This is a genomic window from Streptomyces sp. NPDC060184 (genome assembly GCF_042728795.1).
Taxonomy (GTDB): domain Bacteria; phylum Actinomycetota; class Actinomycetes; order Streptomycetales; family Streptomycetaceae; genus Streptomyces.
The window spans coordinates 1-55,199 of the sequence record NZ_JBHWYX010000023.1 but is presented as its reverse complement, the minus strand read 5'-3'; the positions used below and the strand labels follow the sequence as shown (position 1 = coordinate 55,199).

At 71.5% G+C, this 55,199-nt stretch carries 54 protein-coding genes, 2 pseudogenes and 1 riboswitch; of the genes and pseudogenes, 31 read left to right on the top strand and 25 right to left on the bottom strand.

Translation table 11 applies throughout. The features are described from left to right. Nucleotides 1–302: 302 nt before the first annotated feature. Together ACFWEE_RS17380 and ACFWEE_RS17375 are read right to left on the bottom strand one after the other, a co-directional pair. Nucleotides 303–695, bottom strand: coding sequence for a hypothetical protein (locus ACFWEE_RS17380; RefSeq protein ID WP_386889981.1), 393 nt, complete (start codon nt 693–695; stop codon nt 303–305). Then, nucleotides 689–1,006 (bottom strand): annotated as a pseudogene (locus ACFWEE_RS17375) (transposase family protein); the annotation flags it as partial. The pseudogene ACFWEE_RS17375 and the gene ACFWEE_RS17380, both read right to left, overlap by 7 nt. A 339-nt stretch (nt 1,007–1,345) precedes the next feature. Here ACFWEE_RS17375 and ACFWEE_RS17370 point away from each other — a divergent pair. The 3 genes from ACFWEE_RS17370 to ACFWEE_RS17360 all read left to right on the top strand — a co-directional run bounded on the left by ACFWEE_RS17370 (nt 1,346) and on the right by ACFWEE_RS17360 (nt 3,581). Continuing rightward, nucleotides 1,346–2,125 (top strand): hypothetical protein, encoded by a 780-nt coding sequence (locus ACFWEE_RS17370; RefSeq protein WP_386889980.1) that lies wholly within the window; start codon nt 1,346–1,348, stop codon nt 2,123–2,125. Nucleotides 2,126–2,219: 94 nt separating this feature from the next. Then, nucleotides 2,220–2,675, top strand: a complete 456-nt coding sequence (locus ACFWEE_RS17365; RefSeq protein ID WP_386889979.1) for a hypothetical protein — start codon at nt 2,220–2,222, stop codon at nt 2,673–2,675. A 72-nt stretch (nt 2,676–2,747) separates the two neighbouring features. Next, the gene (locus ACFWEE_RS17360; RefSeq protein WP_386889978.1) at nt 2,748–3,581 is read left to right on the top strand and encodes a transposase family protein; all 834 of its coding nucleotides are present in this window, start codon (nt 2,748–2,750) and stop codon (nt 3,579–3,581) included. Between the two features lie 122 nt (nt 3,582–3,703). On the opposite strand, the pseudogene ACFWEE_RS17355 reads toward ACFWEE_RS17360, so the two are convergent. Both ACFWEE_RS17355 and ACFWEE_RS17350 read right to left on the bottom strand, forming a co-directional pair. Beyond that, nucleotides 3,704–3,781: pseudogene (locus ACFWEE_RS17355) on the bottom strand (IS5/IS1182 family transposase); the annotation flags it as partial. A gap of 119 nt (nt 3,782–3,900) precedes the next feature. Next, nucleotides 3,901–4,245, bottom strand: a complete 345-nt coding sequence (locus ACFWEE_RS17350) for a hypothetical protein (RefSeq protein ID WP_386889976.1) — start codon at nt 4,243–4,245, stop codon at nt 3,901–3,903. Nucleotides 4,246–5,647: 1,402 nt separating this feature from the next. Between ACFWEE_RS17350 and ACFWEE_RS17345 the strand changes: the two genes are divergently transcribed. From ACFWEE_RS17345 to ACFWEE_RS17305, 9 genes are all read left to right on the top strand, one after another. Further along, a complete protein-coding gene (locus tag ACFWEE_RS17345) occupies nt 5,648–6,397 on the top strand; it encodes a transposase family protein (RefSeq protein WP_386889974.1) in 750 nt (249 codons plus the stop codon). A 218-nt stretch (nt 6,398–6,615) separates the two neighbouring features. After that, complete coding sequence (locus ACFWEE_RS17340; protein ID WP_386889972.1) at nt 6,616–7,131, top strand: tyrosine-type recombinase/integrase; 516 nt, start codon at nt 6,616–6,618, stop codon at nt 7,129–7,131. Beyond that, entirely contained in the window at nt 7,113–7,973 is an 861-nt protein-coding gene (locus ACFWEE_RS17335; RefSeq protein ID WP_386889970.1) for a HipA family kinase, read from the top strand. Before ACFWEE_RS17340 ends, ACFWEE_RS17335 begins: the two co-directional genes overlap by 19 nt. Beyond that, on the top strand, nt 7,970–8,353 hold the full coding sequence (locus ACFWEE_RS17330; protein ID WP_386889969.1) for a DUF3037 domain-containing protein: 384 nt from the start codon (nt 7,970–7,972) through the stop codon (nt 8,351–8,353). The genes ACFWEE_RS17335 and ACFWEE_RS17330 overlap by 4 nt, the downstream gene beginning before the upstream one ends. Before the next feature lie 256 nt (nt 8,354–8,609). After that, nucleotides 8,610–9,371 carry a 3-oxoacyl-ACP reductase FabG gene (gene fabG / locus ACFWEE_RS17325; RefSeq protein WP_386889967.1) on the top strand — a complete coding sequence of 254 codons (762 nt, stop codon included), beginning with the start codon at nt 8,610–8,612 and terminating at the stop codon, nt 9,369–9,371. A 20-nt stretch (nt 9,372–9,391) separates the two neighbouring features. Next, nucleotides 9,392–10,147, top strand: a complete 756-nt coding sequence (locus ACFWEE_RS17320; RefSeq protein WP_386889965.1) for an SDR family oxidoreductase — start codon at nt 9,392–9,394, stop codon at nt 10,145–10,147. A 115-nt stretch (nt 10,148–10,262) separates the two neighbouring features. Continuing rightward, the gene (locus tag ACFWEE_RS17315; RefSeq protein ID WP_386889964.1) at nt 10,263–11,840 is read left to right on the top strand and encodes an ABC transporter substrate-binding protein; all 1,578 of its coding nucleotides are present in this window, start codon (nt 10,263–10,265) and stop codon (nt 11,838–11,840) included. A gap of 87 nt (nt 11,841–11,927) precedes the next feature. After that, entirely contained in the window at nt 11,928–12,614 is a 687-nt protein-coding gene (locus ACFWEE_RS17310) for a uracil-DNA glycosylase (RefSeq protein ID WP_386889963.1), read from the top strand. Between the two features lie 377 nt (nt 12,615–12,991). After that, complete coding sequence (locus ACFWEE_RS17305; RefSeq protein WP_386890058.1) at nt 12,992–13,411, top strand: hypothetical protein; 420 nt, start codon at nt 12,992–12,994, stop codon at nt 13,409–13,411. Nucleotides 13,412–13,468: 57 nt separating this feature from the next. Here ACFWEE_RS17305 and ACFWEE_RS17300 read toward each other — a convergent pair whose 3' ends face one another. After that, complete coding sequence (locus ACFWEE_RS17300) at nt 13,469–13,918, bottom strand: hypothetical protein (protein WP_386889961.1); 450 nt, start codon at nt 13,916–13,918, stop codon at nt 13,469–13,471. 237 nt (nt 13,919–14,155) lie between these two features. On the opposite strand from ACFWEE_RS17300, the gene ACFWEE_RS17295 reads away from it, so the two are divergent. Continuing rightward, a complete protein-coding gene (locus tag ACFWEE_RS17295; RefSeq protein WP_386889959.1) occupies nt 14,156–15,058 on the top strand; it encodes a Gfo/Idh/MocA family protein in 903 nt (300 codons plus the stop codon). 127 nt (nt 15,059–15,185) lie between these two features. Here ACFWEE_RS17295 and ACFWEE_RS17290 read toward each other — a convergent pair whose 3' ends face one another. Genes ACFWEE_RS17290 through ACFWEE_RS17280 form a run of 3 tightly spaced genes read right to left on the bottom strand, consistent with a single transcriptional unit; the run spans nt 15,186 to nt 17,553 of the window. Next, nucleotides 15,186–15,428 (bottom strand): non-oxidative hydroxyarylic acid decarboxylases subunit D, encoded by a 243-nt coding sequence (locus ACFWEE_RS17290; protein WP_386889957.1) that lies wholly within the window; start codon nt 15,426–15,428, stop codon nt 15,186–15,188. 49 nt (nt 15,429–15,477) lie between these two features. Further along, nucleotides 15,478–16,905, bottom strand: a complete 1,428-nt coding sequence (locus ACFWEE_RS17285) for a non-oxidative hydroxyarylic acid decarboxylases subunit C (protein ID WP_386889955.1) — start codon at nt 16,903–16,905, stop codon at nt 15,478–15,480. 54 nt (nt 16,906–16,959) lie between these two features. Then, nucleotides 16,960–17,553, bottom strand: coding sequence for a non-oxidative hydroxyarylic acid decarboxylases subunit B (locus ACFWEE_RS17280; RefSeq protein WP_386889953.1), 594 nt, complete (start codon nt 17,551–17,553; stop codon nt 16,960–16,962). 106 nt (nt 17,554–17,659) lie between these two features. Between ACFWEE_RS17280 and ACFWEE_RS17275 the strand changes: the two genes are divergently transcribed. Further along, entirely contained in the window at nt 17,660–18,562 is a 903-nt protein-coding gene (locus ACFWEE_RS17275) for a helix-turn-helix domain-containing protein (protein ID WP_386889951.1), read from the top strand. Nucleotides 18,563–18,622: 60 nt separating this feature from the next. On the opposite strand, the gene ACFWEE_RS17270 is transcribed toward ACFWEE_RS17275, so the two are convergent. Together ACFWEE_RS17270 and ACFWEE_RS17265 are read right to left on the bottom strand one after the other, a co-directional pair. After that, a complete protein-coding gene (locus ACFWEE_RS17270) occupies nt 18,623–19,852 on the bottom strand; it encodes an amidase family protein (protein WP_386889950.1) in 1,230 nt (409 codons plus the stop codon). Next, nucleotides 19,849–20,976, bottom strand: coding sequence for an acetamidase/formamidase family protein (locus ACFWEE_RS17265; RefSeq protein ID WP_386889949.1), 1,128 nt, complete (start codon nt 20,974–20,976; stop codon nt 19,849–19,851). The genes ACFWEE_RS17270 and ACFWEE_RS17265 overlap by 4 nt, the downstream gene beginning before the upstream one ends. A gap of 122 nt (nt 20,977–21,098) precedes the next feature. Between ACFWEE_RS17265 and ACFWEE_RS17260 the strand changes: the two genes are divergently transcribed. The 5 genes from ACFWEE_RS17260 to ACFWEE_RS17240 all read left to right on the top strand — a co-directional run bounded on the left by ACFWEE_RS17260 (nt 21,099) and on the right by ACFWEE_RS17240 (nt 27,090). Further along, nucleotides 21,099–21,707 (top strand): GntR family transcriptional regulator, encoded by a 609-nt coding sequence (locus tag ACFWEE_RS17260; RefSeq protein WP_386889947.1) that lies wholly within the window; start codon nt 21,099–21,101, stop codon nt 21,705–21,707. 233 nt (nt 21,708–21,940) lie between these two features. Continuing rightward, complete coding sequence (locus tag ACFWEE_RS17255) at nt 21,941–23,266, top strand: amidohydrolase family protein (RefSeq protein WP_386889946.1); 1,326 nt, start codon at nt 21,941–21,943, stop codon at nt 23,264–23,266. Between the two features lie 132 nt (nt 23,267–23,398). Beyond that, on the top strand, nt 23,399–23,965 hold the full coding sequence (locus ACFWEE_RS17250; RefSeq protein ID WP_386889944.1) for a DUF1097 domain-containing protein: 567 nt from the start codon (nt 23,399–23,401) through the stop codon (nt 23,963–23,965). Between the two features lie 103 nt (nt 23,966–24,068). Then, entirely contained in the window at nt 24,069–25,502 is a 1,434-nt protein-coding gene (locus ACFWEE_RS17245) for a purine-cytosine permease family protein (protein ID WP_386889943.1), read from the top strand. Between the two features lie 88 nt (nt 25,503–25,590). Further along, on the top strand, nt 25,591–27,090 hold the full coding sequence (locus ACFWEE_RS17240) for an amidase (RefSeq protein WP_386889942.1): 1,500 nt from the start codon (nt 25,591–25,593) through the stop codon (nt 27,088–27,090). 68 nt (nt 27,091–27,158) lie between these two features. Here ACFWEE_RS17240 and ACFWEE_RS17235 read toward each other — a convergent pair whose 3' ends face one another. Beyond that, complete coding sequence (locus ACFWEE_RS17235; RefSeq protein ID WP_386889941.1) at nt 27,159–28,748, bottom strand: FUSC family protein; 1,590 nt, start codon at nt 28,746–28,748, stop codon at nt 27,159–27,161. A gap of 154 nt (nt 28,749–28,902) precedes the next feature. Between ACFWEE_RS17235 and ACFWEE_RS17230 the strand changes: the two genes are divergently transcribed. Beyond that, the gene (locus ACFWEE_RS17230) at nt 28,903–29,490 is read left to right on the top strand and encodes a TetR/AcrR family transcriptional regulator (protein ID WP_386889939.1); all 588 of its coding nucleotides are present in this window, start codon (nt 28,903–28,905) and stop codon (nt 29,488–29,490) included. A gap of 165 nt (nt 29,491–29,655) precedes the next feature. On the opposite strand, the gene ACFWEE_RS17225 is transcribed toward ACFWEE_RS17230, so the two are convergent. Beyond that, the gene (locus ACFWEE_RS17225) at nt 29,656–29,964 is read right to left on the bottom strand and encodes a glycosyltransferase (protein ID WP_386889937.1); all 309 of its coding nucleotides are present in this window, start codon (nt 29,962–29,964) and stop codon (nt 29,656–29,658) included. Nucleotides 29,965–30,098: 134 nt separating this feature from the next. Further along, nucleotides 30,099–30,220: riboswitch (cobalamin riboswitch) on the top strand. A gap of 158 nt (nt 30,221–30,378) precedes the next feature. On the opposite strand from ACFWEE_RS17225, the gene ACFWEE_RS17220 reads away from it, so the two are divergent. The 3 genes from ACFWEE_RS17220 to ACFWEE_RS17210 all read left to right on the top strand — a co-directional run bounded on the left by ACFWEE_RS17220 (nt 30,379) and on the right by ACFWEE_RS17210 (nt 32,168). Then, entirely contained in the window at nt 30,379–30,705 is a 327-nt protein-coding gene (locus tag ACFWEE_RS17220) for a hypothetical protein (protein ID WP_386890056.1), read from the top strand. Nucleotides 30,706–30,821: 116 nt separating this feature from the next. Then, nucleotides 30,822–31,556, top strand: a complete 735-nt coding sequence (locus tag ACFWEE_RS17215; protein ID WP_386889936.1) for a (2Fe-2S)-binding protein — start codon at nt 30,822–30,824, stop codon at nt 31,554–31,556. A gap of 222 nt (nt 31,557–31,778) precedes the next feature. Then, on the top strand, nt 31,779–32,168 hold the full coding sequence (locus ACFWEE_RS17210; RefSeq protein WP_386889935.1) for a hypothetical protein: 390 nt from the start codon (nt 31,779–31,781) through the stop codon (nt 32,166–32,168). A 440-nt stretch (nt 32,169–32,608) separates the two neighbouring features. Here ACFWEE_RS17210 and ACFWEE_RS17205 read toward each other — a convergent pair whose 3' ends face one another. From ACFWEE_RS17205 to ACFWEE_RS17170, 8 genes are read right to left on the bottom strand one after another with little or no spacing between them, the layout of a single operon-like run. Continuing rightward, nucleotides 32,609–34,360: an ABC transporter ATP-binding protein gene (locus tag ACFWEE_RS17205; protein WP_386889934.1), complete on the bottom strand. Its 1,752-nt coding sequence runs from the start codon at nt 34,358–34,360 to the stop codon at nt 32,609–32,611. After that, nucleotides 34,357–36,120, bottom strand: a complete 1,764-nt coding sequence (locus ACFWEE_RS17200; protein ID WP_386889933.1) for an ABC transporter transmembrane domain-containing protein — start codon at nt 36,118–36,120, stop codon at nt 34,357–34,359. The genes ACFWEE_RS17205 and ACFWEE_RS17200 overlap by 4 nt, the downstream gene beginning before the upstream one ends. Then, the gene (locus ACFWEE_RS17195; RefSeq protein ID WP_386889932.1) at nt 36,117–37,313 is read right to left on the bottom strand and encodes an alpha/beta hydrolase; all 1,197 of its coding nucleotides are present in this window, start codon (nt 37,311–37,313) and stop codon (nt 36,117–36,119) included. The genes ACFWEE_RS17200 and ACFWEE_RS17195 overlap by 4 nt, the downstream gene beginning before the upstream one ends. Then, nucleotides 37,306–38,160 carry an ABC transporter ATP-binding protein gene (locus ACFWEE_RS17190; RefSeq protein ID WP_386889930.1) on the bottom strand — a complete coding sequence of 285 codons (855 nt, stop codon included), beginning with the start codon at nt 38,158–38,160 and terminating at the stop codon, nt 37,306–37,308. The genes ACFWEE_RS17195 and ACFWEE_RS17190 overlap by 8 nt, the downstream gene beginning before the upstream one ends. Continuing rightward, nucleotides 38,157–39,215, bottom strand: coding sequence for a FecCD family ABC transporter permease (locus tag ACFWEE_RS17185; RefSeq protein WP_386889929.1), 1,059 nt, complete (start codon nt 39,213–39,215; stop codon nt 38,157–38,159). The genes ACFWEE_RS17190 and ACFWEE_RS17185 overlap by 4 nt, the downstream gene beginning before the upstream one ends. Beyond that, on the bottom strand, nt 39,212–40,255 hold the full coding sequence (locus tag ACFWEE_RS17180; protein ID WP_386889928.1) for a FecCD family ABC transporter permease: 1,044 nt from the start codon (nt 40,253–40,255) through the stop codon (nt 39,212–39,214). The genes ACFWEE_RS17185 and ACFWEE_RS17180 overlap by 4 nt, the downstream gene beginning before the upstream one ends. Further along, nucleotides 40,252–41,244, bottom strand: coding sequence for an ABC transporter substrate-binding protein (locus tag ACFWEE_RS17175; RefSeq protein WP_386889927.1), 993 nt, complete (start codon nt 41,242–41,244; stop codon nt 40,252–40,254). The genes ACFWEE_RS17180 and ACFWEE_RS17175 overlap by 4 nt, the downstream gene beginning before the upstream one ends. 59 nt (nt 41,245–41,303) lie before the next feature. Beyond that, a complete protein-coding gene (locus ACFWEE_RS17170; protein ID WP_386889926.1) occupies nt 41,304–43,169 on the bottom strand; it encodes an SIP domain-containing protein in 1,866 nt (621 codons plus the stop codon). A gap of 132 nt (nt 43,170–43,301) precedes the next feature. On the opposite strand from ACFWEE_RS17170, the gene ACFWEE_RS17165 reads away from it, so the two are divergent. Then, nucleotides 43,302–44,906: a helix-turn-helix domain-containing protein gene (locus tag ACFWEE_RS17165; RefSeq protein ID WP_386890055.1), complete on the top strand. Its 1,605-nt coding sequence runs from the start codon at nt 43,302–43,304 to the stop codon at nt 44,904–44,906. Nucleotides 44,907–44,938: 32 nt separating this feature from the next. On the opposite strand, the gene ACFWEE_RS17160 is transcribed toward ACFWEE_RS17165, so the two are convergent. Then, the gene (locus tag ACFWEE_RS17160) at nt 44,939–45,070 is read right to left on the bottom strand and encodes a hypothetical protein (protein ID WP_386889924.1); all 132 of its coding nucleotides are present in this window, start codon (nt 45,068–45,070) and stop codon (nt 44,939–44,941) included. Between ACFWEE_RS17160 and ACFWEE_RS17155 the strand changes: the two genes are divergently transcribed. The 4 genes from ACFWEE_RS17155 to ACFWEE_RS17140 all read left to right on the top strand — a co-directional run bounded on the left by ACFWEE_RS17155 (nt 45,069) and on the right by ACFWEE_RS17140 (nt 48,503). After that, nucleotides 45,069–45,692 (top strand): flavin reductase family protein, encoded by a 624-nt coding sequence (locus tag ACFWEE_RS17155; protein WP_386889923.1) that lies wholly within the window; start codon nt 45,069–45,071, stop codon nt 45,690–45,692. The two genes, ACFWEE_RS17160 and ACFWEE_RS17155, sit on opposite strands and share 2 nt — an antisense overlap. 47 nt (nt 45,693–45,739) lie before the next feature. Then, entirely contained in the window at nt 45,740–46,006 is a 267-nt protein-coding gene (locus tag ACFWEE_RS17150; protein WP_266701666.1) for a hypothetical protein, read from the top strand. A gap of 125 nt (nt 46,007–46,131) precedes the next feature. After that, on the top strand, nt 46,132–46,911 hold the full coding sequence (locus ACFWEE_RS17145; protein WP_386889920.1) for an ABC transporter permease: 780 nt from the start codon (nt 46,132–46,134) through the stop codon (nt 46,909–46,911). A 596-nt stretch (nt 46,912–47,507) separates the two neighbouring features. After that, on the top strand, nt 47,508–48,503 hold the full coding sequence (locus ACFWEE_RS17140) for a hypothetical protein (protein ID WP_386889918.1): 996 nt from the start codon (nt 47,508–47,510) through the stop codon (nt 48,501–48,503). A gap of 174 nt (nt 48,504–48,677) precedes the next feature. Here the strand turns inward: ACFWEE_RS17140 and ACFWEE_RS17135 are convergent, their stop codons facing one another. From ACFWEE_RS17135 to ACFWEE_RS17125, 3 genes are all read right to left on the bottom strand, one after another. Beyond that, nucleotides 48,678–48,902, bottom strand: a complete 225-nt coding sequence (locus tag ACFWEE_RS17135; protein WP_386889917.1) for a hypothetical protein — start codon at nt 48,900–48,902, stop codon at nt 48,678–48,680. 333 nt (nt 48,903–49,235) lie between these two features. Then, a complete protein-coding gene (locus tag ACFWEE_RS17130; protein WP_386889915.1) occupies nt 49,236–50,108 on the bottom strand; it encodes an undecaprenyl-diphosphate phosphatase in 873 nt (290 codons plus the stop codon). Nucleotides 50,109–50,373: 265 nt separating this feature from the next. After that, complete coding sequence (locus ACFWEE_RS17125) at nt 50,374–51,087, bottom strand: TVP38/TMEM64 family protein (RefSeq protein ID WP_386889914.1); 714 nt, start codon at nt 51,085–51,087, stop codon at nt 50,374–50,376. Between the two features lie 182 nt (nt 51,088–51,269). Here ACFWEE_RS17125 and ACFWEE_RS17120 point away from each other — a divergent pair, with 182 nt between their 5' ends. From ACFWEE_RS17120 to ACFWEE_RS17110, 3 genes are all read left to right on the top strand, one after another. Continuing rightward, the gene (locus ACFWEE_RS17120; RefSeq protein ID WP_386889912.1) at nt 51,270–51,449 is read left to right on the top strand and encodes a hypothetical protein; all 180 of its coding nucleotides are present in this window, start codon (nt 51,270–51,272) and stop codon (nt 51,447–51,449) included. Nucleotides 51,450–51,540: 91 nt separating this feature from the next. After that, on the top strand, nt 51,541–52,716 hold the full coding sequence (gene tuf, locus ACFWEE_RS17115) for an elongation factor Tu (protein ID WP_386889910.1): 1,176 nt from the start codon (nt 51,541–51,543) through the stop codon (nt 52,714–52,716). 195 nt (nt 52,717–52,911) lie between these two features. Beyond that, nucleotides 52,912–53,757 (top strand): spermidine synthase, encoded by an 846-nt coding sequence (locus ACFWEE_RS17110; RefSeq protein WP_386889908.1) that lies wholly within the window; start codon nt 52,912–52,914, stop codon nt 53,755–53,757. On the opposite strand, the gene ACFWEE_RS17105 is transcribed toward ACFWEE_RS17110, so the two are convergent. Beyond that, nucleotides 53,719–55,089, bottom strand: a complete 1,371-nt coding sequence (locus ACFWEE_RS17105; protein ID WP_386889907.1) for an MFS transporter — start codon at nt 55,087–55,089, stop codon at nt 53,719–53,721. The genes ACFWEE_RS17110 and ACFWEE_RS17105 overlap by 39 nt on opposite strands. Between the last annotated feature and the right edge of the window lie 110 nt (nt 55,090–55,199).

Below are 55,199 nucleotides of genomic sequence, written 5' to 3'. Positions count from 1 at the left end.
GTCATGCGTGTTTGCCGTGGTTGATGTAGGCGGGGACGGAGCCGACGACGGGCCCCCACAGGGCCACGAGTTGGATGTCGGTGACGACCGGGGGAGGAGTACGGCTCACCTCCGTTCATGCGGAGAGGACGACGTGTTGGGGTCGAGCGCGATCCCGCGCCACGGTCTACCTCCGCTGGAGCGGAGAAGGTGGTTGGCTGGTCGCTTTCGCATGGCCCAAGGACGGGCTACCTCTGCTTGCGCAGGGAGTTCCTGGTTCGAATCTGTCCTTTTGTCAGGGTGCAGTGTGTGTGGGGTGTTCGTTAGTCGCGTACGAGGCCGTCGAGGGGGTGGAGGTGGATGGTCTGGCCGTTGAGTCGGTAGGGCTGTGTGCCTGTGCGGGTGGTGCGTTGGGGTAGGAGGAGGACATCTCGTAGGGCGCCGATGTTTCTCCAGCCGGTCGGGGTGTCGGTGTCGGGGTAGCGTCCTTGGAGCCAGCGGTGGTCGATTTGGACGGTGCGGGACATCAGGTCGCGGATGGTTTTGGTGTCGGTAGAGCTGATGTGAGTGGGAAGGGGGCGGTGGCGTGCTTTGCGGTCGAGCCAGAGTCGGCCGTCGGTGTCGGTCCAGACGGGGATGATGCGGGTGGTGTCCGCGCCGAGTCGGGTGGCGATGAGGTCTTCTCGTCGATGGCGGTGAGGGGGCGGAGGTCGCACTCGGCGAGCGTGCCGTCCAGGAGAACAAACTCCGGATCGTGTGCGCGCAGCGTCTTCAGCAGGCCGGGTGCCTGCTCGGCGAGCAGGACGGTGACCGCGGTGACGTAGGCAGGACCGGTGCCGACCGATATCCCGAAGGCCGCGGCGATACGAGCCGGCGTTTCGTGGCGGCGCAGGTGCACCAGTGCGATCAACGCCCGCCGGTGCGGTGGAAGCTTGCACCGGCGGTCACCTTCACGGGTGACGATGAGCATCGTGACCCACTCGACCAGGGCGTGAGGCAGGTCGAGTACGGCAGGATAGGGAACCAACAGGGCTCCTGTGCTGATGAGTTGAGACGTCGAACACCTCCCTCAACGGCACGGGAGCCCTGTCCGTTGCGCACCCCGAACCCACACCGCCCCGTCACCCGATCAGTGGCCACTCTGAAAACACTCACTGAGCCTCCGCCAACTTGAAGTTGCAGGTCAGAGGGCTGGTGTGAACGGTCCTCCGGGTACTCGTGCTGGTCGTGGGCGGTTGTCTGTGGTGTAGATCGTTTACCAGCGGTCGGCTCTCGGTTCTTGAGGTACGTCTCGTTATGTCGGCCCCTCACAGAAGGGCGGATTCGCGCCTGGGAGCATGAGCGGATGTCCGAGGAACCGAACCCGATGTCTAACCTGTGGCCGCTCGTACCGCCTGGGGCCACCGACTGGCTGCTGGAGCTGTGTGGCGACGGCCTAACCGGGTTCATGCCTCCGGCGATGCCCGACGCGGTGTGGGTGCTCAACTCCATGTACGAGCACGAGCATGGATCAACCGAAGTGTCGTACGACGGGTACCACCAGGCACGTCTTGCCGACGGGAGCACCCAGCCCCATATCGTCGCGGGTATCGACCTCGACGCCGTGAGCATCGCCACGGGGAGAGGTCTGGGCCGAGCCCGGCACCCCGGCCCCGGCTGGCGGCGGCTGCGATGGACCGAGCTTGCCCGGCGGACCGGCGACCTGATGGTGCCCGACGGGCTGATGCCCTCCTACCGCTGCTTCCCCTCAGCCAACAAGGAGGGCAGCTGGCCACTGAGCATGATCCCGCCGACCGAAGGAAGCCTGGACCGGGAGACCTGGAACCGGCTGATCGCCACCCTCACCCAGTACAGCCCCGCAGGCCCGGACACCCGCTGCCTTGCCTACTACAACCCGCTGACGCTCGGAGCCACCGACTTCGACAACCTCCACGTGCGTGGGGGCCGGCTCGGCGACGCCGAGCTCCTGTACGACCAGTCCGAAGCTGACTTCAGCCCGTCCAACCTCTGGGCTGATGACCGCTCCTGGGTCCTTTGCACCGACTACGACCTGTGGGCCACCAAGGTCGTCGGTTCACCAGCCCTCATCGACGCATTGCTCAACGACTCTGAAATCGAGGCGGTTCGTCTGCCTTGGGCACACTGATGACGAGCCGCCCATAGCTCCTTACCCAGCCCTGGAGCGGCGAGCACTCCAGTTCCTGCCCGCCGGGGCCGAACGGCCCTCTACGATCCGGTGCATGCTGGATCCCGAGCTGCTGGAACGGATCACCGCGCGGCGTGCGGAACTGGACGAACTCGAAGAACAGCTGGCCAGACAGCTGGCGGAAGTGCGGGCCGAACGGGACGAACTCGCCGTCGCCGAACGCGTTCTTGAACGGATGGCCGGGCAGCTCGCCGAGGAACGCGCCTCCGCCAGGCCGATGCCGGGGCAGGTGGGTGGCCGGGCGGTGATGCTGATCCCGCACCGCGAACCGGGAGTGGAGGAGGACGCGCTGCCGTGGGACTACCAGCGCATCATCACCGCCGTGCGGCAGGCCGCCGGACCGGTCATGGCCCGCGAGGTCGGCGAGGCAGTGGGGGTGGACGTCAGCGTGAAGTCCAAGCTGGAACCGCTGCGCGGCAAGCTGGTCAGACTCGTCGATCGCGGCTGGCTCCGCAAACTCCCCGACGGCCGGTTCACCACCCGCCTGTGACGAGCAGCACCGCCACCCGAAGCGGCTTGGCACGGGCGTGACCCGGTTGCCCCCGGCGGCCGTTGGGATTGTGTGACGAATGCCAAAAAGCGCGCCGAGGGCACCTGCCCGCTTGTCTACCAGTGCCGTCTGCCGCTGTCCACGCGCACCGTCAACCACCTCGCCGACCTGCTACGGCGTCACCTGAAGACAATTCGGTCCCGGTGGCGGATCCTGCCGCCCGGGAAGATCGCGGTGATCGTCCTGGCCGTACTGCGTCACGACCAGCGCCTGGCCGACATGGCCGGCGGCAACGACGTGTCCGAGTCCACGGTCCGCCGCTGGCGGGACGAGCTGATCGGACTGCTCGCCGCGCAGGCCCCGCGCCTGGACCGCGTCCTGAAGAAGGTCGCCAAGCAGGGCGGGGAGCTGGTCCTGATCGACGGCACCCTCATCCGCACCAGACGCCGCACCGGCAAGGCCGACCGGCGGAACTACTCCGGCAAGCACCGCAGCCATGGACTGCACTTCCTCGCCCTGACCGACGAGAACGGGCGCCTGATCTGGATATCCGCTGCCCGGCCCGGCCGCACCCACGACAACACCGCCGCCCGCCACGACCACATCCTGGCCCACCTGCGCGCCGCAGGCCTCGGGGCGCTGGCCGACCTCGGCTTCCGCGGCCTGGACAACAACATCCTCGACCCCGTGATCGTCACCGGCTACGCCGCCACCCGCACCCACAAGCTCACCCCAGGCCAGAAGGAAGCCAACCGCGTCCTCGCCGTCGGACGCGCACCGGTCGAGCACGGCTTCGCCCACCTCAAGAACTGGCGAACCCTCACCAAACTCCGCACCGACCCCGCCCGCGCCACCCAGCTCCTGCGAGCTCTGCTCGTCCTGACGAACCTCGAAATCAACCGCTGACGGATGATCTTCGCCGCAGGCTCCCGCCCACCACCAGCATGAGCGCCCTGACGACCGGTCACACCAGCCTCTTGACCTGCGACTTCAAGTTGGCGAAGGCTCACTTAACGTCCACTCAGATGGTGCTCGTACAGCAGCCAGGAAACATGCTCGACGAGCTCGTGCGGGACGCCGAGCATGGCAGGATACGGAACCAACAGGGCCCCTCAGGTCGCCGGTGTGATGAGTGGAATTACCACGCCAACGACGAGGGGTCCTACCTCGTCACCACACCCGCTGACCAGCCCATTTCACTCCTGCGGAACAGGATGAAAGGGGTTCAGTGGGACTTGCCGGTGAGTAGAGCTGCCTGTCGGGATGCGATGTCGGAAGCCGATTCCCAATCCCAAGAGGGGGTGCCACTGAGGCCCAGCACCAGAACGTGGCAGTCGATGGCAGCACCCAGCAGCAAAGCAACCCCCTCCTCTCCCGTACCGGCCAGGGGACGCACCTGCTGCCTGCGTGCCCACAAGGAATTTGCTCCATTGATCGGCGGGATGTTGACATCAATTTCGCTGACCACGCGTACTGTCGCAGATGGATTACCCAACAGGCGCTTATTCGCTGCTTGAAGGGCGGCAGTGGCATCGTCTTGTGTGGCTAGAGGCGTGGTTTGAATCCACATCCATCGTGCAGTGCCGTCGTGAAACGACCGCCAAGCGGTAACGCTGCCGCTTCTGCGGGCCCTCTCGCCCCACGAGGTTCTTGGTCTCTTCTGTCCTGTCGGCCAGGTTCGCTCGTCCATCAGCCTCCAGCCCTGAGGGAGGTCTTTTACCGTCACAAGGCGGGATAGTGCATTTCGGCGCCTCATCCCCGAAATGAAAATTGAACGCATGAATCAACCCCCCGTCATTCCCCAGAATGCGAAACCCAGCGGATTTCCGTATTCATCATAAATTGGTGTGCAGCACCCGCTGCCGCGAAACATGGGCGGGAGATCTGAGTCGTAGGTTTCGTATACGCGCTCAACGAGGGGACGTGTGGGCTTCGTCTCGCCAAAGTACTCCATCACTTCCTCTGGTGTGATGACTCGTACGGTGCCATTCTCCTCGTGATCTTCATCCCTCACTCCAATGACCTGGTCGACATCGATGATCGAGTGCGTCCCCCCTGCTCTTCCATGATATCGCTGCCCATCAAGTCTGTGAGCGTCTTTAGTGATGGGTCTTGATTTACCCAGAATTTCTGGAATTCCTGCTCGCGGAGCTCATCCAGTGCAGCCTGAGAGTCATGGCTTGTCTCGGAAAAATAGATCCATCTAGATGCACCCATGGCAACTCCACTCGACTGTAAACCGCTTGTGGCTAGTGAGGCCCGGCTGGGCGCATCCGCTCTGTGATGCGCCCAGCCGGGAGGGGTCTGACTAGAATGCGACTGCGCAGGCAGGGGCAGCAGGCCCGCACAGTGGCGAGGCCAGCTTACCTACCCACCAGAGTGTCCCGAGTGACAACCCCACTCCCCCCGCAACCTTGACTGGGGTGGGAACTCGAACGCGAACGGGCTTCGGATCGGGTTGGGGGTGTGAGGTGGCGACATAGAAGGCTTGATAGGTGACGACTCCAGTTCCGCTTTTGTCAAAGAAATCGGAATTTTCCAATTCCAAGAACTGCCCGCGTTTGGTTCCGGGGCCAACTAGCGGGTGCGGCAGCTGAAATCCTGGCTTGATGTCAAGACCCTTGTATTTCGGATCCCTTTTCATGAAGTCGATGTACCAGTCGACGTCATCAATGCCAAACGATTCGGCAGGTTCTACGGAGTCATTCAGCCAGGGCAATTTCGCCTTGTGCTTGATAAATTCCGATATTTAGCTATTGATTTGAAATGCCCTGTATTCGGCTTGGCTTATGGTGTGTGATAGTCTGCTAAAATTTGGGTTGACTTAGTGTCTCGCGCCTGTCAGTTAGTGTTTTCAGAGTGGCCACTGATCGGGTGACGGGGCGGTGTGGGTTCGGGGTGCGCAACGGACAGGGCTCCCGTGCCGTTGAGGGAGGTGTTCGACGTCTCAACTCATCAGCACAGGAGCCCTGTTGGTTCCCTATCCTGCCGTACTCGACTTGCCTCACGCCCTGGTCGAGTGGGTCACGATGCTCATCGTTACCCGTGAAGGTGACCGCCGGTGCAAGCTTCCACCGCACCGGCGGGCGTTGATCGCGCTGGTGCACCTGCGCCGCCACGAAACGCCGGCTCGTATCGCCGCGGCCTTCGGGATATCGGTCGGCACCGGTCCTGCCTACGTCACCGCGGTCACCGTCCTGCTCGCCGAGCAGGCACCCGGCCTGCTGAAGACGCTGCGCGCACACGATCCGGAGTTTGTTCTCCTGGACGGCACGCTCGCCGAGTGCGACCGCGTCGGTGACGGCAGGGCCGACTACTCGTCGAAACACAAGCGGCACGGGGTGAACGTGCAGGTCGTCACAGATCCCGGCGGGGAGATTCTCTGGCTGTCGCCGGCGCTGCCGGGCCGGACCCACGACCTGACTGCCGCACGCACCCACCAGATCCTTCGGATCTGCGAACGCCAGGACATCCCGATCCTCGCCGACATGGCCTATATCGGTGCCGGCGACTGGGTCACCACCGCCAAGCGCCGCCCGCCAGGCGGCGAACTCACGCCCACCGAGCAGACCGCGAACCGGGCCCTGTCCGCAGCCCGTGCACCCGTCGAACGAGGCATGGCACGACCGAAGTCCTGGCAGATCATCCGCAGATCCCGCATCAGCCCCAACCGAATGAGCGTCATCGCCAGAGCCGTCCTCACCCTCGAGAGGCAACGCTGAAAACGCTCAATGTGTAGCGGGTGACTTTGCGCCACTTCGCTGATCTGGCAAACATGCAGGTCATAAGGGGTCTGACTCTTCGGGGTCAGGCCCCTTAGTTTTTACCGTGCTGGATGGGTGCTGGATTTTCTGACCTGTCGTCACCTCTCATATCCGTACCGTGCTGGATATGTGGCCGTCGCCGAAAGCGTCACATCGAGGCGTTCTCGCCAGTAGAGGTGGAGCTGCCGTGGGCGAAGCCGGACGGGGAGAGGAAGAAGTTCTCCCTGCTGCTCACCACGAGCTTCGGCAACGCCGTCGCGGTGAACACCTGGAATACCTACACCTGGAAGCCAGCCCTGGCCAAGGCGGGCGTCATCCCGCCACGTGCCGAGGGGGCGAAACCCTGGCAGTGGGCGGCGGCCCCGAAGGACGGTTTCCACGTGCTTCGGCACACCTACGCCTCGATCATTTTGGAAGCCGGGGAGTCCGTCGTGACCCTGGCTCGGTGGCTCGGACACTCTTCGCCGGCGATCACCCTCGGTTACTATGCTCACTTCATGCCGGAAGCCGGCAGCAAGGGGCGTGGCGCTGTCGACGGCCTGCTGGGGGGAGCGGCTCGCCTGCCGAAACTCCTCAGGTTCTCCCCAGCGCAGTCGACCCGTGATCCCTGCCTCTACACTCCGGAGAAGTCGTCCGTGGATTGCAAGGTTGAAGAGATCGGTGGCCTGAGAAAGTGCTCGAAGAGGTTGTAGCGACCCGCTACGTCACGCCCCTGCGTGAGGGGGGCTCGCTCCCCGGGATCGTCGAGGCCGACGACCTCGGTACGTACGTCATGAAGTTCACCGGGGCGGGCCAGGGGCGGAAGACCCTGGTGGCGGAGGTCATCTGCGGGGAGCTCGGCCGACGGCTCGGGCTGCGGGTGCCGGAGCTCGTGACCATGCAGCTCGACCCGGTGATCGGGCTCGGCGAGCCCGACCAGGAGGTGCAGGAGCTGCTCAAGGCGAGCGGCGGACTGAACCTGGGGATGGACTACCTCCCCGGCTCCCTGGGTTTCGACCCGCTCGCGTACCACGTCGACCCGGTGGAGGCCGGGCGGATCGTCTGGTTCGACGCGCTGATCAACAACGTCGACCGTTCCTGGCGCAACCCCAACATGCTGGTCTGGCACGGCGACGTCTGGCTGATCGACCACGGTGCCACGATGATCTGGCACCACAACTGGCCGGGCGCCCAGGCGTCGGCGGCCAAGCCGTACAACGCCTCCGACCACGTGCTGGCGCCCGCCGGCCCGGACGTCGCGGCAGCAGCCGCGGCCCTCGCGCCGCTCGTCACCGAGGAACTGCTCACCGAGGTGACGGCCCAGGTGCCCGACGAGTGGCTCCTCGGCGAGCCCGGGTTCGGTTCCACGGACGAACTGCGGCGCGCGTACGTGGCGCCTCTGCTCGCCCGTGCCGCCACCATCCACGAGCGCATCGTCATGGACGCTCCGGCACCGACCGGCCCGTCCAAGGCCCCCGGCTGGCTCGCCGACCGCCTCGCCCCGAGGACCCAGGCGACGAACCCCCGCGCGACGGAGAAGGACGAAACCCGATGAGCACACGCGAGGTCTTCGAGTACGCGCTGCTGCGCGTCGTCCCCCGCGTCGAGCGCGGGGAGTGCTTCAACGCCGGGGTGCTCGTCTACAGCCGGGCGCACTCCTTCGTCGCCGCCCGTACCCACCTCGACGAGAGCAAGCTGCGCGCGCTCGACCCCGCCGCCGACGTGGTCGGGGTGCGGGCCGCGCTGCGGGCGGTGGAGAACGTCTGCGGCGGCGGTGACGCGGCCGGTCAGGCGGCCGGTGACGACGCCGGGCGGCGGTTCCGCTGGCTGATCGCCCCCCGTTCCACGGTCGTCCAGCCGGGACCCGTGCACACCGGCCTGACGCTCGACCCGGCGGCCGAGGTCGAGCGCCTGCTCGATCTCCTCGTCCGCTGAGGACTCCGTACCGCACCTCCCGAAGGGGCCGCCCGCGACAGTCGCGGGCGGCCCCTCCTTCGTCTCCTTCGGGTGTGACATGCACCCCTGGGTGTCGTGGCCGTTGACACCGAGTGCCAGGGCTTCTAGCGTCGCAACCACAACAGTACTAAGCGCTTGCTCAGCAAACGGGACCGTGGGCCGTACCGGGAATCTCCGGCGCGGTGGCACGGCCGGTGTGGGCTGGGCCGCGACCCAACGGCGAGGAGAACCCAGCATGTCCACCACCGAGCAGCGTGTCGCCATCGTGACGGGAGCGGCGCGAGGCATTGGGGCCGCGACCGCCGTGCGCCTGGCGGCCGAGGGCCGCGCCGTGGCCGTACTCGACCTCGACGAGGCCGCCTGCAAGGACACCGTCGAGAAGATCACCGCCGCCGGCGGTACCGCGCTCGCCGTCGGCTGTGACGTGTCGGACGCCGCGCAGGTCGAGGCCGCCGTCGCGCGGGTCGTCGCCGAGCTCGGTGCGCCGACGATCCTGGTCAACAACGCGGGCGTGCTCCGTGACAACCTGCTCTTCAAGATGAGCGAGTCCGACTGGGACATCGTGATGAACGTCCACCTCAAGGGGGCGTTCCTGATGGCCAAGGCCGTCCAGAAGCACATGGTGGACGCCAAGTTCGGGCGTATCGTCTCGCTCTCCTCCTCCTCGGCGCTCGGCAACCGCGGCCAGGCCAACTACGCGGCCGTCAAGGCCGGTCTCCAGGGCTTCACCAAGACCCTCGCCATCGAGCTCGGCAAGTTCGGCATCACCGCCAACGCCGTCGCGCCCGGCTTCATCGTGACGGAGATGACCGCCCAGACCGCGGCCCGCGTCGGGATGGGCTTCGAGGAGTTCCAGGCCGCCGCCGCCACGCAGATCCCCGTCCAGCGCGTGGGCCGCCCGGACGACATCGCCAACGCCATCTCCTTCTTCACCGGCGACGACGCGGGCTTCGTCTCCGGCCAGGTGCTGTACGTCGCCGGCGGCCCGCTCAACTGACCCGAGGGGCAAGGGACATCATGACTGTGCAGGACAGCGGAAAGGTCGCGCTCGTCACCGGCGCGAGCCGGGGCATCGGGTACGGCGTCGCCGAGGCGCTCGTCGCCCGCGGCGACCGGGTCTGCATCACGGGCCGCGGCGAGGAGGCGCTCAAGGAGGCCGTCGAGAGGCTGGGCTCCGACCGGGTGATCGGCGTCGCCGGCAAGGCGCACGACGAGGCGCACCAGGCGCAGGCCGTCGAGCGCACCATGGAGGCTTTCGGCCGGGTCGACTACCTCGTCAACAACGCCGGAACCAACCCGGTGTTCGGGCCCATGGCCGAGCTCGACCTCAACGTCGCGCGCAAGGTCTTCGAGACCAACGTGATCTCGGCACTCGGGTTCGCCCAGCGGACCTGGAAGGCGTGGCAGGCGCAGAACGGCGGGGCGATCGTCAACATCGCCTCGGTGGCCGGGATTTCGGCGTCTCCCTTCATCGGCGCGTACGGCATGAGCAAGGCCGCCATGGTCAACCTGACGCTCCAGCTGGCCCACGAGTTCGCGCCGGTCGTCCGGGTCAACGCGATCGCCCCGGCCGTCGTCAAGACCAAGTTCGCCGAGGCGCTGTACGAGGGTCGCGAGGCCGAGGTGGCCGCCGCATATCCCATGGCCCGGCTGGGAGTTCCGGAAGACATCGGCGGGGCCGCCGCCTTCCTCACCTCGGAGCAGGCGGGCTGGATCACGGGGCAGACGCTCGTGATCGACGGGGGAATCTTCCTGAATGCCGGAGTGGGCTGAACAGGCTGCCACGGTTCGCCCCGATTGAAGCAAGTGCCCTGCCGGGCCTGGTGATTGGCCCGGCGGGGCGCTGCGGTATGGTCTGCCGACCCATGGCTGATCGAGGAGCGTGCACGTGTTCTACCGGGCCAGTCTGCAGGCTGCTGCAGCCCTAGCATCCCTGTCACTCGTCGCCGGCTGCAGCGCGCTCTCCGGCAGCGGCTCGGACGTCGACCAGCACATCTCGGTCGGGACGACCAGCTCGCCCTCGACCCTGGACCCCGCCGGAGCCTGGGACAACTCCTGGGAGCTGATGCGGAACGTCTTCCAGACCCTGGTGTCCTTCCCCACCGGAAGCACCAAGCCCCAGCCCGACGCGGCGGAGTGCGTCTTCACCGACTCCACGAGCATGGCGTACCGCTGCGAGCTCAAGAGCGGCCTGAAGTTCTCGGACGGCGAGACGCTCGACGCCGAGGCGGTCAAGTACTCCATCGACCGGATCCTGGCGATCAAGGCCAAGGGCGGCCCGCTCGGCCTGCTGGGCTCGCTCGACCGGGTGGAGACCAAGGGCGACGACCTCGTCATCTTCCACCTGAAGAAGTCCGACGCCACCTTCCCGTTCGTCCTCGCCACCCCGGCCATGTCGATCGTCGCGCCGAAGCAGTACCCCAAGGACAAGCTCCGCACCGGCAACGCGGTCACCGGCTCGGGGCCGTACGTGCTGGACCACTACGAGCCCCACACCGTCGCGGAGCTGAAGAAGAACGACAGCTACAAGGGCTTCGCGAACCGCAAGAACGACTCCGTCACCATCCGGTACTACGCGAAGTCCGACGAGATGGTCGAGGCGCTGAGGGCCGACAAGATCGACGCCACCTACCGCGGCCTCACCGCCGACGAGGTGATCGGCCTCCAGAGCGGCAAGAAGGAGGACAAGGGCCTCCAACTCGTCGAGTCCGTGGGCGCCGACATCCGCTTCCTCGTCTTCAACCCGAAGGACCCGGTCGCCGGCAAGCCGGCCGTGCGCGAGGCCATCGCCCGCCTCGTGGACCGGGACGCCCTCGTGGCAAAGGTCTACCAGGGCACGGCCGAGCCCCTCTACTCCATCGTGCCGAAGGGCATCGCCGCCCACACCACCAGCTTCTTCGACACCTTCGGGGACCCCGACCCGAAGAAGGCGCGGGAGGTGCTCACCGACGCCGGGATCACGGAGCCGGTCGAGATGACGTTCTGGTACACCACGGACCGCTACGGTTCCTCGACCGCACCCGAGTTCGAGGAGATCAAGCGGCAGCTGGAGAAGTCCGGTCTGTTCAAGATCACCCTGCGCAGCGCGCCCTGGACCGCGTTCCAGGAGGGGTTCAACAAGGGCCAGTACCCGGTCTTCGGACGCGGCTGGTTCCCCGACTTCCCGGACCCGGACAACTTCATCGCGCCCTTCGTCGGCAAGGAGAGCGCCACCGGCGGCATGTACGTCAACAAGAAGATCACCGACCAGCTCCTGCCCTCCTCCCGCAAGGAGAGCGACCGCGGCGCGGTCAGCAAGCAGTTCGCCGAAGCGCAGCAGATCATGGTCCAGGACATCCCGCTGCTGCCGCTCTGGCAGGGCAAGCTCTACATCGCGGCCGGCGAGGACATAGGCGGCGGCGAGCGCGCGCTCGACCCGCAGACCGTCATGCAGATGTGGGAGCTGTACCGCAAGGCCAGCTGGTAGTCCGGCGAACGAGGCGGCCCGGCCCGCTGTCAGAGGGGCCGGGTAGGTTCTTTTCCAAGAACCGAATGCCTTTTGGAGGTTGTGGACGTGACCGACACCGACCTGCTGCTGCCCGAATCCTGGCGCGGCGTCCTCGGCGACGAGATGCAGAAGCCGTACGTGAAGGAGCTTGCGGACTTCGTCGAGGAGGAGCGCGCCAAGGGACCGGTGTACCCGCCGCGCGACCAGGTCTTCGCCGCTCTGGCGGCCACGCCCTACGACCGGGTGAAGGTGCTCGTCCTCGGCCAGGACCCCTACCACGGCGAGGGGCAGGGCCACGGGCTCTGCTTCTCCGTGCGGCCCGGCGTCAGGACGCCGCCCTCGCTGCGCAACATCTACAAGGAGATGCAGCAGGAACTGGGCCTCCCCGTCCCGGACAACGGCTATCTGATGCCCTGGGCCGAACAGGGCGTCCTGCTGCTCAACGCCGTCCTGACCGTACGGGCCGGCGAGGCCAACTCGCACAAGGGCAAGGGCTGGGAGAAGATCACCGACGCCGTGATCCGCGCGGTGGCCGAGCGCCCCGAGCCCGCCGTGTTCGTCCTCTGGGGCAACTACGCGCAGAAGAAGCTCCCGCTCATCGACGAGTCGCGCCACGTGGTGGTGAAGGGCGCGCACCCCTCACCGCTCTCCGCGAAGCGGTTCTTCGGGTCCCGGCCCTTCAGCCAGATCAACGAGGCCGTCGCCGCCCAGGGCCACGACCCCATCGACTGGCGCATCCCCGACCTCGGCTGATCCCGCGCCTCCGCCCGTCCCCGGGCCGCGACTGCACGTCCCCGGGTCCGCGACGCCACGGACCGGGGGACGTCGGCCCCGGGGGACCGTCCTGCCGCGCCTGAGCGTGATCGGGCACCGGTGCCGCTAGGGTGTGTCCGGCGGATCAGGACCGGTCAGGATCCGCCGGCACCCCAGGGTCCGTCCCGTCACCGGAGCCCGGTCCGGCACGCCCCGCCGGAAGGCTCCGGGTCCGCGCCCGCCCCGTCCCCGCACCGGTGCAGGGCCCCGCTCCCGCACCGCGGCCCCCGTTGCCGCACATCCGCACGAGGGAGGCCGCCGTGGCCGAGCAGCAGTCGTCGACGGACGCCGTCGGCACCCGGATCGGCCAGGCGGTCATGCTCCTGCACGGCGGGGACCGCGAAGAGGCCCGCAACCGCTTCGCCGTTCTCTGGTCCGAGCTGGGCGAGGACGGCGACGCGCTGCACCGCTGCACCCTCGCGCACTACATGGCCGACACCCAGGACGACCCGGCCGACGAGCTCGCCTGGGACCTGCGGGCGATGGACGCGGCGGCCGAGGGGCTGACCGGCGAGCGGCCCGCCCCGCGCCGGGATCTCCTCGCCCTGCACGCTTTCTCTCCCGCGCTGCACCTCGGTCTTGCCGCGGACTACCTCAAGCTGCGCCGCCCCGAGGCCGCCCGCCACCACCTGGACCGCGCCCGGAGGGCGGCGGACGCACTCCCCGACGGGGGCCGGGGCAACGGCGTCCGGACCGCCATCGACCGGCTGGGGGCACGGCTCGGCCGGGAGCACTGAGCCGACCCGCACCCCGGCAGGACGGGCGCGGGGCCGCCCGCTGTTCCCGGCCCCGCCTCAGTGGCCGTACGCCTGGTCGCAGATCCGGGACTGCGGGCTCCCGGCCGGCCACCCCCCATATCCGCGCCCGAGCGCGCAGACGCCCTTGCCGGACGCCGGTACCCGGGGCAGCCCGGACACCGTCAGGGTGGGGAGCGTGACGGGTGGGCGCGGTGGGGGGTGGGCCGCCGGGGGGACTCCGCCCGGCGGCGGCACGTGCGGCCGGGACACGGGGGCCGGCGCCGCGTCCGCCGGGGCGGGCGCGGACGGGGAGGCGGCGGGCACGGCGTCCAGCGCCTCGCGCGCGGGCGGCTGGCCGATCTGGGGCTCCACCCCCCGCGCGGGGCCGCTGGACGCGGGCGGGGGCGGAGGCGCCCCCGGGCCGCCGGGGTTGACCGTCACACAGCCGGACACGGTGGCGACAGCCACGCCCACGAAAGCGGCCACGGTCATTCTGGTTCGTTGCACCCGGTAACTCTGCGGGTGGGCGGCGCGGAGCGGGAGTCCGTACGCGCCAAATGCCCCGCACGAGTGACCCGGTCAGCGCGGTGCGGACCGGCGCCCGTTCGTACGGCGGAACGATCATCGTCCCCGGTGGTGTCCGGCGGGTGCGTTCCGTCGGCGCCTCCCCGCGACGGCGGCCCCCGCCCCGCCCGTATGCTGCCGGGATCAAGGACGGGCGCACCGCACAGTGAGGGAGTTTTCGTGAAGGTCGGCTGCATCGGACTCGGCGACATCGCGCAGAAGGCGTATCTGCCCGTGCTCGCCGCTCTGCCGGGGATCGAACTGCACCTCCAGACCCGGACTCCCGCCACGCTGGAGAGCGTCGCCGCCGCGTACCGGATTCCCGCCGCGCAGCGCCACGCCACCCTGGACTCGCTGCTGGCGCAGGACCTCGACGCCGCGTTCGTCCACGCCCCGACGTCCGTCCACCCGGAGATCACCACCCGGCTGCTGGAAGCGGGCGTCCCCACCTACGTCGACAAGCCCCTCGCGTACGAACTCGCCGCATCCACCCGGCTGGTGGAGCTCGCCGAGGAGCGCGGTACGAGTCTCGCGGTGGGCTTCAACCGCCGCCTCGCCCCCGGGTACGCGCAGTGCGCCGACCACCCGCGCGAGCTGATCCTGCTGCAGAAGAACCGGGTGGGGCTGCCCGAGGACCCCCGGACGATGGTGCTCGACGACTTCATCCACGTCGTGGACACCCTGCGCTTCCTGGTGCCGGGCCCCGTCGACCGGGTCTCGGTGCGGGCCAGGATCGCCGACGGGCTGATGCACCACGTCGTCCTCGAACTCTCCGGCGACGGCTTCACCGCCCTCGGCATGATGAACCGCCGGGGCGGCTCCACCGAGGAGATCCTCGAAGTCTCCGGCCAGGACAGCAAACGCCAGGTCCTCAACCTCGCGGACGTCATCGACCACAAGGGCCAGCCCAGCCTGCGCCGCCGGGGCGACTGGGTGTCCGTCGCCCGCCAGCGCGGCATCGAGAGCTGCGTGACCTCGTTCCTCGACGCCGTGCGCGACGGTGTGACGCTCAGCGCGCGGGACGCGCTGGCCACCCACGAACTCTGCGAACGCGTGGTGCTGGAGGCGCTGGAGCAGGCCTGAGGTCTCCCGCACGCAGGACGCGCCCTGGGGGCGCGGGACGCGCGCGGCCGGGCCGCGGCTCCGGAGATACGGAGCCGCGGCCCGGCCGGGGTGCGGGGCGATCGGCCCCGCACGGTCGGACGAGACGTCAGCCCGCGGTGCGCAGCGGCGGGACCGCCGGGACCTCGATGGCGTTCTCGATGTCCGCGAGGGTCATCCTGAACTGCTCGGGGTAGGCGTCGCGCCGGGTGCGGCGGGCCGGTTCGGTGGTGCGCCAGGTGTAGAGGCACTGGCCGCACTGGAGCACGTCCCAGACGCCGGGCACGGGCGAGGTGGCGAGCTTGCCGACCTTCTCGAAGGCACAACGGGGGCAGATGACGGGGGAGTTCACGACAGGTCCTTCCTGGGGGAGGGGAACGGGGGTCGGCGGGCCGCGCGGGTCAGCCGCGGGACGCGATCAGCTTCTGGAGCTTCGCCGCCCACTCCTTGGTCTCCGGCAGGTCCTTGGCCGGGGTGGAGAAGTTGCCGCGCACGTCGGGGGAGACCGGCGTCGTCGCGTCGATGATCATCTTGCTGGTGATGCCGGCCGGCTGGGCGGCGGGCGCCAGCTCCAGGACGGACAGGTTGGGGATGACGACCACGTCGTCCTTGGGATTGACCTTGGCCGACATCGACCACAGGACCTGCGGCAGGTTGAACGGGTCGACGTCCTCGTCCACCAGGATCACCTGGGCCACGTACCCCAGGCCGTGCGGTGTCGTCATCGCCCGCATGCCGACGGCCTTGGCGAAGCCGCCGTACCGCTTGGCCGTGGAGATGATGACCATCAGGCCGTGCGTGTACATGGCGTTGACGGCCCGCACCTCGGGGAACTCGGCGCGCAGCTGCTTCAGCAGCGGGACGCAGGTGTTGGGACCCACGAGGTAGTCGACCTCGGTCCACGGCATGCCCAGGTAGAGCGACTCGAAGACCGGGTCGGTGCGGTACGAGACGCGGTCCACGCGGATGACCGGCATGCGGCGCCCGCCCGAGTAGTGCCCGGTGAACTCGCCGAAGGGGCCCTCGATCTGGCGTGTGCGGGACTCGATGACGCCCTCGATGACGACCTCGCTGCCCCACGGCACGTCGAAGCCGGTCAGCGGCGCGGTGGCGATGGGGGCCGGCGCGCCGCGCAGGGCGCCCGCCATCTCGTACTCGCTCTGGTCGTACGCCATCGGCATACCGGCCACCACGGTGATCACCGGGTCGTTGCCGAGGGTGATCGCGATCGGCAGGTCCTCGCCCTTCTCCTCCGCCTTGCGCAGGTGCTGGGCGATGTCGTGCATCGGGACGGGCTGGAAGGCCAGCCGGTCGGCGCCGATGACCTGGATGCGGTACGTACCGACGTTCTGCTTGCCGAAGTCGTCCGGGTCCTCCGGGTCGCGGGAGACCACGGCGGCCTTGTCGAGGTAGAACCCGCCGTCGCCGTCGTTGAGGCGGAACAGCGGAAGCACGGAGAAGAGGTCGACGTCCGCGCCCTCCTGCGTGTTCTCGCGCCAGGGCGCGTCCTCCCGGCGCTCGGGGGCGACCGGGAAGGCGTCCCAGCGGGCGGCGAACGCCTCCACCTGCTCCTTGACCGGGGTGTTCTTCGGCAGGCCCAGCGCGAGGGCGTGGTTGGCCCAGGAACCGTGCACGTTCATCGCGATCCGGGCGTCGGTGAAGCCGGTGACGTTGTCGAAGTACAGGGCCGGGGCGTTCTCGCCGATACGCCCCGTGGCGTTCGCCGCCGCCGCCAGGTCCGGCTCCGGCAGCACCTCCTCGGTGATGCGCAGGAGTTGTCCCTCCTTCTCCAGCGTGGCGAGGAAGCTGCGCAGATCGTCGTAGGCCATGGGGGCTCCAAAAAGGGTGGTCGGTAGGGGGGATGCGTCGCGGGCCCACGGGCCTCAGGGCGCGGTCCGCGCGGAGGCGCGCGCGGCGCGCATGCCTTCCCAGCGGCGGGCGGCGGGGGCGGGCAGGTCGAACTGGTCGAGGACCCGGGCGGTGATGTGGTCGACGATGTCGTCCACCGACCGCGGGTGGTTGTAGAAGGCGGGCATCGGCGGCACGATCCGGGCGCCCATCCGGGCCAGCGCGAGCATGTTCTCCAGGTGGATCTCGCTCAGCGGAGTCTCGCGCGGCACCAGGACCAGCCTGCGACGCTCCTTGAGGACGACGTCGGCGGCGCGGGCCACCAGCCCTTCCGCGTAACCGGCCCGGATGCCCGCCAGGGTCTTCATGGAGCAGGGCACGATCACCATGCCGTCGGTACGGAACGAGCCGGAGGAGATGGTCGCCCCCTGGTCGTCGGGGCTGTGCACCACGTCCGCGAGCGCGTTCACCTCGGCCACCGGCCGGCCGGTCTCCAACTCGATCGTGGCACGCGCCCAACGGGACAGGACGAGATGGGTCTCCACGTCCGGCAGCTCCGCCAGATTCTCCAGCAACCGCACGCCGATCGCGGCCCCCGTCGCGCCGGTCATGCCCACGATCAGCCGCACCGCTCACTCCTCGCACCTTCGATGACCTGCACGAACGTCCGCGCGGTCGGTGCTACCCACGCTAGGAGGCAGTTCGCCGATGGCGGCGGTACCCTCGGGACTCACGATGGGAAGAAACGGACAACCTGAGGTCCGGGACCTCGACTACACGGCCGCGGTGGGCGCGCCCACCGGCGTCGAGGTGGTGGAACTCGCCGGCCTCTACGACCGGTCCATGCGGCACGGCAACGACCCGTACGCCCCCCTGCGCCCGGCCTTCCACCAGCTGATCGCGGTCCGCGCCCGCCCCCTGCGGATGGCGGTGGACTTCGTGGAACACGACCTGCCGCCCGGCTCCTGGCTCTGGATCCGCCCCGGCCAGGTGCAGCGTTTCGGCCCGGACCTGGTGACGGCGGACGGCACCGTCGTCCTGTTCCAGCGCGGCTTCCTGCCCCCGGCGACCGTCGCCGCCGCCCACATGGACCCCCCGTACCAGCAGGAACCCCTGCTGCCCACCGGTACGGGCGCGGAGGCGCTGGGCAGGGGACTGGACCACCTCGCGTACGAGTACGGAGCGATGGCCACCCTGCCGCTCGACTCGCACGTCGAGGTGCTGCGCCACCTGGTGTCCGTGCTGGTCCTGCGGCTCGCGACGGTACGCGGCACGGCGCCCCGGCCCGGTCCGGTGAGCGAGGTGTTCCGGCGGTTCCACGACGCGGTGGAGCGCGACCACGCGACGACCCGGCGGGTCGAGGACTACGCCGCGGCGCTCGGCTACAGCCCGCGCACCCTGACCCGGGCGACGCGGGCGGTGACGGGAGCCGGGGCGAAACAGTTCGTGGACGACCGGGTCCTGCTGGAGGCCAAACGCCTCCTCCAGCACAGCCGCCTCCCGGCGAAGGAGGTCGCCGGAAGGCTCGGCTTCGTGGACGCGAGCGACTTCACCAAGTTCTTCCGGCTGCGGACGGGCGCCACCCCGGCGGCCTTCCGCGCCCAGGCCCTCGGGCACGCGGGTGCGCCCCCGGGCTGATCCACCGGGATGGCCTTGCCCGGAGCGTTCCGCGCAAGTCCCGCCCGTCCGCAACACGCCTCACGCACGACCGGGCTCCATCGCCATGCCCGCGGCGACGAGCCGTTCGTCCCCGCCCGGGACGGTCAGCAGGCAGAGCCCCACCGGCAGTCCCCGGACGCGGGGGCCGGGGAGGGTGAGGGCGGGCAGTCCGCCGAGTCCCGCCAGACAGGTCAGCGCGAGGAGGGCGTCCCGGTCCGCCGTGGACGAAGCGGCGTGGGCCGGTGCCGGGGCCGGGGTGGCGGGAATCGCCAGCACGGCACCGTCCAGGCGGCGGCCGAGCCACCGCGCGACCGCCAGGACGCGCGCCCGCGCGGCCCGCTCCCGTGCGGCGTCCACGTCGGCGGCGGCGCGCAGCCGCTCGGTGACGTGGGGGCCGAAGACCGGGCGGGCCCGCACCACCCACGGGCCGTGGGCCCGCCACACCTCGGCGGCCTGCACCGTCTTGAAGGCGTCCCTGGCATCGGCGTGCGGGACCGGGGCTAGGTCGTCGAAGAGCGGGGCGCGGTCGACGGGCAGGCCGAGTCCGCCGACCAGCCGGGCGAGGGCGGGCGTCAGCGCCGCGCGGACCTCACCGGTCGCCAGGGACCAGAGGTCGGCCGGTGCCAGGATCCGGAGCGGCGGGCGGTCGTCCCCCTCCGTGCCCGCCAGCAGGACCGCCGCGGCGTCGCGCAGCAGGGGCAGGGAGCGGGTGAGGAGTCCCGGTGTGTCGAACGAGGGGGCCAGCGGGCTGATGCCCGTGCGGTCGGCGCGGGCGTGGCTGGGACGGAGTCCGTACAGGCCGCAGTAGGAGGCGGGCACCCGGATGGAACCGGCGGTGTCGGTGCCCAGCCCGATGTCGGCGAGTCCTCCGGCGACGGCCGCGGCCGTCCCGCTGGAGGAGCCGCCGCACAGGTGCCCCGGCGCCGCGGGGTTGGCGGGTGCGCCGTAGTGGGCGTTCGTGCCGCCCAGGCTGTAGGCCAGCTCGTCGGTGTGCGTCTTGCCCGCCGGTACGGCTCCGGCGTCGACCAGGCGGCCGAGGCAGTCGGCGTGACGCGTCGCGGGTACGGCACCGGCGAGCAGCAGGGGATGGCCGTTGCCGGTCGGCGCGCCCGCGAGGTCGATGACGTCCTTCACGGCGATCCGGGCACCGGACAGCCCGTCGGCCGCCGCGGGCTCGGGCAGGTCGGGGACGGGCAGCCAGGGAACGAACGGCCCGATGAGCGGCAGCGGGGCCGAATCCGCCGCGGACGAAGTGCGGGCAGAAGTCATCGTGTCGGCTCCGTGGACGGGGCGGCGCCGGTCAGCAGGGGATGGAGATCGGCCTTCGGCAGGCAGACGTGGACGCCCTTCACCCGGTCGACGACCTGCGATATGCGAAGGTCGACCGCCGCGCTGAGGTAGGCGAGCGCCACCGCCCCGGGCAGCGAGCAGCGCTCCGACAGGTAGGCGAGGGCCGATCTGGTGGCCTTGCGGACGGCTTCGTCGAGGTCCTCGTCCAGGCCGGTGACCAGATAGTGGCCGGCGGTCTCGGCGTACGGTCCGGCGAGCCTCGACGCGAGCCGCCGGGCAGGCGCGTCGCTGTGCAGGGTCAGCCGGAGCGTGGCGCGCAGCGGCGCCTCGAAAGCGGTGAGCGCGACCTCCCCGTCGCCCTGGGAGAAGTGCGGGTCGCCCGCGTAGAAGAGCGCTCCCGCCACCTGGACCGGCAGGAAGAGGCGCGCCCCCTCGCCCAGGAGCCGTATGTCCAGGTTGCCGCCGTGCGCGCCGGGCGGAACCGAGTGGACGGGCGCGTCCGTCGCGGGAGCGACCCCCATGATGCCGAGGAAGGGGGCGAGCGGGAAGCGGACGTCCCGTCCGTCGCCGACCGGGAGCCGCCCGAGGCCGTCGGGGTCCACGTGGGCGACCAGGGAGACGGCCGGTACCGGCAGACCGTCCTCGTGACCCGGGGCGGGGACCGGGTACTCGCCGGGCAGCGCCCCCCGCCCGTGCCGGTTGCTGATCACGCCGTAGTCGGTGCGGCGCCGCAGCCGGAGCACCTCGACCTCCAGCACGTCGCCGGGGCGGGCACCGCGGACCGCGACCGGGCCCGTGACGACGTGGGGCCCTTGCGTCTCCGCGTCGAACGGAACGGCGGACGCGGCGAGTTCGACGGCGTCACGCAGGATGTCCCGCTCGCGGACGCCCGCTTCGGCGAAGAACTTCACCGGGTCGCGCCCCTGGTCCGGCAGGATGCCCTCGTGGCTCGTCGTGTCGAGGCACACGACGGTGCCGGACTCCACGGTGAGCACGGGGCGGGAAGCGGCATTGGGGAGCAACCCCCAGGCGGTCGTGCCGAGTTCGGCGGCGAGGTAGGACGAACCCTCGGTCGCTCCGTCGTGGGGCTGAAGTACGCTCATGGCGCTGACCTTTGCATACACCCGTTACAGGCCGGTTAACCTCTGCGCGCACCGGCCGGAACCCGAGAGGCGGAGCGATGGCCGAAGTCGGCGCGGTGCGGAGGCGGGACACGGGGCAGGCAGTGTGCGACGCACTCAGGAACGACGTGATCAACCGGGTGTTCACGCCCGGGGACCGTCTCACCGAGGAACGCCTCGCCACGCGTTACCGGGTCTCCCGCATCCCCGTGCGCGAGGCGCTGCGCACCCTGGAAGCCGAGGGGTTCGTGCACTCGCGCCCCTACGGAGGCACGTTCGTGGCCGAGTTGAGCGACGAGGAGGCCGAAGACCTGCTGGGCATCCGGCTGCTGATCGAGCCGTTCGGCGCCGAGCGCGCGGCCGGTCGCCGCACCGCGGTGCACCTCGCGACGCTCGAACTGCTGCTCGCGGAGGCCCGGCAGATCCTGGAGGCCGGCTCCTCGGCCGGGCTCGCCGCCCTCAACACCCGGTTCCACCAGGTCCTGGCCGAGGCGTCGGGCAGCCCGACCATGGCGGCCCTCGTCGCCCAGCTCGGCTACAAGATCTCCTGGGTGTATTCAGTGGAACTCCCCAGGCGCGCACCGGACTCCTGGGCCGAGCACGAGGCCATCGTCGAGGCGCTGCGCGAGCGGGACCCGGACGCCGCCCGCGAGCGGGTGGCCGACCACATCCGACGCGCTCAGGCCGCCTACCGCCTGCGCGGCAGACGCTGACATTCCGTCAGGTCCCGTAGCCGTCGCACCGTCGCGCCGCCGGGTGTGGCGGTGCGCGACGGGGTGCGGTGGCGCGGGGCCCACCGGGGTGCGGCGGTGCGCGGCGAGGTGTCGGAAACGGCTGCGTCACGCGAGACGTCGGAAGCCGTAACCCGTCATCTGTATACACCTTCTGGACGTCGCCGAGACGTCGGCTCCGCTCCGGACCTCCGGGCCGTCAGAAGGGGACAACCGTGTACGACCTCGTACTGCGCCGCGCACTGATCGCCGAAGGCCGCCCGCCGGTGGACATCGCCGTCGCGGGCGGCACGATCGCCCTGGTGGGCGAGTCCGCCCCGGGGGCGCCAGCCCGCGAGACCTTCGACTGCGACGGGCTCGTGGTCGTGCCCGGGTTCATCGAACCCCATCTGCACCTGGACAAAGCGCTGTTGGACAGTGTGGCCATCAACCCGGAAGGGACGCTGGCGGGGGCCATCGAGGTCACCGGCAGGCTCAAGCGCGAGTTCACCCACGCCTCCGTCCGCGCCCGCGCGCTGCGGGTGCTCCGGTGGGCCGTGGCCAACGGCACCACCCTGATCCGCGCGCATCCGGACGTCGATCCGATCGGCGGCCTGACCGGACTCGATGTCATGCTCGAACTCAGGGAGTCCCAGCGCCACTTGGTGGACCTCCAGGTCGTCGCCTTCCCGCAGGAGGGCATCGAGCGCGCACCGGGCACCTACGACCTGCTGAGGGAGGCGCTCCGGCGGGGCGCGGACGTCATCGGCGGATGTGCATACAACGAGGCGGACCTCGACGCCTCCCGCCGCCACATCGACACCGTGCTCGGCCTCGCCGTCGAGTTCGGGGTGCCGGCGGACCTGCACGCGGACTTCGCGGACGACACCTCCGACGGGCGTTTCGCCCTGGCCGGGGCGATCGCCGAGGCGACCCGCGGGCACGGCCTCGGCGGCCGGGTGACGCTCGGCCATGTCACCTCGCTCGCCGCCTGCCCGCCCGCCGAACGGGCCGAGGTCGTCGCCCTGCTGGCGGAGGCGGGGGTCGCGGTCGTCGCGCTGCCCGCGACCGACCTGCACATCGGAGGGCGCGCCGACTCCCGTGCCGTGCGCCGGGGGGTGACCCCGGTGCGCGAACTGCTGGACGGCGGGGTGGTCACCGCGTACTCCTCCAACAACGTCCGCAACGCCTTCACCCCCTTCGGCAACGCCGACATGCTCGACATCGGCCTGCTGCTCGCCCAGACCTGCCACATGGGAAGTCCGTCCGACACCGCGCGGATCCTGCGCATGGCCACCACGGAGGCCGCCCGGGTCACCGGGGTCCACGACGGCTACGGGATCCACCCCGGCGCCCGGGCCGACCTGGTGGTCCTCGGTACCCGCCGACACGAGGACGTGCTGACCGACCGCCCGGACCGGCGGCTGGTCGTCAAGCGCGGCCGGGTCGTCGCCCGTACCGTCCGTACGACCGAACTCCTCGACGCATCCGACTCCGAGGTGCCCGGCGTCTCCGGCGCCCTCGGCGGTACGGCCGCCGCCCGGCGGGTCCGGGCCGCCTGAACCCCGGGCGCGGACCGAGCAGCCGCTCGCGCCCCTGGTGTACGGCCCGCCACCGGCCTCCGCCCCGCGCATCGCACCGTGTTACCCCCGCACCGCGTACCCCGCCCCCCTTCGTTGTGTCAGGAGCACGCCATGAGTGAACGCATTCCGCACGAGATCACCGCGTCCGTCCTCGCCGCGACCACCGCCTTCGTCGGCGGAACCGCGCTGAACCTGCCGCCCTGGGCGATCTTCATCTCCTGGGCGGGACTGCACCTCATGGGCGGTCCCAGCCTCGCCAACGCCACTCGCCTGTGGGCCGCCATGCCGGTCGGCTCCGCCTTCGCCCTGGCCATCGTCCTCGCCGACCAGCACCTCGCCCCGCACGTCGGCGGGGGCCGACTGGCCCAGAACGCCCTGCTCGGGGCGGTCATCCTCGTACTGAACACCGCGCTGATGTACGCGGGCCGCCTGCGGCCCCTCTCGCTCGTCCCCGGCATGTTCCTCGGGTTCGCCTCGTTCTTCGCCACCTACTTCGGCGGCTTCGGCTACGACCACGGCAACGTCTGGGCGGCATGGGTGAGCGCCGTCGCGATGAACGCGCTCGGCCCGGTCTACGCGTTCGTGGCGAACTGGGCGACCTTCGCCCGCACGACCGCCCCGGCCCCCACCGCGCAGTCGGCCACCGCACCGGGCGTCCCCGTCGCGGAGGCCCGGTGACCGCCTGATCGCGCGGCGGCCCCCGCGCCGCCCCGGCCCACCGCTCCGCCCACCCCACACCCACCCCACCCCCGCCCCGTCCGTACCCCCGAAGGGACACCGCATGGCCACCGCCGCCGCGACCGACCGCGAACACCACACCGCAGGCGAGGAGTGGGAGCACACGGCCGTACCCCGCCACGCCAGGAAGAGCCTGCTCTCCGTGGCCGGGGTGTGGGCCGGCTTCCCCATGTGCCTGGGAAACGCCGTGTTCGGCGGCCTGATCGTCTACAACCTCGGCCTCCAGCAGGGCTTCTGGGCGATCCTCACCGGAAACCTCCTCCTCTTCGCCTACGTGGGTGCCCTCAGCCACCACGCGGGACGGACCGGCCGCAGCTTCGCCCAGCAGGCCGCCGCGGTCTTCGGGCCCCGCGGCCGGGCGCTGGTCTCCGGCTTCCTCGCCACCGTGGTCATCGGCTGGTTCTCGTACCAGGTGGGCCTCACCGGAACGACCCTGCACCAGGTCCTGGGCTGGGCCCCGCTGTGGGGCGCGCTCCTCGGCGCCGCCGTCTACATCGGCCTCACCGCCGCCGGAATCCGCGCCCTGTCCGCCGTCGGTCTGCTGGGTGTGCCGCTCTTCCTCGTCACGGCAGCACTCGCCTTCGGGTACGCGGTGGACCAGGGCGCGAGCGTCTCCCAGGCGCTCGCCTTCGAGGGCCACGGGCACGGCATCACCTTCTGGTCCGCCGTGGGCATCGTCGTCGCCGGATTCGTCGACTCGGGGACCATGACCGCCGACTTCACCCGTTGGAGCAGGAACGGCCGCTCGGCCGTGTGGGCCACCGCGTCGGCCTTCCCCCTCACCAACACCGTCGCCTACCTGGTCGGCGGCGCGGTCGTCGCGACCGGGAGCGCCGCCGCGCCGGAGACCGACGGCGGCTCCTACCTCGGGCTGCTCGCCGGACACGGCGCGTGGATCACCGCACTCGCCGTGCTCTTCACCCTCACCAACCTCGGCTCGGTCGCGGCGCACTGCCTCTACAACGCCGCACTCGGATGGTCCGGGACGACCCCGCTGCGGATGCGCCCGCTCGTGGTCGCCCTCGGCGTACTCGGTTCGGTCGTCGCGCTGACCGGCGTGTGGAGCTCGATCGTCAGCTGGCTCCAGCTCCTCGGCATTCTGGTACCGCCCATCGGCGCCGTTCTGATCGTGCGGCAGACGGCGGACCGGCTGCGGTCGCGGCGCGGCCACGGAGCCGACGAGTCCACCGCGCCCGCCCAGAACGGCCCGGCCCCCGACAGGACCCGCCGGGCGGACGGCTCGGGCTTCGTCCTTCCCGCGCTGGTCGCCTGGGCGGCCGGAGCCGTCGCCGCCTGGATCCTCCACCAGGTGTACCCGGGGTCGGTGGACGCCGTGCTCGGCTTCGGAGTGGCGGCCCTCGTGTACGGGGCCCGGCTCCGGTGGCCCGGACGCGCCGAGGGAACCGCCGCCGGTGTCCCGGTGGATGCCTCCCGCGGCGTGGCCGTGGCCGGGACCACCGACCCCGCCCGCGTCTGACCCCCCCACCCCCGTCCCGGTCCACCACCGGCGTGCACCGCCGTCACCGTCCCCCACCGCCGTCCACCCCTCCAGGGAAAGGCCCCCCGTGACCCCCGAAGAGCGCGACGACCTCTGCTTCCTCCCGGCCACCGAGATCGTCACGGCCGTGGCCGCCCGCCGGCTCTCGCCCGTCGAGCTGGTCGACGCCGTGCTGGACCGCATGGCGGAGATCAACCCGCTGATCGGGGCGTTCTGCACCCCCGCCCCCGAACAGGCCCGCGCACGGGCGGTCCAGCTGGCGGACACCCTGGCCCGCGGCGGAACTCCCGGCCCGCTGGCGGGCGTACCCCTCGGAGTGAAGGACCTCATCGCGACCGCGGGGCTGCTCACCACCTTCGGGTCACCCGCCTACCGCGACCACGTCCCCGACCAGGACGACATCGTCGTCGAGCGCTCCACCGGAGCCGGAGCCGTCGTGCTGGGGAAGACCAACACCACCGAGTTCGGCTACAGCCCGGCGGGCCACAACCCGCTCTTCCCGCCCAGCCGCAACCCGTGGCGGACCGATCTCACCCCCGGCGGGTCGAGCGCCGGATCGGCGGCGGCGGTGGCCGCGGGACTCGGGCCGGTGGCACTGGGCAGCGACGGCGGGTGCTCCCTGAGGGTGCCCGCGGCCTTCTGCGAACTGGTGGGCTTCAAACCGTCGATGGGCCGCGTGCCCGTCTGGCCCGGCTGCCGCGACGAACGCATGCCGGGGGCCTCGGGCTGGGAGAGCATCGAGCATCTCGGCGTCCTGACCCGTACGGTCGCCGACACCGCGCTCATGCTCTCCGTGCTCGCCGGTCCCGATCCACGCGACCGGCACTCCATTCCCTGCCACGACGTGGACTGGACGGCCGCCGCCCGGCGCGGTCGTGAGGAGGGATGTGCCGGACTCCGCATCGCCTACAGCCCGGATCTCGGCTATCTGCCGGTCGACCCGGCGGTACGCGCGGTGGCCGAGGACGCGGTGTCCGTCTTCCGCGCGCTGGGCTGCACCGTGGAGGAGGTCGACCCCGGCTGGAGCGACCCCGCCGAGGCGTTCCAGGCGATCATCACCGCCGAGACCGACCTGACCGGGATGCGACGCCTCACCGGTCAGTACGGTGCCGCGATGTCCCCGCACCTCGTGGCCTGGATGACGCGCGACTGGACGGCGCGGGAACTCACCGACGCCAACATCGCACGCAAGGCGCTGACCAATCGCATGGCCGCGCTGATGTCCGCCTACGATCTCCTGATCACTCCCACGGCCGCCGTGCCACCCTTCCCCGTCGGTGTGCACGGCCCCGAGCGCATCGCGGGCCGCACCGTCGGCGACACCGCCTGGATCGGTTTCAACTACCCGGCCTCCCTCACCGGAGCGCCCGCGACCAACGTCCCGGCGGGCCGCACCCCCGACGATCTGCCCGTGGGACTCCAGCTGATCGGACGTCATCTGGCCGACGGGACCGTGCTCCGCGCCGCGGCGGCGTACGAGAGGGCGCGCCCCTGGGCGCACCGCCGCCCGGTGCCGACGCCGAACGCGCCCGGGGCTGCGCCGAAAGCCGCGGCGACCGCCCGCTGACCGGGCCGGGCGGGGCTCGCCGGGCTCGTCGTCCGTGGCCCGTCGGTCACCTCACCGTGGCCCGTCGGTCAGGCCGCCTGCCGCACAGGGCCGCTCTGCCAGGCCCGACCGAGCACCGCGTAGCCCTCGTCGGTGAGTTCGTGCTCGGCGGGGGCGAGGTCGGCGAGGCGCGGATCGTCCGCGACCGCGCGCTCCAGGACGCTGAGGTGATGGATCAGTTCGTACTGGAGCTCCACACGGGCGCGGCGGCCCTCGGGAGCGAAGGACGCGCCTTCGGCGGTGGTGCGCCGGACCTCGGCGATGGCGGTGGCGGCGCGTGCGGACTGGGAGCGGACGAGGCGGCGGGGGAACGCCCAGCTGGTGCCCCAGGTGACCACGACGGCGGTCGCGGCGCCGATGAAGGTGTCGGTGAAGCGGTCGGCGGTGATGGCGGCGACCCCGGCGCCGCCGCTCGGTCCGACGGCGAGCAGGGCCATGGGCGTGATGGCGACCAGGGCCAGGGCGTAGTTCAGGGGGAAGAGCAGGTACTGGCCGGTCATGCAGACGACCACCGCCGCGACCGTCCACCACGGTCCGGGGTGCAGGCTGAAGACGCCCCAGACGACCCCGACGCCGAGCAGCGTGCCGACGGTGCGGTGGGCGGCGCGCCGGGTGGCGGCGACCCGGTCCATCCACTGGTTGATCACGATGGTGGCGGTCAGGATGGCCCAGTAGGGGTGGCCGATGCCGACGGCCAGGCTGATGACGCCGGCGATGCCCGCGGCCAGTCCCATCCGCCAGGCGGTGAACCACTCCACCGAGTTGCCGCGCAGGGCGTGGCCGAGCAGGTAGCGCCATCCCGGCCTGCCGGGCGTGGTGCCGATGCCGGGGTCCGCGGCCGACGGGGCGTCGGCGCCGAGACGGTCCAGGACGGTCTCGGCGAGGGCCCGGTTGGTCGCCATCAAGTCGGAGGCGAGCGCCTGATGGTGCTGTCCGCGCGTGGCCGGCCAGGCGGAGTGCAGGGTCAGCCGAGCCCCATTGACCGCCTGGTAGGCGGCGTTCCGGCTCAGGCGCGCGGCCTGGCTGCCCGCCTCCGTCAGCCGGTAGTCGGCCACGGCCCGGCGGGCGGCGGCCACGGCGCGCTCCTCGGGACCGCGCGGGGCGAAGAGGAGCGGGACCAGCAGCAGGACCGAGGCGAGCAGGGCCGCGAAGGCGGTGACGCCGACCATCTGCCAGCCCACCGTCGGGTCGGCGCCGAAGTACGTACCCAGGACGGCGGCGTAGAACACCATCACCGGGGTCGGGCCACGGGTCAGCATGAAGGCGTAGTAGAGGACGGCCACCACCACGATGATCACGACGCTCGCCGGGACGATCGCCCAGCGGTACGGAGCGACGAGCACCCCCACCGACATGGCGCCGGTCAGCGCGGCGGCCACCAGGAGGCTGTTGCGGACCCGTGCCCACAGGGGGCGGCCGGTCTCCCAGAACGGTGTCATGGCGCCCATGAGCGAGATCATTCCCAGCTTCGGTCCGAACGCCAGGCAGGCGGTCAGGACGGTCACCGAGGAGACGGCGGCGGACACCAGGTTCGGGGCGATCGAACCCGGGGTGTACCGAGGGGCGAAGAAATTCCAGATCGCCACTGCCGCCCGTCGCCACAGGGATGCCGAGGACACGGTGCTCCTTCGAGAGGGATCGCGGCCGGGCCGCTTAAATGAACAGACTCTTCATATAGTAGTTTGCGGCGGAGAGTGGCTTCGACCGGGGTGGAAGGTGAGACCGATGACAGTTCCTCCGGCAGGCCCGCGTCGGGGGCGCGGCAGAAGGCCGATGGCCGAGGTCCGCGCCGACGTCCTGGAGGCCTCGGCCCAGGTGCTGATGGCGCACGGGGTCGCCGGCTTCACCGTCGAGAAGGTCGTCGCCGCCTCCGGCGTCAGCCCGGCGACCGTCTACCGGCACTGGCCCTCACGCGGTGCGCTGGCCCTGGACGGATTCCGGCACGCCGTCGGGGATCAGGTCGCACTCGACGACACCGGGGACGTCCGCGCGGACCTGACGCGGTTCATCACCGCGTTCATCCGGCTCGCCACCCAACGGCCCGCCGGCCCCGTCTTCGCCCAGCTCATCGGCGCGGCGCAGACGGACGCCGAACTCGCCGGACAGTTCGAACACCACTACTTCGGCCCGCGCCGGCGGGAGGCGTTCGCCCTGCTGGAGAAGGCGAAGGACCGCGGGCAGATCCGTGAGGACGCCGACCCCGCTCTCCTGGTGGACCTCATCTGGGGCGCCTGCTACATCCGTCTGCTCCTGCCCCACCTCACCGACCAGCTCACCGAGGACTTCGCCCCCGCCGTTGTCGACCAGGCCCTCGCCGGTCTCCTTGCCGGAGCTGCGGACGGGGTGGAGCCGGGCAGATAGGGCGCCTTGCGGCCGGGGTGCGCGCGCAGGGCCACGGCGGTCGGGAACCGGGGTGGCCGGGAGTCGCGTCGGTCGGGAACCGAGGTGGCCGGGAGTCGCGTCGGTCGGGGGCCGCGTCGGACCAGGAGCCCGGCCGCCCCGGACGTTCGTTCCGATCGGTACGGCTCAGATGGCGACGACCGCCCCTTCGCGCATCCAGCCCCGGCCGTCCGCCGCCGCGTCGGTGGTGACCAGGACGTAGCCGTACTCGTTGTACGAGGCGCCCTCGCAGGTCGACGCGCCGACGATGTCACCGGCGTACTTGGTCTTCACGACGGCGCTGTTCGGGTTCGGGTCCTCGTACACCCCGGCGGTCGGCCAGACGACCTTGTACTGGCAGCCCGACTGGGCCGCGGCGCCGGGGGCGGTGGCGACCACTCCGGCGAATCCGACCGCGGTGGCCAGGACGGTGGTGGCGATACGGGTCATGCGCATGATCGGTGGCACTCCTCGGGTACGGCGATGTGTCAGGCACATGATCATAGGGGCGAGTTGGGGCCGGTGCTCCTGCCCGTACCGACCATGCGCTCCGGATGGGATGATGCTCGGTGACAGGGCGACGGCGGTCCGAGGAATCCGGTGCGAAACCGGAGCGGTCCCGCCACTGTGATCGGTGAGCGACTCCCGGCGTACCACTGCCTCGTAGGGCGGGAAGGGCGGGACGAGCGGCGACCCGAGAGCCAGGAGACTCACGCGGTCGCCTCCTCCACGGACACCGGGGCGGATTTCCCCGGAGAGGGGTGGTTCGGCGTGCCCGCAAGGCCGGCCGAAGAGGCTCACGTACGGAAGACCAAGGTTGTACCCGGCGCCAGGGGTGCGACGGCCGGATCGGCGCCCTGCCGGGTCGTCGTGTGCCGGGACTGCTGCTGCGGCAGCCGCAAGGTGACCGGAGTCGATCACGGGGCGCAGACGGACCGCCTCCGCGAGGAGGCCCCGGTGCGGATATCGGACTGTCTGGACGTGTGCGACCAGGCCAACGTCGTGGTCGTGCAGCCCTCAGCCGAGGGCCGCGCCGCCGGAGCCCGGCCCGTCTGGCTGGGACTGGTCAACGATCCCGGCGCGACCGAGGACATCGCCTCCTGGATACGTGCCGGAGGCCCGGGGGTGGCCCCGCGCCCTGAAATCCTCGACCTCTACACGTTCGAACCCCCCGGTCGGCGACGGGGCCCGCGGTGAGCCCGCTCCCGGCGGAGGACGGACGCGAACCCGCAACGGCCGGGTGCCTCTCGCCGAGGCCCCTCTCCGACGGCCGTGACGACTGCCCGGGTCCGGCCGAGGTGGTGCGCCGCCGCATGGCCATGGCAACCGCCCTGAGCGAGTCGGTCACCGGGCTCGGTCCGTTCTTCGCCCTCCGGATCCATCCGCACGGCACGGAACCGGGCGGCCCCTGGCAGCCGATGTCCCGCCCGCTGCTCGAAGAGCGTGTCGCCGCGGTCGGGGAGCGGCTGGCCGCGACGGGCGGCCGGCCGCCGGGCTCGGTGGAGACGCGCGTCGCGGCTTCCGTCGCGCATCTGGGGCTGGCCGCCCGGCTGATCTCCCCGGCCCTGGCCGCCGCGGTGCTGCACGGCAAGGTCCTCGCCCCCGGCCTCACCGAGCTGCGATGGCAGCCGGTGATCGGCGGGCCGATCCCTCTCTCGCTGCCCGACAGCGCCCTCGTCGACAGCCCGGCGGGCCCCCCGACAAGCCCCCCCGAGCGCCTCGCCGACGAACTGAGCACCCGCCTGCTGGACGGCTCGCTGCGCGAACTTGCCGATGAGATGGGGGAGTTCTCCGTCTCCCGGCACATCCTGTGGGGGAACACCGCCTCGGCCCTCAACGGAGCAGCGACCATGATCACGACCTCCCGCCCGGACCTCGCCACCCCCACCCGCACCCTGACCTCGCTTCTCCTCGCACGCCCCCCGCTGCGCTCCACCACGACCTCGGCCGCCGGTGGAGCCTTCAGACGCCGCAGCTGCTGCCTCATCTACCGCGCCGCCCCCGACCGCAAGGGAGCCCTGTGCGGAGACTGCGCGTTGGCCCGCTGACGCGGCTCCCGTCGGGTGGTCCGCCCCTCTCCGGAGGACCACCCGAGCTCCCGCCCCGTACGTTCGGACAGCCGGCACACCTCAGGTCGGTCACGGGGCCCGTTTCGCGCGAGGGGGACACGTCGTTCGCCAGGAGACGGACTCGGGCCCCCTCGTGCTCGTCTCCGCAGGCGCCCCTTCCCTCGGGCCACACCGTCTGGACCGTACCGTCAGGAGGAACCAGTGACGTACCCGCCGCCGCTCACCCCCGAGGAGAAACTTGCCGACGCGAAAGGCCTGTTGAGCCTTCCGCCTACCGTCGTGATCTGCGGCTCCACCCGCTTCATGGCCGAGATGTCCGAGGCCGATCTGCGGGAGACCGCAGCCGGGAGGATCGTCGTCAAGCCGGGCTGCGACATGAAGTCGCCGCACGGACTCTGGTCCGATCCTGCCGAGGCCGAGGCGTTGAAGGTTCGACTCGACGATCTGCACCGGGCGAAGATCCGGCTCGCTGACGAGGTGCTGGTCGTCGGCGACTACATCGGCGACAGCACCCGGGCGGAAATCGCCTACGCCCGGTCGCTGGGCAAGCCCGTGCGGTTCACCCACCCCGAAGTCGACGCCGACGCCTGACCGGCCACCGCCACCTCGACGACCGGGGTCGGCAGCCGACTACCGGGCCGGCAGGCGACGACCGAACCTGCCGCCGCTTCACCCGCATGACGGGAGGGGCGGGGCGGTGCCGAACGTGGCACCGATGTGAGAGGCGAGCCTTCGCCGCGCGACGAAAAGGACGGTGAGCATGCGCGGCCAAGCTCGGCAAAGGAACTGCAACGGGCTCGGATAGGGGCAGGTCGCGAAGGGTGCTCTCCGCGCGAGCGGAGGTAAACCGCAGTCAGGTTGTCCGCTCGGCCAGATTTAACCGCACGCCTCCGCTGACCGAGCGCCTGGTACCACCGCCCGGCTGGTCACCTCCTGGCTGTCTCTGTCCTCCGCCCCGGCCCGACCCAGCACGACAACTTCCGCGGACTGCGGCGCATCCTCGCCCGGTCGTCCGATCCGCCCGGTCGTCGTCACCGGGCGGCCTCCCAGGCGGCCCACAGCCCGGCGTACACACCACCGGCTTCGACCAGCTCTCCGTGGGTGCCGGTCTCGATGACCCGGCCGCGTTCCATCACCATGATCCGGTCGCAGGCCGCCGCCTGGGAGAGGCGGTGCGCGACCACGACTGCGGTGCGCCCGGCGAGGACGGCGTCGGCTGCGCGGTCGAGCTGGCCGGCGTCGGTGGAGCCCGCTTCGGCGGTCGCCTCGTCGAGGATCACCAGGTCGGCGTCGGTGAGCAGCAGGCGGGCGAGAGCGAGTTGTTGCGCCTGTGCGTCGGTGAGGGGGTGTCCGCCGACACCCAGCGGGGTGTCCAACCGGTCGGGGAGAAGGCCGAGGAGCGGCGTGGCGCCGGTGGCTTCCAGCGCTGCGTGGAGGTCGTGGTCGGTGGCCGTGGGCGCGGCGAGGGTGAGGTTGTCGCGCAGGGTGCCCGCGAAGACGTGGACCTCCTGGGTGATCATCGCGGTACGGCTGGGGCGGGTTACTTTCCCGGCCTCGGGCAGGTGGGTCCCGGCGACGACTCCGGCGAGCGTGGTCTTGCCCGCCCCGGACACGCCGACGACAGCCACGCGCTGACCGGACGGGACGGTGAGGGTGATGTCGTCGAGCACCCGTGGCCCCTCGCCGTAGCGGAACGAGACCTCGTCGAGGTGGACGGCGGTGCTCGCGGCCCGCGCCGGGGCGTCCGAGGGGCCGAGCGGAAGCGTGGCGATCCCGATCATGCGGCTCAGTGAGGCGAGGGCGGACTGGAGGGTGTCGACGACCAGCAGCAGTTGGTTGACCGGGCCGAGCAGGCGCAGCACGAGCAGCATGGCGGTGGTGGCTCCGCCGACGGTCGACGCGCCGTGGTCGACGAGGACGAAGCCGACGACGAGTACGGCGGCCAGGCTCAGGCACTCGCCGAGGTTGAGCCGGGCGTTGAGCATGCTCAGCACGGTGCGTGCGCGCAGGGACTGCGTCGCGACGCGCCAGGAATCCGTCATCACGGCCCGGTGCCGTTGCTCGCCGAGCCCGAAACCGAGCACGGTGGCGTAGCCGCGCTGGGACTCGTGGATCTGCTGGGCGCGCGCGCTCATCGCCGTGCGCTCGGCGCGGTAGACGCCCAGGCCGACGCGCAGGTACCACCGCACGGCCAGCGCGTAGACCGGCAGCACGACGGTGAAGGCGACCGCGTAGGGCCATTCCAGTGCCGCGAGCCCGCCCAGCGACACGACGATGGTGAAGAGGGTGAGGGTGAGAACCGGGATCACGGCGGGGGCGGCGTCGGCGACCGCGGTGACGTCGTCGCTGGACCGGGATATCAGGTCACCGGTGCCCGCGCGCTCGACGAGGTGCTGGGGGAGCGTCATCGCGCGGCCCACCAGCCGCTCGCGCAGCGTGGCGAGGAGGGAGTGGTAGACGCGGGTGGCGAGCACGATCGTCAGCGCGGTGCCTGCGGCACCGAGGACCGCCGAGAGCGCCATGACGACCGTGGTCGTCAGCACGGTGGCGAGGCTCGCGGTGCCTGCCCGCACATGGTCGACGAGGGATCCGATCGCCACGGAGACGACCAGGTCGACGCCGGTGCTGACGATCCCCAGCACCCCGGTCGCGGCGAGCCGGAGCCGGTACCCGTGGCTGAGCCGCCACACCTCCCCGGCCGTCTCGCGTCCGCTCGCCACCGGCAGTCCGGGCCGTCCGGCATCGGAAGCCGTGGTCCGGGGTACGACGGAAATGCCGCTCACTGAGCCGTCCTTGAGGTCGCGGGTACGTTGTCGGACAGTTCGACGACACGGTCGCAGGCAGCGAGCAGCGCCGGGGCCGAGGTGATCAGCAGTGTCGAGCGGCCTGCCCGGACACCGCGCAGCCGGCCCGCGATCGCGTGCTCGGTGACCGAGTCGACCGCGGTGGTCGGGTCGTGCAGGACGAGCACCGGCGCGTCGCTCGCGAGGGCGCGGGCGAGCGCCACCCGCTGGCGCTGGCCGCCCGAGAGCCGGTTGCCGCCCTCGCCGACCGGGACGTCGAGGTCGGCCGCGAAGTCGTCGCAGGCGGCGGCTCGTACAGCGGCGTCCACCCGCGCGGGCGAGTCCGCGACCACGGCGACGTTGTCGCGGAGGGTGCCGCTGAACAGCGTGGCGCGGTGCGGCGCGACCGTGACCCGGGAGCGGTACTCGACGGGGGAGAGGGACTGCGCCGCGATCCCGTCGAGCCGCGCCTCGACCCCTCCCCGGGCCCGCGGGTCCAGCAGCGCCCCGACGACGCGGGCGGCGGTCGCGTCGTCGGCGCGTACGCCCACGAGCTCGCCGGGCCCGACCCGGATCGCCACGCCGGTCCCGGAGGCGTCGGGTACCCGTACGTCCAGCGCCGGCAGCGCGCTGATCTCCTGCCGGGGAGCCACGCCGGGTTCAGCGGTCGGCGTGGCGCCGTCCCGCAGTACGTCGAGGACCCGCACGGACGAGGCGCGACCACCGGCGAGGTTGGGGACGGACGTGCTCGCGATCGCCTGGATCTGCGGCAGCAGCGCCTGGGCGAGGCCGACGGCGGTGATCAGCCCGCCGACGCTGAGCTGTCCGTCCACGGCGAACCAGCCCGCCAGCCCCACCACCGCGGCGACGAACGTGCCGCTGACGACGCCCGAGCCCACGAGGAACCTCCCCAGCAGGCCCGCGTTGCGCCGGGCGCCGACCAGGGTTTCCTGGCTCGCTCGCCGGTACCGGCTGGTCGCCTCGGCCTCGGCACGCATCCCCTTGATCACCCGGTAGCCGGAGACCAGGTCCGTGGCCTGTCCGACCGTGGAGGCCAGCAGTCTCTGGTACTCGCGGGTGTCCCGGGAGAGCCGGTCGCTGAGCAGGCCCATCGACCAGACCGCGACCGGTGCCCCGAACAGCACCACGAGCCCGAGCAGCCAGTGCGTCGCCAGCAGCGACGCCGCGATGAATCCGATGGCGGTGATCCTGGAGACCGGGATGATCGTCAGGATCACCGCGTTGGACAGGCGCGCGACGTCGCTCGTCATCACCGAGACCACGTCGGCGTCCGGCGCACGGCCGGTGCCGCCGACCGGGTGCAGCACACCCGTGGAGAGGGTGGCGCGCAGCCGGTGCTGCAGTACCTGCACCGCATGGGCGGTGAGCCGCAGCGAGAGCCGGGCCGCCGTCGTCAGCGCGGCGTAGAGGGCCACCAGGACGCCGAGCCAGAGGGCCAGCTGTCCCCCGTCCCCGGTCGCGAGGGCCCGGTCGACCGCCAGTCCCGTCACCACTGGGACCGCGGACTCGCCCACCTGCCACACGATCGCCAGCAGCGCCGCGGGAACGCTGATCCGCCGCACCGAGAAGATCACGCGCAGCAGGAACCGGCCCGGGGTGGTGCCCGGCCCGGACTCGAACGGCCGGGCGTCGAGCGGCTCGTCGGGAGCGAGCAGGAGCACCGGCAGCCGACGGGTCAGCGGTCCGCGCCCCAGCCCCGCAGGGTCGGCGCCCGGGAGACGCGAGGCGTTGTTCCTCATGCCTCACTCCGATCTCCGGAGACGGGCGGGAAGCACCAGAGCAGGGCGTCGGCGAAGATCCCTCGCCACCAGGCGTAGTCGTGTCCGCCGGCGAACTCCCTGTAGAGGGTTGCGTAGCCCTTGGTGGTGAGCACGTGGTCCAGCCAGCGGCTGTGGGTGTTCGAGCTCTCCAGCTCGCCGACGTCGTGGAAGACGCGGATCGGTGCCGCCTCCGCCGCCAGGAAGTCGGCGATCAGGGTCGGTACGGGGGTGCGGCGCAGCAGCTCACCCGGTCCGGTGCCCCACCTGAGGTCCGGGTGGTACCCGCACGACGGGGACTGGAGGATGGCGTTGCCGAACGCCGTCGGGTGGTGGAGTGCTGTCCAGCCGGCGCACAGACCGCCGAAGCTCTCGCCGGCCAGCGCGACGTCACCGGGATCCCGCGAGAGCGGATACCGGTGGTGGAGCCACGGCAGCAGTTCCTGGACCAGCATGTGCGAGAAGGCCGGGTCGCAGAGCAGTTCCTTGTCGCGCCGCGATGCGGGCTGTTCGACGAGGACCACCACGCAGGGCCGGACGAGTCCCGCCCGGACCAGGGCGTCCCGAACGCTTGGCGCGCTGTGGTCCGGCGTGCCGTCCAGGTGGATCACGTAGGGGAGTGCGCTCCCCTCGGGGGACTCTCCCGGGGGCATCGAGACCCAGACACGGCGGTCGTCCGCCAGCAGCTCGCTCGTCAGCACGCCGGCTTCCACCGCCGGGGCCGGCCGCGCCTCGGCCCGGTCGAGCCAGGGCAGCGGCGCGGCGTCGGGCAGCACGGCCACCGAGGCCCGGGAGAACCGCTCCACCGAGCACGTGGAGAACCTCGGCGGCGGGTTGAACGGATCGGGAACCCGTTCGCCCTCGCCCGTCGTTCCTCGTCGTACGAAGACGTACGAGAAGCGCAGGTCGGAACGTATCCGCAGGGTGAGAACGCGGAACGGCGTCCCCGCCACCGGGGCGAACTCCGTGAGAACCGGGTTGAAGCCGACTCTGGGGCCGATCACCACCGAGAGCGTGACCGCCGTGTCGTCCCCCGGCTCGTCGACGAACGTCACCTCCACCTCGTCCGCGGAGACCCGCTCGACGAGCGGTGCACCCGTCTTCGCCAGGTGTCGTCTGAACCTTTCCGGGCTCCATTCACCGGTCGCGAGCTTCTCGATCGACGGATCAGCCATGTCGCGCACTCTCCACGCCGGTCCGGTCGGCGGACCTCCGCCGGGTTCGTTCACGGCCGAGCGGCACCACCTGGGGGCTGCCCGCCACCGGATCGGGCACCACCAGGCAGCGCAGACCGAACACCTCCTCGACCAGCTCGGCCGTGACGACCTCGTCCGGAGTGCCCTCGGCGACCACGGCGCCGTCCTTCATGGCGATCAGGTGGGTGCCGTAGCGGGCGGCGTGGTTCAGGTCGTGCAGGACGGCGACCAGGGTGTGGCCGACGTGGTGCAGGTCGGTGAACAGTTCCAGCAGCTCGATCTGGTGGGTGATGTCGAGGAAGGTGGTCGGTTCGTCGAGCAGCATGATGTCGGTGTGCTGCGCGAGCGCCATCGCCACCCACACGCGCTGGCGCTGCCCGCCCGACAGCTCGTCCACCGGGCGCCCGGAGAGGTCGGCGACCGAGGTCCGGCGCATCGCCTTGAGCACGGCCTGCTCGTCCTCCTCGGTCCACTGCCGGACGAACCCCTGGTGGGGGTAGCGTCCCCGGGCCACGAGGTCGGCGACGGTGATCCCGTCCGGCGCGATCGAGGACTGCGGCAGCAGCCCGACCCGGCGGGCCACCTCTTTGGTCTTGTAGGAGTTGATGTCGGCACCGTCGAGGACGACCTGCCCGGCCGACGGCTTCCGCAGCCGGGACAGGCTGCGCAGCAGGGTCGACTTGCCGCACGCGTTCGGTCCGACGATGACCGTGAACGACTTGTCGGGGATCGCCACCGAGAGGTGCTCGGAGATGATCCGCTTGTCGTAGCCGATCGTCGCCGCCTCCACACGGAGGCGCGCGGTGTCGGCCGGGGTCGTGTTCACAGGCGTTTCCTTGCTTCGGTGAACAGCAGGTATGCGAGATAGCCACCGCCGAGCACGACGGTGACGATGCCGACCGGCAGTGGGGTGGGGGCCACGTGCTGGGCGAGGTGGTCCGATGCCAGACACAGCAGCGCGCCGACGAGGGCGGCGGGCGCGAGGGTGATCCCGGCGGTGCGGGCGAGCCGGCGTCCGATCTGCGGGGCGACCAGCGAGATGAACGCGATCGGCCCCGACGCGGCCGTGACCGTCGCCGTCAGCGCCACTCCCACCAGGATCAGGCCGAGGCGTACCGCCGGGACACGTACCCCTTGCGAGGCCGCCGCGTCGTCGCCGAGCTCCATCTGCCGCATCGGCCGGCTCAGCACCCCGGCCAGCAGCAGGAGTCCGGCGATGCAGGCGCCGCCGACGACGACCTGGTTCCAGGACACGCCGTTGAGCGACCCGGCACCCCACGTGGCTGCGGACATCGCCTGGTCCAGGTCGGCCTTGAGGACCAGCCAGGTGTTGAGCGACCCGAGCATCGCCGAGACGCCGATGCCCACGATGATCAGCCGGAACCCCTGCACCCCTCGCCGGTACGCGAGGACGTACACGGCCACGGCGGTGGCCATCCCGCCCAGCAGCGCCCCGCCGACCAGCTGCGCGTAGGTGCCGTCGACGACCAGGATCACGATCAGCGCGCCGGTGTAGGAGCCCTGGGAGAACCCGACGATGCCGGGGTCGGCGAGAGGGTTGCGCATCAGTGACTGGAAGACCGCCCCGCTCACACCCAGAGCCGCCCCGAACACCAGCGCCGCGGTCACCCGGGGCAGCCGCCACTCGACCACGACCTCGTGCACGATGCCGGTCTCCCCGCCGGTCAGCGCCGAGAGCACCTGCCCGGGGCTCAGCGCGTACGAGCCGGTCATCAGCGCGAGCACCGCCGTGCAGGCGATCGCGACGGCGAGCACCGCGCAGACGACGACCGAGCGCCACCGCAGCCGTACGGCGAACCGGCGGTGCCTCAGCACCAGCGTCCGCCGCCCGAAGTCCACCCGTGGAATGTGCGTGCTCATAGTCCGCTCGACTTCTTCCGCCGCACCAGCGCGACGAGGACGGGGGCGCCGACGAAGGCGGTGACGATGCCCACGGGGATCTCGCCCGGCCTCATCACGACGCGTCCGAGGATGTCGGAGACCAGCAGCAGGCTCGGCGCGAGGAGGGCGCTGTAGGCGAAGATCCAGCGTTGGTGCGGGCCGACGATCCAGCGGGCCACGTGCGGCACCATGAGTCCGACGAATCCGATGGGTCCGGCGATCGCGGTGGCGCCGCCCGCGAGGAGGGTGAGTGCTATCACCGCGAGCACCCGGGTGCGCACCAGCCGGACCCCCTGGGCGACCGCCAGCTCGTCACCCAGGGCCAAGGCGTTGAGCGGGCCCGACACGGCGAAGGCCAGGACGACCGCCACCGCGAAGAACGGCAGGATCGGCCACACGACATCCAGCGGGCGACCCGCGATCGACCCGGCGTTCCAGTTCCGCATCGCGTCGAAGGCGTCCGGGTCGGTCAATTGGAGCGCTTCCCGGGCGCCGCCGAGCACGGCGCCGACGCAGACCCCGGCGAGCACCATGACCACCGGCGAGGAACCCTGCCGTGTCGATCCGAAGGCGAGCACCAGGAGCGTGACGACCAGCGCCCCGGCGAACGCGAACCACATGGAGTCCTGGATGTCGCGGACGCCGAGCAGGCCCACCGCGACCGTCACCGCGAACGACGCACCGGCGTGGACGCCGAGGACGCCCGGATCGGCGAGGGGATTGCGGGTGAGCGCCTGGATCAACGCGCCCGACAGACCGAGGGCGACGCCGACGACCAGCCCCACGATCGTGCGGGGCAGCCGGAAGTCGCGGATCGCGAACTGGTCGATGCCGGCCGAGGAGTGGAACAGGGCGTCCCAGGCCACGGACGGCGCGATCGCCGTCGAACCGATCATGACGCTCAGCAGCAGCAGGGCCGCCAGGGCGACCAGTGCGAGGACCAGGCCGAGCAGACGACGAGGCGGTCCGGGCACCGCCGTGGTGCCCGGACCGTCCTGCCGCAGGGCGAGGGCTGTCACAGCTTGCCGGAGAGGGTCGCCAGCGCACCGTCGAGCGAGTCCAGGTACTGGATGACGGGCCCGTAGGAGTTGTTGCCGGGGCAGAAGACCCCCAGTGCCCGACCGGACTTCACGGCGGGCAGCGCCTTCCAGGTGTTGGTCTTCACGACCGGCTCGAAGGGCTCCTTCGGACGGCCGTCGGCGTCGACGGGGTAGGTGATCACGTCGTACGCGGACAGCTCGCCGATCTGCTCGAACGGCAGGGACTCGTAGGCCAGGGGGTCCTTGCCCTCGGCCGCCTCGGGGAGGTTGAAGCCGATGTCGTCCCGCGCGATCTCGGAGCAGCCGATGTCCGCGATGTAGAAGGTTCCGGGATCGCTCCAGTCCCCCCGGGAGACGTCGACGAACGAGGTGCTGTCGATGATCTCGCCGTAGGTCTTCTGGATCTTGGTGATCTTCTCCTGGTACGCCGCCTTCTGCCGGCCGAGCGAGTCCGTGACGTTGCTGGCCTGCGCGATGGCGTCGGCGAAGGCCTTCCACTCGGTGTCGAGTCCCCAGTACACGGTCGGGGCGATCGATTCGAGCCGCTTGCCGACCTTGGCCCAGTCGTCCGAGGAGAACTGGACCAGGATGAGGTCCGGCTTGAGGGCGGCGAGCTTCTCCACGTCGACCTCGCCGCCGCTGCTGCCGATGACCTCGGCGGCGTCGTACGCGCTCCGCTGGTCCTCCGGCAGCACGGCGAGGTCGGAGTCGGACGCCTCGGTCACGCCCACCGGCTTGCCCCCCAGATCGATGAACGGGAGGTTCGTGTTCCCGATCGTGACGATGCGCCGGGGGGCGACGGGCACCTCGACCGTGCCGTTCTCGGCCGTGACGCTGCGGGTTCCGGCGGCCTTGGCACTGCTGGTCCCGGCGGCCTTGCCACCGGTGTCGTCGCTGTCACCGCCGCAGGCGGTGAGGACGAGCGACGCGCTCATCAGCGCGACGGCGAGGGCTGCACCACGTCTCATCAGGGGCATGTTGTTCATGGGGTTCTCTTCTTTTCTCGTGTTCTCGGGAGTGGAGGGGTTCAGCCGGCGGTGGAGCGGACGAGCTCGTGGACGGTGACGCCCAGGCCGACGGTGTGCGCCGCCCTGCGCGTGAGACCGGCCCGGGCGACGACGGCGTCCAGCTCCGCCGCGGTGCGAAGACCGGCCCCGTGGCAGACCAGGCCGATCAGGTCTGCCTCGCCGTCGTGCTCGTCGAGCGCGTCGGTGTCGAAGGTGTCCTCGATCAGCAGCACCCGTCCGCCGGGGGAGAGGTTCTCGGCCGCCCGGCGCAGTGCGTGAGCGGCGTCGGCGTCGGGGAGGGACTTGAAGGCGCGGCTGACGAGCACGGCGTCGGCCGGCGGGCCGGGCTCGAAGACGGACTGCTCCCGCACACCGACCCGCGTGCGTTGCCCGTCGTCGGGAATCGTGGCGGGCAGGTCGCGGCGCAGCCAGTCGGCCTGGGCGGGCAGGGCGCAGATCGTCACGCGCAGGTTCTCGTGGGCCGCCACGTACTCCCGGGCGTGGGCGCCGGCGCCTCCGGAGTGGATCACCAGGTGCCGGACCCCGTCGAGCAGGCCGGACGTGGCGATCGGTCCGGCCAGGGCGGGCTGGAACTTCGCCAGGCGCTCCAGGTGACGGTCCTCGTACTCCTGCTCGGCCCGCACGTCGTCGAAGGTCTGGCCGGTGACCGAGGCGTAGGCGGGGCGACCGGTGCGGACCGACTCCGTGAGGCCGTGAAGCCCGAGCATCTCGCGACCGACCACCCCGGCGGAGTGGAGCCGGTCGGCGATGAAGTCGAGCGTGAGGACGTCGCCGACCGGCGTCAGGACGTAGTGGTCCGGTTCCGTCTCGGTCACCACGTCCAGGGTGTGCAGGTAACGCAGCAGCTTGCCGAGAGCGCGCTCGTCGGCGCCGGCCTTGACGGCCAACCCGGACACGCTGGTCACGCCGCGGGAGATCAGGTCGGGTACGCCCAGCTCGACGGCGGTCCGGATCGCGATCGGCGCCACGAGCTCGGTCAGGTCGTGGAGCTTCTGGAACGGAGTGACCGTCCTCTCCGGGTCGGGTACCGCCCCGTCGGTCTTCAGCACGACGACCTCGGCACGACGCCAGTAACCGGAGAAGTCGATGTCCTCCTTGGGCACGCCGCGGTCCTCGACCAGGTGCCGGCGCATGTCCCGCACGGCCGTGTGCTCGCCGGCCAGCCACGCGAACACCTGGCCCGGCCACCACCGCGCCCCGCGGACGGACTCGGTGAGCAGCGAAGCGGTCCCGGCCGGTGCGCCGGAGCGGACCAGCCACGTCACGACGACCCCGGGCAGCTCGCGCAGCTCCTGGCGGTGGGCGTCCTCGGCGATCTCGATGAACACCTGCGCCCGGGTGCCGGGAGGCAGTTCGTCGAGCAGGCGGCCGATCGCGGGGAGCGCGGTGTCGTCGCCCGCCACGAGCAGCCAGTCGGCGCCGGCCGGGAACGCCTTGGACGTGCTCGGGCCGCTGAGATGGATCCGGTCGCCCGGCCCGGTGCGGGAGGCCCATGTCGTTCCGACGCCCACCCCGTGCTCGACGAAGTCCACGTCCAGCTCGCAGCGCTCGGGATCCCATCGGCGGACCGTGTAGACCCGCGACAGCGGCCGGGGGTCCTTGGGCACGATCAACTTGGCCTCGCCCTGGACCGGAAGCACCGGATCGCGCCGGCCCGGGTACGGGAAGTAGAACGTGAGGTCGTCGTCGAAGCCCGGGGACTCGAAGGCCGGGCGCGCGAGGCCGTCCGCGGCGGTGAACGCACGCAGCTGTTCGCCGCCCAGCGTGACCCGCCGCATCCCCGGGGTGATGTCGACGGTCCTGACCACCTCGACCTCACGCAGGGTCGGCGGGCGCACGGTGAGTCGGCGCGAGGTTTTGGGCATGGCGGAGAACGGACCTTTCCGGTCGCTACGGAGGCAGATGTCGCGCACCGGCATCAAGGGGGCGCGCGCTGTTAAGGTTAGGCGAACCTTACCTGGTGTGGGGTGCGCAGACTGCCATAGGGTTAGGGCGTGATGCTTCCTTCCTCGCTCGCCGCAGGCGTGGGCGACCCGCCGCCGATTCCGGCCGCGAGGTTGAGGCCGACGGACGCGCCCGTACGGCCGCTGCTGCTCTGGGTCCGCACCGGTACGGCGCGGGTGCGCCTCGACGGCGGTCCCGAACTCCGCCTGGAGGCAGGCGAAGGCGCCTGGATCCCCGCGGACGGCCGGGCGGAGCGGGCGATCGTCACCGAGCCGGGCACGGTCGCCTTCCCGCTGTGGTCCCACGCCCGCCTCGGCGCCCCGGGGCCGTCGGAACTGACGCGGTTCGACGTTCCCGGTGCTTGGCAGGACTGGTTGATCCAGCTTTTCAACCTCCAGGTCACCCCCTTCAACGGCCACGGCTACTCCCACGAGGCGATCGAAGAGCTCCTCCGGCGTCCCGGCACGCGCCCCCCGGAGTCCGCCGAGGCCGGGCGTGATCCGGGCCCGGCGGGGTTCACCTCGCCGACGATGCCGTACGCCCCCGGCGCCAGAGCGGTCGCCGACGAACTGATGCGCGACCCCGCGCTCGACCTCACGGTCGAGCAATGGGCTGTGCGGGTGCTTTCCAGCGCACGCACCCTCCGCCGTGACTTCCTCGCCGACACCGGGCTCACGTTCGAGCAGTGGCGGCTGCTCTGCCGGCTCGGCGCTGCCGTGGAACTCCTCGCCGCCGACTACGACGTGGACCAGGTGGCCGCCCGCGTGGGCTTCGCCAGCCGCAACGGCCTCACCCGTGCCTTCAAGGGCCGCTTCGGAGTGACCCCCCACGAGTTCGGACGGGAGCTCTCCGCCCGTCCCGGCGGGCGCGGGCTGACGCAACGGGCGGCGGCGGCACGGCAGACCGACGACCTGATCCGGATGGTGCGCAGGACGGACACTCCCGCCGCGCCCGAGATGCTGCCCGCGGCCAGCACGCCGTCGCACACCAACGACATCCACGTCCTCAGCTGGATGTACCGGGGCAGTGGGTACTTGGACATCGGCGACCGGCGCTACGAGCGCGAGCGAGGAGTGGCGACCTGGATCCCCGCGGAGAGGGAACACGTCACCGGCCTCCGGGAGAACTCGGTCTCCCTGCCGCTGGGCAACGCCAGTCCCGGCGACCTCCGCCTGACGGAGCCGCTCCAGGTGCGGTTCTCGCCCGCGTGGGACGACTACCTGATGTCCTGCTCGATCAGCGCCCGGTCCGGACTGCGACCCGACGACCACGACCCCCGCCACGTCCTCGACCTGTTCGCGGAACAGGTCGCCGCGCAGCGAGCGCTGTCGGTGCCGATGCCCACGAGTCCGCGCGCGCGTGCCGTCGCGATGGAGTGCCTGCGCCGCATCGGCGAGCCCGGCGGGACGTACACGATCGATGTCGGCGCTGAGATCCACCGTGCCTTCCGCGACGAGACCGGTATGACACTGGGGCGCTGGCGCTATGCCGCCCGCATGCGCGTCGCCCGCGACCTGCTCGCCGGGGGCGCGCCGCCCAGCGCCGTCGCGCGCCGGACCGGGTACGCCCACCTGCCCACGTTCAGCGCCGCCTTCTCCCGCTTCCACGGACTGTCTCCGCGCGACTATCAACAGCGCGAGTCCGAACGGAACCAGTGAGAGCCGTGGCCGGAGACGACGGACGCCGTCGATCAGGCCGCCGGTATCAGGCCGACGATCAGGCCGGCTGCCGGGCTGTCGATCACGCCGGCGGAACGCGGGGTGCTGCCATGCCGGGACCCCTGGCCGAAATCCGTCGGGCCGGGCGGGATACTGCTGATCATGCGCGTCGACTTCGATCCTCAGGCCATGCAGTCCTCGTCCTTCTACCGGCTCATGACCGCCGTGGTCGTGCCCCGGCCGATCGCGTGGGTCTCCACCGTCGCCGCGGACGGCACCGCGAACCTGGCGCCGCACTCCTTCTTCACCATCGCCTGCGTCACGCCCCCGGTCGTCCAGTTCACCTCGGTCGGCCGCAAGGACTCGCTGCGCAACATCGAGCAGACCGGCTCGTTCGTGGTGAACCTCGCGCCCGAGCAGCTCTTCGAGCAGATCAACGCCACCAGTACCGACTTCCCTCACGGCACGAGCGAGTTCGAGGCGGTCGGCATCCCCACCGAGCCCAGTCTCCGGGTCGCACCGCCGCGGGTCGCCGCGTCGCCGGTCGCGCTCGAATGCGAGCTGCACAGCACCGTGCTCCTCGGGGACTCCACCGTGGTCTTCGGCCGTGTGGTGCACGCGGCCGTCGACGAGGCGGTCCTGGTGGACGGGCACCCGGAGATCACCCGGATGCGCCCGCTCACCCGGCTCGGCAAGAACGAGTGGGGCACGCTCGGCGGCATCCGTGAGATCGCCCGGGTTCCCTGGGCCCAGTGGCAGAAGGGCGACGGCCCCGAAGCGCGGTGAGCGGCCCGCGCCCTGCGGTTGTCAGTGGTGGGTGCGATCCTGCCCGTATGGACGAGCTGATGCGGCGTCGGGTGTACGGCGCCGACCATGAGGACCCGGATCCCGGACCGCGCCCCGGGCACACCTATCGTGAGCTGGTCGGCGGCCCCCTGGACGGGCTGCTTCTCGACGTGACCGGATGGTCGGAGACGGCGCTGGCCGAGGGGGCGGCCCTGATCACGGAGATAGGGGCGTACGGCCCGGGCGGCCGAGCCGAGTACGGCCCCCGCCGGGGCGACCTCCACCGGTGGGACTGGCAGGGGGACACCCCGTGACCCGCACCCCGTGACCCGCACCCCGTGACCAACTCCCCGTCACCGCGCCCGTGACCGGCGCCGGTGACCGGCATCCTGCGGACAACACCCCGGGGCCCGAACGGGCCGGCCCGTAAGGTGGGCCGGTGACACTGAGCGCGGCATCCCTCCTCCCGGTCAACCTCACGCTCGGCATCCTGCTGGGCGTGCTGGCCCTGGTGGCGGCGGCCGTGGCGGGGCTGTGCCACCTGTCTCCGGACGACCCGGCGCGCCGGGCCCGGGAGATCCTGATCGCGGGGGTGCGCGCGGCGGTACAGCTCGCGGCGGTGTCCCTGGTGATCACGTGGGCGGTCACCGAGGTGCTGGGGCTGCTGGCGTTCCTGGTCGTGATGTTCTCGGTCGCGGTCCGTACGGCCGGGCGCCGGATCACCGGCAACCACACCTGGTGGCTGACGTGCGTGCCGATCGCCGCGGGGGTGGTGCCGGTGGTCGGTTCGCTGCTGCTGACCGGACTCGTACCGCTGAAGGGCATCGCGCTGATTCCGGTCACCGGCATCCTCATCGGCGGGGCGCTGACGGTGACCGTCCAGGCCGGACGGCGGGCGCTCGACGAGCTGGAGCAACGGCGGGGGGAGGTGGAGGCGGCGATGGCGCTCGGGTTCTCGGACCGGGACGCCCGGGTGGAGATCGCGAGGCCCTCGGCGTCCGACGCGCTGCTGCCCGGCCTCGACCAGACGCGGACCGTCGGGCTGGTCACCCTGCCGGGCGCGTTCGTCGGGATGCTGCTCGGTGGCGCCGGCCCGTTGATGGCCGGCGCGGTGCAGCTCTTCGTGCTGGTCGCGCTGATGGCCGTGCAGTCGATCGCGGTGGCGATCACCGTCGAACTCGTCGCCCGCCACCGCCTTTTCCGCCCCACGCTGGGGTGACGCGCGCACGCGGTGCCGTTCGATCACAGCTTGCTCACACCTGTCGTGAACCCTTGTCGGTCGCACACGCCTGACGAATGATCACTTCAGGCCCCGGAGGGCGGGACGGACAGAGGTTGCCTGCCGACTGCGCGAAGCGTCTCTTCGACTCCGGTGGCCCTTCTGCACACCGGACCACCCGAGGAAATCGGCCCATGAGCGCTGTCGTGCCCCCCGAAAGACCCGCAAACTCCGAGAGCCCCGCGAACCCCGAGAGCCCCGCGAACCCCGAAAGACCCGCGAGCCCCGACGGAGCCGAGGGCCCCGCCGGAGCTGAGAACCCCGCGAGAGCCCAGGGGCCCAAGGGACCGGAGAACCGCGAAGGACCGGAGAATCGCGAAGGACCAGAGAACCGCGAAGGACCGGAGATCCCCGCAACTCCGGTAACTCCCGTAGCCCCTGAAACCCCCGAGAGCGGGGACGGGAACGACTCCCGTGAGAGCCGGTCCGGCGAGGTGGACGAGACGTGGGCTGCCTTCCTGAGCGCCAGTGGGCCGGACGCGCGGCCCGCCCGGAAGGAACGGTCGGCGAGAGAGCGCCGGGCCAAGGCCCGAGAGGTGGCCGCGGCTCTTCCGCAGGGCTGGCGTACGGGGCCGGCTTGGCAGGAGATCAACGGGACCCGGCGCCGCCGTCTGCCGGCCGTCGTCGGTCTCGTGGCGTGCGTGCTGATCACGGTCGTCTGCGTCCGGCCGGGGCTGGTCCTGGACCATCTCCCCGGTCACACGCCGGCCGACGGCGCCGCCGGGGAGGCGGTCGCCCCGCTGCCCGCCGAGACGGCCCTGCCCACCGGTGCCCCCGCAGCGTCGGAGGAGCTGCGGTGGCCCTCGCTCGCCCAGCCGTTCCGCGGCTCTCCCGCGCTGGCCTGGGCGGACGGCGCCGCCGGTATCGAGCTGCCGCCCGCCCAAGCGACCGGGGGCCTCAGCCGGGACGACGTGGAGCAGGCTCTCCGGATCACCAAGGAGTACGTGACGGGGACCAGCCTGGACCCCGCCGTTCTGCGCGGCGCCGAACCGACCGCGGCGCTGGCCCTCGTCGACCCGACGCAGAAGGACTTCACGGACCGGATACGGAAGGAGCTGCGCAAGCCCGGGCGGCTGAACGACCCGCTGAACGCGGTCAGCCGTTTCGACCCCGCCGAACTGCGTCTGGCGGGCGACGTGGTGAAGGTGCGCGGCCACATGACGTTCGCCGCCGGTGAGCCGGGCCAGGTGCGGATCCACGCGGACTACACCTTCGTCTACCCGCTGGTCCGTGCCGAGGGCGGCGACGAGACCGTGGCGCGGACCATCATCCGGCGCGACCTGAACGTCGTGGTCGCCGACCCGGCCAAGTGGATCGCCACGAAAGGGCGGATCAGCATCGGGAAGTACAGTGCGGAGTTCTTCAACAGCGAGTGCGGGGTGAGCGACGGTTGGTTCCATCCCGTCTTCCCCGACGGCGGGTCCACCGGCGAACCCGCCACGGGCCCCGCGTCGGACCCCTACGACCGCAGCGCCCCGATCGAGGAGCCGAAGGCGGACGACCCCGAGTGCGGGACGATCACCCGGTCGTGAGGGCGCTCGGTGAGGTCCGGTCGTGAGGCACCCGGGCGTTCCGGTGCCCGTCGGTGCCGAGGGCGGCCCGCCGAGGACACGAGGGCCCGTGTGTCCCGTACCGGGACGAGCCGTGCTCGTACGGCTCCGATCCGCGAGGCGGCCCGGCGCGGCGCGGCGCGTCGGGACCAGGCGTCACGCTGCTTCGTACCGGTGGGCGCGACCGCCGCGCCACTCGACCCACATCGGGTTGTCGAGTATCCGGTCGGGGTCGTCCAGCCCGGCTTCGGCGAGGAAGACGATCACGTCCCGGTCCGAATGGGCGAGCCCCAGGATCTCGTCCCGGCCCTCGTAGTGGACGGTCACGCGACGGCCTCCGGAGGGGGTCGGCCGGTGTATGACGATCGGTGGAGTTGCCATGCGCCCAGCGTGCGACGGGATGCGCCCCGTCGCATCCGGCGCGGGGCTGCCGGTGGCTCCGAGCCGCTCCGGTCCGGGGACGACCGGTCCGGGGATGACCGGTCCGGGGATGACCGGTCCGGGGACGACCGGTCCGGGGACGACTGACCCGGGGATGACTGACCCGGGGACGGCCGGCCCGGGGGACGACCGGTCCGAGGGCGCCTGGTCAGGGACGACCGGGAGAACGAACGCCGGGAGACAAGCCCCCCGGGAGGCGCGCAAAATGCCCCCGAAACGCCCGGATGCCCCCAGGCGGGAACCTGGGGGCATCCGGGGCGCTACGGGGACTGGTCAGCCCGCCGACTCACCCGCGTGGGGGCTCAGCACACCCGCCGTGACCAGCACGAAGAGGACGATACCGAGGGCGATCCGGTAGTAGACGAACGGCATGAAGCTCTTGGACGAGATGAACTTCATGAACCAGGCGATGACCACGTAACCGACCACGAAAGCGACCAGGGTCGCGAAGATCGTCGGGCCCCAGGAGACGTGCCCCTCGCCCGCGTCCTTGAGCTCGAAGACACCGGAAGCCAGAACGGCGGGGATGGCCAGCAGGAAGGAGTAGCGGGCCGCGGCCTCACGGGTGTAGCCCATGAGCAGACCACCGCTGATGGTGGCGCCGGAGCGGGAGACGCCCGGGATCAGCGCCATCGCCTGGCAGAACCCGTAGATCAGGCCGTCCCGCACGCCCAGGTCCTGGAGCGACTTGCGCTCCTTGGCGGCGCGGTGCCTGCCGCCGGCCTCGTCGCGGGCCGCGAGCCGGTCCGCGATGCCGAGGACGATGCCCATGACGATCAGGGTCGTCGCGATCAGGCGAAGATCGCGGAAGGGCCCCTCGATCTGGTCCTTGAAGGTGACCCCGAGAACGCCGATCGGGATCGACCCGACGATGACCAGCCAGCCCATCTGGGCGTCGTGGTTGCCGCGCATCTCGCGCTTGAAGAGCGACTGGAACCAGGACGAGATGATGCGGACGATGTCCTTGCGGAAGTAGATGATCACCGCCGCTTCCGTGCCGATCTGGGTGATGGCGGTGAACGCCGCACCAGGGTCGTGCCAGCCCGCGAAAGCGGCGGTCAGCCGCAGATGGGCGCTGGAGGAGATCGGCAGGAACTCGGTCAGTCCCTGAACGAGGCCCAGGACGAATGATTCGAACCAGCTCATGGGGCTTAGGCCATCCCGGAGGTGATCAGGCTACGGCCGCACGACACGAGGACGTCGGCAGCGTGCGAATACGGTCAGAAAAGGACAAGGCGAACGCCTCGGAGATCTTTTGTCGTCGGGCGCAGGGTATCGCCTGCGGGTGAACGGCTTGTCCCCTGCCCCCGCCCCGGAGCGTGCTCCGCCCCTGGGCGCGCCCGCGCTTCCGAGGCCGCACCCGCGCTCCCGAGGCCGTTCGCGCTTCCGCCGCCGGGACGGGCCCGCGGGATCAGGCGGCCTTGGCGAACCGATGGCGTTTGCGCCAGGCGACCAGCGCACCTCCGACGGCCGACAGCACGATGAAGCCCGTCGCGACGAGGAACGCGGGAGACGTCGGCGAGGCGGCCTCGCTGCCCGCGACGACGTAGGCGGCCGTGTTGGGGATCGAGCCGAGCCCGGTCGCCAGCAGGAACGGCGTGTACCGCATGCGGGAGGTGGCCGCGCAGTAGTTGGCGGCGGCGAACGGCACGCCCGGGAAGAGCCGGAGCGCCAGCATGGAACGGAAACCGTGCCTGCTCAGCAAGCCGTCCGCGGCCTTCAGCCAGCGCCCGCGCACCAGGGTGCGCAGCGCGTCCTGCCCCAGCACCCGGCCGAGCAGGAAGGAGATACCGGCCCCGAGCACCGTGCCCGCGAGGGCCGCGGCCAGACCGGCCTGGGTGCCGAAGAGCGCTCCCGCCGCCAGGTTGAGCAGCGGGCGCGGCGCGAAGGCGACGGTGCAGACGCCGTACGCGAGCCCGAACAGCAGGACCGCCGTGCCGCCCGTCAGCTGGGACGGCCAGCCGGAGGAGAGCATCCGCTGTGGGTCGAAGAGCAGCATGCTCGACGCGGAGGCGGCCAGCACCACCACGAGCAGGGAGAACCGGGACCAGGGGGACAGCAGCGCCTTCGAGCAGCGCAGGGCCGGACCGTTGCGGGGACGGGCCGCGGGGACGGGTTCGAACATTTGGGGAGAGTAACGGAAAGAGGCATGTGATCGCCGTAATGTACGCGTGATGATCTGACGGCCCGACAGGATGTCCGGGCCGGCGTCCGTCGCGCGCCCACCGCGCCCGGCACGGGAGAGGCGCCGGCCCGGCCCGGAAAACCGGTCGACGCGCACCGCTCCGACCCGACATCATCCAGGACATGTCCCGGCACGCCTTCCTCGCAGCGCCGTCCGCAGTCGCGGACGCGCCGAAGGCTGCCGCGAACACCGCCGTGGCGACCCCCGCGACCGCAGTCCCCGCGACCGCGACCACCGCAGCGGCATGTGCGGCGGCGGCCACCTCCGCCGCACCGGCGCTGTTCGGCGGCGCCCGAAGCTGACCCTCCTCCGATTGTCCGGCGGACCCCGCGAGGGGAGGGTCGGACCGGCTCAGGGGTCCCCTTTCACGGCTTCGAAACCAAGGAACGAGCCATGCCCAAGACGGCATTCGTCCGCACCAAGCCCCACCTCAACATCGGAACCATGGGCCACGTCGACCACGGGAAGACGACGCTCACCGCCGCCATCACCAAGGTGCTCAGCGCACGGCCGGGCGCTTCCACCTCGTACGTCGCGTTCGACCGGATCGACCGCGCCCCCGAGGAGAGCCGGCGCGGCATCACCATCAACCTCGCGCACGTCGAGTACGAGACCGACACCCGGCACTACGCCCACGTCGACATGCCCGGCCACGCCGACTACATCAAAAATATGGTTACCGGAGCGGCTCAGCTCGACGGGGCGATCCTCGTCGTCTCCGCCCTGGACGGCGTCATGCCGCAGACCGCCGAGCACGTGCTGCTGGCCCGTCAGGTCGGTGTGGACCACATCGTCGTCGCCCTGAACAAGTCGGACATGGCCGACCCCGAGCTGGCCGAACTGGTCGAGCTGGAGGTGCGCGACCTGCTCTCCGCGCACGGGTACGGGGGCGACTCGCTTCCCGTCGTCCAGGTCTCCGGTCTCCGGGCCCTGGAGGGCGACCCGCGCTGGACGGCGGCGATCGAGGGGCTGCTCGACGCGGTGGACACGTACGTCCCGATGCCGGTGCGCTACACCGACGCGCCCTTCCTGCTCCCGGTCGAGAACGTGCTCACCATCACCGGGCGTGGCACCGTCGTCACCGGCGCGGTGGAGCGCGGCACCGTGCGCATCGGCGACCGGGTCCAAGTGCTCGGCGCGGACACCGACACGGTGGTCACCGGTCTGGAGACCTTCGGCAGGCCGATGGAGTCCGCGCAGGCCGGGGACAACGTCGCCCTGCTGCTGCGCGGGGTGGAGCGCGACCGGGTCCGGCGGGGCCATGTCGTGGCGGCGCCGGGCAGCACCACCCCGACGCGCCGTTTCACCGCCCAGGTCTACGTGCTGTCCGCCCGCGAGGGCGGACGCACCACCCCGGTCGCCACCGGCTACCGGCCGCAGTTCTACATCCGCACCGCGGACGTGGTCGGTGACGTGGACCTCGGGACGGCCGGCGCCGCCCGCCCGGGGGAGACGGTCACCATGACCGTGGAGCTCGGCCGCGACGTCCCGCTGGAGGCCGGGCTCGGCTTCGCGATCCGTGAGGGCGGTCGCACGGTCGGCGCCGGTACCGTCACCGCGCTGCTGTGAGCCGCGACCGGCGCGAAGGCCGCAGCGGGTGAAAGCCGCAGCGGGTGAAGGCCGCGACGGCCGGGGCCCGCCTTCCCCATCCGGGGGAGGCGGGCCCGCCGCGCGCCTGCGCCCCATACCGCGCCCGCGCCCGCGAGCCTGCGCCTCCGCACCCCGCCGGACGCCGCACCCCGCCGGACGCCTCACAATGGGGGAGTGAACGAGCCGATACCCGTCATCCGCGCTGTCGACTGCGGCACCGCCCGCCTGCTGCCCGACGTGGACCGGGACCGCGCGTGGCTGCTCACGGTCGACGGGGCCCCGCAGTCCTACGTGGACCTGGACGACCCCGCGTACCTGGAGTTCGAGTACGTCCAGCGGCTCGCGCACGTGCTGGACACCGCCGCCGCCCCGGGCGAACCGCTCGACGTCCTGCACCTGGGCGGTGGGGCGCTGACCCTGCCGCGCTACACCGCCGCCACCCGGCCCGGCTCCCGTCAGCGGGTCGCCGAGGCGGACCGGGGGCTGCTGGAGCTGGTGACGGAGCTGCTGCCGCTGCCCGACGACAGCGGGATCACCGTGCACGCCGGGGACGCCCGGGAACTGCTGGAGCGGACCGCGCCGGGCTCCGTCGACGTACTGGTCGCCGACGTCTTCGGCGGATCGCGCGTACCGGCCCACCTCACCTCCGTCGAGTACGCCCGGGCCGCCGCCCGGGTGCTGCGCGCGGACGGGATCTACGCCGCCAACCTCGCCGACAGCGCGCCCTTCGGCTTCCTCCGCTCCCAGCTCGCCGGCTTCGCCGCCGTCTTCCCCGAGCTCGCGGTCGTCGCCGAACCCGCCGTGCTGCGCGGCCGGCGCTTCGGCAACGTCGTCCTGCTGGCCGGGCACGCACCGCTGGACACCGCCGCGCTCACCCGGCGCTGCGCGGGCGACGCGTTCCCCGCCCGGGTCGAACACGGACCGGCGCTCACCCGCCTGATCGGCCGCGCGGAACCGGTCGGCGACGCCGACGCGGTCGCCTCACCCGAGCCGCCCGAGGGCGCCTTCAGCATCGGCTGAGCTCCTGGCCGGCAGGGCCGCACCCGCGGCCGGCACCGAAAGGGAATCCTCGGAGCCGGAGCCGGAGCCGAAGCCGCTCGCCGCGACGGGCCCGGTGTGTTCGCGACGGGTCATGTTCCGTACGTCGGGTACGAGCAGGACCAGCCCGGTCATGAGCACCACCAGCGCGGCGCACCCCCAGAGCGCCGTGCCGCGCCCGACGAGCCCTTCTACCGGACCGGCCACCGCCGTGGCGAGCGGCAGCATCGCCACGGAGCCGAACCAGTCGTAGGCGGAGACCCGCGACAGCTTCTCCTCCGGGATCTCCTGGTGCATCGTCGTCATCCAGGACACCCCGAACACCTCTATGGCGACGCCGCTCACGAACATCACGACGCAGAGCCCCGCCACCGGCAGCGGCACCGCGAGCGCCGCCGAGGGGAGGGCCAGCGGGAAGACGCCGAGCGTGCCCGCGAGCAGCAGCCGCCGGGGCTTCCACCTCGACATCAGGAGCGCCCCGCCGAGCGTGCCCACACCGAAGGTGGCGAGGGCGGTGCCCCACGGGCCCGGACCGCCGAACTCGTCGCGGGCGACCAGCGGCCCGTAGACCGACTCGGCGGCGCCGACGACGGCCACCACCACCGAGAACTGCGCGACGATCGACCAGAGCCAGGGGCGGCCGATGAACTCCCGCCACCCCTCGCGCATGTCGGAGAGGAGACCGCCGCCCGGCTCGCGGGCGGGGATGTGGCTCACGTCGAGGAAGGCGCGCAGCGCACCGGCGACCGCGAAGCCCGCCGCGTCCACGGCCAGCACCCACCCGGGGTTCATCGCGGAGGCCATGACCCCGCCGAGGGCGGCCCCGCCGATACCGGCGCCCTGGGTCGACATGCGGAAGAAGGAGAAGGCGCGGGCGGACTGCTCCGGGGTGACGGAGGACATCAGCATGCCCTCGGCGGCCGGGTTGAAGAAGGCCTGTCCGGTGCCGCAGAGCGCGGTGAGCACCATCATCTGCCAGAGCTCGGCCGTGCCGGTCAGCACCAGCAGGGCGAAGGCGGCCTGGGAGACGCAGTTGAGCGCGTTGGCCGCGACCATCACCCGGTGGCGCGGCATCCGGTCCGCGACGGCGCCGCCGATCAGGATGAAGACCACCAGCGGCAGGGTGCGGGCGGCGGCCACGAGTCCGATGTCCCCGCCGTCCCCGCCTTGCTGGAGCACCGCGAACGAGGTGGCGATGAGGGCGCTGCTGCTGCCCACGCCCGTGATGATGGCGGCGCTGGTCAGCAGGGTGTAATTGCGGCCGGCCCACTCGGGGCGGAGCCGCTTCGCGGGGGAAGGAACGGGGGACGTCACCCAGGGACTAAACACGCAGGTGCCCCGCCTTGCCAAATGGATATGTCCCCGGGAGGGCACGAGGTCCGCCTTTTACCCGGTTTTGCCGCCCGGCTCGCGAAGAGCCGGGC

Excerpts from the sequence above, each read along its gene's own strand:
- ACFWEE_RS17120 (WP_386889912.1), top strand. The coding sequence starts at position 51,270 with ATGTCCCGGCACGCCTTCCTCGCAGCGCCGTCCGCAGTCGCGGACGCG.
- ACFWEE_RS17200 (WP_386889933.1), bottom strand. The coding sequence starts at position 36,120 with ATGAGGAACAACGCCTCGCGTCTCCCGGGCGCCGACCCTGCGGGGCTG.
- ACFWEE_RS17330 (WP_386889969.1), top strand. The coding sequence starts at position 7,970 with ATGAGCACACGCGAGGTCTTCGAGTACGCGCTGCTGCGCGTCGTCCCC.
- ACFWEE_RS17370 (WP_386889980.1), top strand. The coding sequence starts at position 1,346 with ATGTCTAACCTGTGGCCGCTCGTACCGCCTGGGGCCACCGACTGGCTG.
- ACFWEE_RS17125 (WP_386889914.1), bottom strand. The coding sequence starts at position 51,087 with ATGTTCGAACCCGTCCCCGCGGCCCGTCCCCGCAACGGTCCGGCCCTG.
- ACFWEE_RS17350 (WP_386889976.1), bottom strand. The coding sequence starts at position 4,245 with ATGTGGATTCAAACCACGCCTCTAGCCACACAAGACGATGCCACTGCC.
- ACFWEE_RS17320 (WP_386889965.1), top strand. The coding sequence starts at position 9,392 with ATGACTGTGCAGGACAGCGGAAAGGTCGCGCTCGTCACCGGCGCGAGC.
- ACFWEE_RS17250 (WP_386889944.1), top strand. The coding sequence starts at position 23,399 with ATGAGTGAACGCATTCCGCACGAGATCACCGCGTCCGTCCTCGCCGCG.
- ACFWEE_RS17275 (WP_386889951.1), top strand. The coding sequence starts at position 17,660 with ATGGGAAGAAACGGACAACCTGAGGTCCGGGACCTCGACTACACGGCC.
- ACFWEE_RS17270 (WP_386889950.1), bottom strand. The coding sequence starts at position 19,852 with ATGACTTCTGCCCGCACTTCGTCCGCGGCGGATTCGGCCCCGCTGCCG.
- ACFWEE_RS17305 (WP_386890058.1), top strand. The coding sequence starts at position 12,992 with ATGCTCCTGCACGGCGGGGACCGCGAAGAGGCCCGCAACCGCTTCGCC.
- ACFWEE_RS17265 (WP_386889949.1), bottom strand. The coding sequence starts at position 20,976 with ATGAGCGTACTTCAGCCCCACGACGGAGCGACCGAGGGTTCGTCCTAC.
- ACFWEE_RS17130 (WP_386889915.1), bottom strand. The coding sequence starts at position 50,108 with ATGAGCTGGTTCGAATCATTCGTCCTGGGCCTCGTTCAGGGACTGACC.
- fabG (WP_386889967.1), top strand. The coding sequence starts at position 8,610 with ATGTCCACCACCGAGCAGCGTGTCGCCATCGTGACGGGAGCGGCGCGA.
- ACFWEE_RS17170 (WP_386889926.1), bottom strand. The coding sequence starts at position 43,169 with ATGCCCAAAACCTCGCGCCGACTCACCGTGCGCCCGCCGACCCTGCGT.
- ACFWEE_RS17185 (WP_386889929.1), bottom strand. The coding sequence starts at position 39,215 with ATGAGCACGCACATTCCACGGGTGGACTTCGGGCGGCGGACGCTGGTG.
- ACFWEE_RS17175 (WP_386889927.1), bottom strand. The coding sequence starts at position 41,244 with ATGAGACGTGGTGCAGCCCTCGCCGTCGCGCTGATGAGCGCGTCGCTC.
- ACFWEE_RS17160 (WP_386889924.1), bottom strand. The coding sequence starts at position 45,070 with ATGATCAGCAGTATCCCGCCCGGCCCGACGGATTTCGGCCAGGGGTCC.
- ACFWEE_RS17225 (WP_386889937.1), bottom strand. The coding sequence starts at position 29,964 with ATGCGCATGACCCGTATCGCCACCACCGTCCTGGCCACCGCGGTCGGA.
- ACFWEE_RS17245 (WP_386889943.1), top strand. The coding sequence starts at position 24,069 with ATGGCCACCGCCGCCGCGACCGACCGCGAACACCACACCGCAGGCGAG.
- ACFWEE_RS17165 (WP_386890055.1), top strand. The coding sequence starts at position 43,302 with ATGCTTCCTTCCTCGCTCGCCGCAGGCGTGGGCGACCCGCCGCCGATT.
- ACFWEE_RS17155 (WP_386889923.1), top strand. The coding sequence starts at position 45,069 with ATGCGCGTCGACTTCGATCCTCAGGCCATGCAGTCCTCGTCCTTCTAC.
- ACFWEE_RS17150 (WP_266701666.1), top strand. The coding sequence starts at position 45,740 with ATGGACGAGCTGATGCGGCGTCGGGTGTACGGCGCCGACCATGAGGAC.
- ACFWEE_RS17365 (WP_386889979.1), top strand. The coding sequence starts at position 2,220 with ATGCTGGATCCCGAGCTGCTGGAACGGATCACCGCGCGGCGTGCGGAA.
- ACFWEE_RS17195 (WP_386889932.1), bottom strand. The coding sequence starts at position 37,313 with ATGGCTGATCCGTCGATCGAGAAGCTCGCGACCGGTGAATGGAGCCCG.
- ACFWEE_RS17285 (WP_386889955.1), bottom strand. The coding sequence starts at position 16,905 with ATGGCCTACGACGATCTGCGCAGCTTCCTCGCCACGCTGGAGAAGGAG.
- ACFWEE_RS17215 (WP_386889936.1), top strand. The coding sequence starts at position 30,822 with ATGGCCATGGCAACCGCCCTGAGCGAGTCGGTCACCGGGCTCGGTCCG.
- tuf (WP_386889910.1), top strand. The coding sequence starts at position 51,541 with ATGCCCAAGACGGCATTCGTCCGCACCAAGCCCCACCTCAACATCGGA.
- ACFWEE_RS17135 (WP_386889917.1), bottom strand. The coding sequence starts at position 48,902 with ATGGCAACTCCACCGATCGTCATACACCGGCCGACCCCCTCCGGAGGC.
- ACFWEE_RS17230 (WP_386889939.1), top strand. The coding sequence starts at position 28,903 with ATGGCCGAGGTCCGCGCCGACGTCCTGGAGGCCTCGGCCCAGGTGCTG.